Source organism: Bacteroides sp. 519 (assembly GCF_010500955.1).
GTDB lineage: Bacteria > Bacteroidota > Bacteroidia > Bacteroidales > Bacteroidaceae > Bacteroides.
Window position 1 is genome coordinate 21,559 of the sequence record NZ_QVMJ01000015.1, and the last position, 57,671, is coordinate 79,229.

A 57,671-nucleotide genomic window follows, 5' to 3' on the forward strand; every position below is an offset into this window, starting at 1 on the left:
TTCGGCGTTGATGAGATTGAGTCTATTCTCCACCCCCAGTCGCTTCGCTTCACTGGGGGTTATTCAAATTTTACCCCAAGGGGTAATTGCTTGTGAACTGCCTGCATTATTCATACTTTGAATCGCAGTATTATAACTCTTTCATCCCGGTAGCATGACCTTTCTCCCGGTAGGATAAACGGTTTTTCCCGGTAGGAGAAAAGCTTTATCCTACCGGGATAAAAGTGCTGTTCAATAACAAGTAAAATATCTTTCTATATAGACCGAGGGGTCAATGCTATATAGATCGAGAGGTCGGTGCTATATAGATCGAAGGCACTCATCTATATAGACCGGAACCCCAATGCTATATAGCTTGCGTAGTACAGGGTTTTCTATCGGAAAGTCCCTACTATTGTTAGAGGTCAAAGCTCAAAATAAAGCGTGTTGAAAGCGTGACGAAATAGTTGTAATAATGTTTCTCAACACGGCATTCAACACGCATTTAACGCATTGTTAATCAATAGAATAAAACCTCCGCGTGTTGAATGACGACAAATTTTGCATTTTAAACTTCTGGGAGGGGAGTTTTGGCTCAAATCAGAATGGTGAGTTCGAAGAAATTACAGAAGATGATGCATGGAGTGAAGTAAAATATAAAATAATTGTTGTACTTTTGCCAATTCTCAACTCATTATTATATGATTAAGATAAAAGATAAAACATTTACTATCTCTATACCACAAGAGACAATTCAAAAAGAAGTTAGCCGTGTTGCAGCAGAAATTAATCATGATTTGGCTGGTAAAAATCCTCTGTTTCTAAGTGTATTGAATGGCGCTTTTATGTTTACTTCCGATTTAATGAAACAAATCACCATTCCTTGTGAAATATCGTTTGTGAAGTTGGCTTCGTACCAAGGAGTTTCGTCATCGGGTGTAATTAAAGAGGTTATTGGTATTAACGAAGACATATCAAACCGTACTATTGTTATAGTTGAAGATATTGTGGATACCGGATTTACAATGCAACGCCTGCTCGAAACATTAGGCACCCGCCAACCAAAAGAAATAAAAATAGCCTCGTTACTGGTAAAACCCGATAAACTGGAAGTTGACATTAAGGTTGACTATGTAGCACTAAATATTCCCAACGACTTTATTGTTGGTTACGGACTTGATTATGACGGATATGGCAGAAACTATCCGGATATTTATACGATAGTAGCTAGTAGATAGTAGTAGTTAGTAGCTAGTAGTTAGTAGCTAGTAGGACCATGCGGCATTGTTACTACTTACTATCTACTAACTACTATCTACTAACTACTAACTACTAACTACTAACTACTAACAAAAAACTCAAATATATATGCTTAATATTGTAATTTTTGGTGCTCCCGGATCAGGTAAGGGAACACAAAGTGAAAGAATAGTTGAACGATTCGGACTGAATCATATATCAACAGGTGATGTTTTACGTGCGGAAATCAAGAATGGAACCGAACTGGGTAAATTAGCCAAATCATACATTGATGAAGGCCAGCTTATCCCCGACGATTTGATGATAAACATTCTTGCTGATGTATTAGACAGCTTCAAAGATAGTAAAGGAGTTATTTTTGATGGTTTCCCCCGAACAATAAACCAGGCTGAAGAGCTAAAAAAAATGTTAGCTGCCCGTGGTCAGGAAATTACCCTGATGCTTGATTTAAATGTTCCGGAGGAAGAACTTGTAGAACGACTTATTAACAGAGGTAAAAGCTCAGGTCGTGCTGATGATAACGAAGAAACAATTCGCAAACGTCTGGATGTTTATTATTCACAAACTTGTCCACTGATTGATTGGTATAAAGTAGAAGGTAAATATTGCCTTATCGAAGGACAAGGCGAAATGAATAAGATCACTGAGATGATTTGCGAACAAATAAATATTTTAAAGTAGTTAGTAGCTAGTAGTTAGTAGCAGATGTGTACAACTTCATTTGAAAATTTGTTGGTATGGCAAAAAGCTCATACTTATGTGCTGATGGTGTATAATATTACAAAAAAATATCCAAAGGAAGAAATGTTTGGCCTAAGCAATCAAATGAGACGCGCTGCTGCTTCAATAACTGCAAATATAGCTGAAGGATTTGTGAGAGCAGGTAAAAAAGAAAAACTTCGTTTTTATAATATATCATTAGGGTCTTTAGAAGAAACTAAGAACTTCATAATATTGTCCAGAGATTTAGGATATATTACACCTGATGAGAAAAATGAACTCTATAGTATTGCTAATGAGGTAGGAAAGCTTCTTAATTCATATAGCAATGGACTTTTACGCTCAATGAATGTCTAACTATCTACTATCTACTAACTACTATCTACTAACTACTAAAACAATGGCTGAATCGAATTTTGTTGATTATGTGAAGATCTATTGCCGCTCAGGAAAGGGTGGGAGAGGCTCTACTCACATGCGGCGTGAGAAATACACCCCTAAAGGCGGACCGGATGGTGGTGATGGCGGAAGAGGCGGAAACGTGATACTACGCGGTAACCGCAATTACTGGACATTGCTCCATCTGAAATACGAACGACATGTATTTGCCGGTCACGGCGAATCGGGCAGTAGTAGCCGCAGCTTCGGTAAAGATGGGGCCGACAAAATAATAGAAGTACCCTGTGGAACAGTAGTATACAATGCCGAAACCGGAGAATACGTTTGCGACGTAACCGAACACGAGCAAGAAGTTGTATTACTTAAAGGAGGACGTGGAGGATTGGGAAACTGGCATTTCCGCACAGCAACCCGTCAGGCACCCAGGTTTGCACAACCGGGTGAACCGATGCAGGAAATGACCGTTATTATGGAACTTAAACTGCTTGCCGATGTTGGTTTGGTTGGTTTTCCTAATGCCGGAAAATCTACTTTGCTATCTGCGGTATCGGCAGCTAAGCCCAAGATTGCCGACTATCCTTTTACAACTCTTGAACCCAACTTGGGTATTGTTTCCTATCGCGATGGAAAATCCTTTGTAATGGCCGATATCCCCGGGATTATTGAAGGAGCCAGCGAGGGTAAAGGGCTGGGGCTACGTTTCTTACGACACATTGAACGGAACTCCTTATTGCTTTTTATGGTTCCTGCCGATAGCGATGATATTCATAAAGAGTACGATATATTACTGAACGAGTTGAAAACATTCAACCCCGAAATGTTGGATAAACAACGGGTGCTTGCCATAACAAAAAGTGATATGCTTGATCAGGAATTGATGGATGAAATAGAACCAACCTTGCCGATAGGAATTCCTCACATATTTATTTCTTCGGTAACCGGATATGGTATCTCTGTTCTAAAAGATATTCTTTGGGAAGAACTCAATAAAGAAAGTAATAAAATAGAAACTCTTGTACATCGTGCTAAAGATGTAGGTCATTTAAAAGATGAACTAAGGGCTCAGGGAGAAGATGAAGACTTCAACTATGAGTATGAAGACGATGAAGAAGACGATGATTTTGATTACGAATACGAAGAAGATTGGGACGAAGAATGATTCCGTTAACTAACGATAAAAGAATGTTGGGATATGAGCTGTTAAATAGCTATCCCAACATTTCTCATTTTGTAACTACACGCTTAGGAGGGTGTAGCAAAGGCAATTACGCATCTTTTAATTGCACCCATTACACAGGCGACGATTTAGAAGATGTATACCAAAATCAACAGCTTTTGATTGACTCACTGGCATGTCGACCTTCAAAACTGGTAATCCCCCGTCAGACTCACAATACAGAAGTACGTATAATAACATCGCCAGTCGATTATACCGATGAAGCTCTGCAAGGAGTTGATGCCCTTATAACCAACCAACCTGGCTATTGTTTGTGTATATCAACTGCCGACTGTATTCCAGTATTATTGTATGATTATAAAGAGAATGTTGTAGCCGCAATCCATGCAGGTTGGCGTGGAACAGTAGAAGGAATTGTAGCAAAAACACTGCAACTTATGCAACAAACCTATCACTCGGCAGGCGAGAATATAATTGCTTGTATTGGTCCGGGTATATCTGTAGCATCTTTCGAGGTAGGTAATGAGGTTTATGAAGCCTTTCAAAAGAAAGGATTTGATATGAATAAGGTTGCACAATTTAATCAACACACCAAGAAATATCACATTGATTTATGGGAAGCAAACAGGATGCAGTTGAAAGACTTCGGCATTCCGGATTCCCAAATAGAGTGTGCAGAAATTTGTACCTACCATGAACACAATCTTTTCTTCTCAGCCCGAAGACTGGGAATCCATTCCGGTCGAATATTATCAGGCATAATGATAAACTCCTAATTCCTAATTCTTAATTTTTAATGTTTACCCTATCAGTATCACAAGAAATAAAGAACGCTTGCCCCATATTTGCAGGGGCTGCAGTGTATGCATCTGTAACAAACTCACAATACAACGAAAATCTCTGGCAAGAAATAAATGCGTTTACAGCCGAATTGTTGAATACTTCGACAATCGATAATATAAAGTTGAATCCGGCCATAGCCGCCACCCGTGAGGTATATAAGAAATTAGGTAAAGATCCAGGACGTTATCGTCCATCGGCAGAGGCATTGCGTCGTCGTTTATTGCGTAATATTCCTTTGTATCAAATAGATACACTTGTTGATCTTATCAATTTGGTTTCCTTACGAACCGGATACTCCATAGGTGGTTTCGATGCCGATAAAATACAAGGCACCCAACTTCAATTAGGGGTAGGAAAAGCCAACGAACCATTCGAAGCCATTGGCCGGGGAATATTAAATATTGAAGGGTTACCTGTTTATCGCGATTCAATTGGAGGGATAGGAACACCTACCAGCGATGAAGAACGAACCAAAATGAATATTGAAACCACCCATATTTTAGCTATAATCAATGGATACAGCGGTGAAGCAGGATTAAAAGATGCTGCCGAAATGATAAGGGAGTTACTTGTTAAGTATGTAGCCTCGGATGGGGGAGAGGTGATGTTGTTTTAGGTAATAATCGCACTGTGGCTGATATTAGGAAGATTTTTTGTTTTTGATTTCTTTTTTGTATCTTTATCAATGAAAATGAAAGAAATGGGTCTTGATTTTATAATAGATAAAATAACAGATTGTATTGAACACAGATTAACTGGAGATAAAATAATTACAGATGTTTCTTCTGTAACTAAGGATGACTTGAAAAGTGTTTTAAAAAAGAATGGTTGGAGTTTTAATTGGAGAAAGGAGTTTGATGAAGTATTGAAACACGTCTACAAGTTGACAATAGCTGGAGATTCAACTATACAAGGTTTAATTTGTTTTTCAGTTGAAGAAGATCATGTTTATATGCATTTGTTGGAAAGTGCTCCTTCAAATAGAGGTGATAACCGGATTTTTTTTGGTGTTGCAGCGAATTTAGTTGCTTTTGCATGTAAATATTCCTATGAACAGGGATTTGAGGGTTGTATTGCTTTTACTGCTAAAACAAAACTGATTGAACATTATGAGAAATCGTTAGGTGCTATTCATATTGGTCACCATCGGATGCTGATTGAAATGGAAGCTGCTGAAAAGTTGATTGAGAAATATTTTAAAAAAGATTGAATTATGAATACGGAATTATTGGAAAGAATCGATTATATTGATGGTAGGAATGTAACTAAGGAAGACATTCAGGCTATTAGTGATTACATTCGTAACAAGAAGAAAATAAGAGGTAAAAAAAATACCCTAAAGAATGCAGATAAAAAATGAGATAAATACAATAATCGCACTGTGGCAGTGCAAAAAACTTAATATTTACACTGCCACAGTGTGATTTCTTAATTCACCACCCAATCCCTATTATGCGGAACAGTTTCCTCCGGATTATAATACATTCCGCTTTGTTGAGGAATCAATAAAGTGTAGCTTCGTCCACTTCTGTTTTCTAAAGAATTAGTTCGTAACCAAGGGTTAGCATCTTTTAATTGAGCATAAGTAATTCCCTTCGATTTGGCAAACGCAGCTAAATCGCCAATAGGTACATTAACTGTAACCTCCTCGTAGGGAATAGGCGGATATAATTGTTCCCTTCTCAACATAAAACCATATTGTTGTGGATGTTCTAATACTTGCTTAGCAGCAAATATCCGGAACATATAACGTGATGTTTCTTCAACCAACCACAAATCCATAGCGTTCTCTGCCAACTGATTACGTAATTCACCCGAAATTCTTCCTTTGCCTGCATTGTACGAAGCAGCAACCGTAACCCAGTCGCCATACAAAGCATACGCCTCTTTTAAATAGCGGCATGCAGCATTGGTCGATTTAACAATGTGATACCGCTCGTCAACATTTGTATTTACCTCCAAACCGTTCTCACGGCCAGTAGCCTGCATAAACTGCCATAATCCTGCTGCTCCCGCACCCGAACGTGCCAAAGTATTGAGATTACTTTCAATAACCATCAGGTATTTAAAATCATCAGGAATTCCGTTTGCACGTAAAAGTGGTTCAATTACAGGAAAGAAACGGTTGGCGCGTTTAATTAAAAGAGTAGTAGTAGAGTGCATATATGTAAAAGCATTCAACTCCCTGTCCATTCTTTCCCGACGATCGTAACGGGTAAGATCAACCTCCTGTCCGGCAAAGTTTACACTTGCTGGTATAACAGGCGATACTACAGCATAAGGTAATTCCGATTTTTCTGGTTCTTGTTGCTTAGGCTTCATGTAACTGCTTACAACTAGTGGAGTTATTCCTATAAAAGCACCACAAAGAAGGATAAAAGTTATATTGGTAAGTTTCTTTTTCATAATTCATACTTTGATTTCTTTGCAAAGTAAACAATTTCTTGTGGTAAAAGATGAATTGGTTTAGATTATTTAATGTCAATGTATCAATAAGATAATAAACAACTTTGGATTTCCCTTTGTTATTAAAAGAAGTGACTGCTTGTCACAGTAGAAAACAATTTGCGTAACTTTAATAATTGAATGAAATGGATTATCAAATTGATCACAACCCAGAACGTAACCTGTTTACAACAGAAGTAGATGGACGAACGGCCTTTGTACAGTATGCCATTCACAATGGTTGTTTGGATGTTCTCCACACCATTGTACCCGGTCCAATTGAAGGCAGAGGAATAGCATCTGCACTATGCCAAGCTGCTTATGATTATGCCAAAGAAAATAACTTAACCCCTCAGGCAACTTGTTCTTACGCAGTGGCATGGCTTAAACGTCATTCGGTATCATAATGTGATAACGCTTCTTGCAGTTACTCCTTTCATTCTTGAATATGAATAAGGCAGGCTAAATAAATTCTTGTATATTTGTTGGCTGAAAGAAAAAAAAGACTTATGACAAAAATATCCGGCAAGAAATTTATATCCCCAGGTGCATGGTTTTCCTTGGTCTATCCTTTAGATTGGGGTGAATTTGAAGACACCGAAAGTAGCTTCCTTTTTTATAATCCCAATGTATGGAGCGGCAATTTCAGAATATCAGCTTTTAAAAAAGATGCTGGTTTACGTGATGCCGCATTCTTTGGAAAAGAATCAATCAACGCCGAATTAAAAGGCAATCCTTCCGCTTCTCTGGTGCGAATAGGTAATCTGGAATGTGCATATAGCAAGGAAATGTTTCAGGAAGATAATGTTTTCTATGTGAATCATTTATGGATTACTGGTATTGATAATGTAGCCTTTGAATGTAGTTTCACTGTTCCAAAAGGAGGCAAAATAACCGAGGCCGAAACAATAATATCTGCACTCGAAATACGAAAGGACGGAGAGAAATATCCGGCAGAAATAATTCCGATTCGTGTTTCGGAAATAAGTGAGGTAGACGAAGGGTATAACTTAACTGCATCGCTGGTAAAGCAAATGCAGAAAAAAGATTTTCAGGGTATAGAAGAAGATCTATCAAAAATACAACAGATTATAGACAGCGATTCTATCAAACCTAAACAAAAAGACACATGGCTTGCTCTGGGTATTGCCGTATGTGTTATACTTACCAACGAAATTGAGGGTTTTGAATGGATGACACTCATTGACGGCAACCGCGAAGCACCTATACTGCAATATACTAAAAACGGAACAACAATTGACCCAATGAAGTTGGTATGGAGCAAAGTCAAAGCCGGGAACTCTGTAAATGTTACAGAGGAATATAAAACGATAATAGGTTTAGTAGCTAGTAGTTAGTAGCTAGTAGCTAGTAGCTATGCAGTATCGTTCTATCTACTAACACTATCTACTACTAACTACTAACTACTAGCTACTATCTACTAACTACTAACTACTATCTACTAACTACTATCTACTAACTACTAACTACTAACAAAAAATGGTAAGTTATTTACAGGTTGAAAACCTCACAAAATCGTTTGGCGATCTTGTACTATTTCAAAATATATCCTTTGGCATAGCCGAAGGTCAACGCGTGGGACTCATAGCCAAGAACGGTGCTGGGAAAACCACTCTATTAAGCATATTGTCCGGAAAAGAAGGATACGATAGCGGGCGAATAACCTTCCGCCGCGATCTGCGGATAAGTATCCTCGAACAAAACCCAGTATATCCCGAAGAACTGACTGTACTCGAAGCCTGTTTTTATCATGGGAATCCGGTAACCGAATTGATAAAGGAGTACGAAGCATGTATGGCAACCGAAGGCAACCCGGGGATAGACGAAATACTTGCCCGCATGGAGCAAGAAAAAGCCTGGGATTACGAAAGAAAGGCCAAGCAGGTACTTACCCAGTTGAAAATACGTGATTTCAATCAAAAGATAAAACACCTATCGGGTGGACAGTTGAAACGTGTTGCGCTGGCCAATGCCCTGATTGTAGAACCGGATCTTCTTATTCTCGATGAGCCTACTAACCACCTCGATCTGGATATGATTGAATGGTTGGAAGAATATCTGCAACGAACCAACATCTGTTTACTGATGGTTACCCACGACCGTTATTTCTTAGATAGAGTTTGTTCCGAAATAATGGAAATTGATAACCGCCAGATTTATCAGTACAAAGGTAATTATAGCTACTATCTGGAAAAAAGACAAGAACGGGTAGATGCAATGAACACCGAAATAACCCGCGCCAACAACCTTTACCGTACCGAACTGGAATGGATGCGACGAATGCCACAAGCCCGCGGACATAAAGCCAAATACCGGGAAGATGCATTTTATGATCTTGAAAAGGTAGCCAAACAACGTATTGACAACAGCAATGTTCAGCTTAATGTAAAAGCATCTTATATCGGTTCGAAAATATTCGAAGCCGAGCATCTGTATAAAAGTTACGACGATTTGAAGATATTGGATGATTTCTCGTACATCTTTGCCCGTTACGAAAAGATGGGTATTGTAGGAAACAACGGTACTGGGAAATCAACTTTTATTAAAATATTGTTGGGAGAAGTGCCTTTGGATAGTGGAACCATCGAGATTGGCGAAACCGTAAGATTTGGATACTACTCGCAAGACGGACTACAGTTCGACGAACAGATGAAAGTGATTGATGTTGTACAGGATATTGCCGAGTATGTTGAGCTGGGTAATGGCAAACAACTTACCGCCTCACAGTTTCTGCAACATTTCCTTTTCACCCCCGAAAGTCAGCACAGTTATGTATATAAACTGAGTGGAGGAGAGCGTCGGCGTTTGTACCTATGTACCATATTGATGCGCAACCCCAACTTCCTGATTCTGGATGAGCCTACCAACGACCTCGACATAGTTACCCTGAACATTCTTGAAGAATACCTGCAAAATTACAAAGGGTGTGTTATGGTTGTTTCGCACGACAGGTATTTTATGGATAAGGTGGTCGATCATCTTCTGGTATTTAATGGGCAGGGCGATATCCGCGATTTCCCCGGTAATTATTCCGATTACAGGGATTGGAAATCTGCAAACGAACAGAAAGAAAAGGAAGCGGCAAAGCCCAAAGAAGAAAAAAAACAAAGAGTTCGTACAGATGAAAAACGAAGGATGAGCTTCAAGGAAAAAAGAGAATTTGAACAACTTGAAACAGAAATAGCCACACTCGAAGAAGAGAAAAGACAATTGGAAGAAGCATTGTGTAGCGGTTCTCTTTCGGTAGATGAACTAACCGAGAAATCGAAAAGATTACCCATTATTACCGATTTAATTGATGAGAAAACCATGAGATGGTTGGAATTAAGCGAAATAGAATCATGAATTTAACCAACTACCATAGCCATTGCTCCTTCTGCGACGGGCGTGCTCCGTTAGAGGATTTTATAAAGGAAGCAATCAGGCAGAATTTCACATCTTACGGAATCTCATCGCATGCACCATTGCCTTTTCCTACCCATTGGACTATGGAACAGGAAGACCTACCTGCTTATCTGGAAGAATGTTTCCGGTTGAGGGAACAATATAAGGAACAAATTGAGTTGTATGTAGGTCTGGAAATTGATTATTTAAACAATGATAGCAATCCGTCTATTGCCCGATTTACGGAGTTACCTCTGGATTACCGGATAGGTTCGGTTCATCTTTTATATGATAAGAAAGATGAGATAGTAGACATTGATTGTTCTACCAACAAGTATGCTCAAATAGTAAATGATCATTTTGATGGAGATATCAAATATATAGTAAATCTATACTACGAGCGTTTATTGAGAATGATAGAACTTGGTGGCTTCGACATTGTGGGTCATGCCGACAAGATGCACTATAATGCTTCTGTATATCATCCGGGATTGTTGGATGAGGCTTGGTATAATTCCTTGATGCTTCACTACTTCCGCACCATAGCTTCTAAAGGCTATATGGTAGAAATAAATACCAAAGCATTTCTGGAGAAAGGAGTGTTCTTTCCCAACGAACGATATTTTACATTGCTGAAAGAACTGGATATACCTGTTTTGGTAAATAGTGATGCACACTTCCCTGAAAAGATTAATAGTGGTCGGCCCGAAGCATTGTTGGCTTTGAAAAAAGCTGGGTTTACGCATGTAATGGAGTTGCATCGGGGTAAGTGGGAAAAGACATCCTTAATTTAAATATCGGGCATGATTTTACACAAAACAAAAACGCGAAACCATTCTTTTAAACAGTTTCGCGTTTTCTTTTGTTGGGCTACCAGGATTCGAACCTGGAAAGTCAGGACCAGAATCTGAAGTGTTACCATTACACCATAGCCCAAGCTTTTCGGGTGTAAAGATACAACTATTTTGAATATTCCAAATACTTTTCTCAAAATTTTCTCCTTAAAACTAAAAGGTCGTTAACTTAATTTAGCTACTAAAAAACACAAATTAGTGAATAGAATTTCATCATAACTTTTCCCAAATAATAATTAGGTGTATATTTGTGGATTAATTGCATTTTCGGAGAGGAACAAAAGAATCAAAAGTTTTGTTATAATCGAAACTGGGATGAAGTATTAATTATTAAATAAATAAATGAACGATACACAGAATTTAATAGCAAAAATTACAGAAGGAATTCAAGAGAAAAAAGGAAAAAATATAGTTATTGCAGATTTAACAAGTATTGGCGATACAGTATGCAAATACTTTATTATATGCCAAGGAAATACACCAAGCCAAGTTGGAGCAATAGTAGACTCTGTGAAAGAAACAGCTCGGGAAGGAGCCAATGTTAAACCCATTTCTATTGACGGATTACGAAATGCAGAATGGGTAGCTATGGACTATGCCGATGTATGGGTACATGTTTTTTTACCCGAAATTAGAGAATACTACAACCTGGAAACTTTGTGGGCCGATGCTAAGCTGACAAAAATACCTGATATTGATTAATATAGAATATGGAAAAGGACAACAACAATAAAGTTCCTAACAATAAACCAAACGGCAAAGTAAATCTACCAAAGTTCAATCTGAACTGGATGTATATGATTATTGCTGTAATGTTATTAGGATTGTACCTGACAAACGAAAGCGGATCAATGATCAAAAGCGTTTCGTACGACGAATTTCAGAACTATGTTCAGAGTGGTTATGTAAACAAGATTATTGGATACGATGATAGCTCTGTTGATGTTTACATCAAACCCGAACATGTTAAAGATGTCTTCAAATTAGACTCGACAAAAGCTGGTAAACACCCAATGGTAGTTACTGAAGCACCCTCAAGAGAGAAACTGGACGAATTTATTGAACAACAAAAGTTTACCAATAAATTCGATGGTAAGGTTACTTACGATAAGAAGAAAGATTATCTGAGTGCTGTTCTCTGGAATATTCTTCCTTTTGCGTTCCTTATTGGTTTATGGATATTCTTCATGCGCCGTATGAGTGGCGGTGGAGGCGGTGGAGGTGCCGGTGTATTTAGCGTAGGCAAATCCAAAGCTACACTTTTTGAAAAAGGTGGTGCAAACAGAGTAACATTCAAAGATGTTGCCGGATTGGCAGAAGCCAAACAGGAGGTAGAAGAAATTGTTGAATTTCTAAAAGAACCACAGAAGTATACCGATCTGGGAGGTAAAATACCCAAAGGAGCTTTGTTGGTTGGCCCTCCGGGAACAGGTAAAACATTGTTGGCTAAAGCTGTAGCCGGCGAGGCTAATGTACCTTTCTTCTCACTGGCAGGATCAGACTTCGTTGAAATGTTTGTTGGTGTTGGTGCATCACGTGTACGTGACTTGTTCAAGCAAGCCAAAGAAAAAGCACCCTGTATTGTATTTATCGATGAGATTGATGCAGTGGGTCGCGCCCGTGGAAAGAACCCAAGCATGGGCGGAAACGATGAACGCGAAAATACGCTTAATCAGTTGTTGACTGAGATGGATGGTTTCGGATCGAACAGTGGTGTAATTATTCTTGCTGCTACCAACCGTGTAGATGTATTGGATAAAGCCTTACTGCGTGCCGGACGTTTCGACCGTCAGATACATGTAGACCTGCCCGACCTGAATGAAAGAAAAGAAGTATTTGGCGTTCACCTACGCCCTATTAAGATAGATAACTCTGTTGATGTTGACTTACTTGCACGTCAAACTCCGGGATTCTCGGGAGCCGACATTGCCAATGTATGTAACGAAGCTGCTTTGATTGCTGCCCGTAACGGTAAAAAGTTTGTGGGTAAACAAGACTTCCTCGATGCGGTTGACCGTATTATAGGTGGTTTGGAAAAGAAAAGCAAGATTACAACAGAAGCCGAACGGCGCGCAATAGCCTTGCACGAAGCAGGTCATGCCAGCTTATCGTGGTTACTTGAGCATGCCAATCCGCTGATTAAAGTTACCATTGTGCCCCGCGGACGTGCTTTGGGTGCTGCTTGGTATTTACCGGAAGAACGTCAGATTACTACCAAAGAACAAATGTTGGATGAAATGTGTGCTACATTAGGTGGCCGTGCAGCCGAAGATTTGTTTATAGGCAGAATCTCAACCGGAGCAATGAACGACCTTGAACGTGTTACTAAACAAGCTTTCGGTATGACAGCCTATCTGGGTATGAGCGACAGACTTCCAAACCTTTGCTATTACAGCAATGACGAATATTCTTTCAGCAAACCATATAGCGAAAAAACTGCAGAGATTATTGATGAAGAAGTAAAACGCATCGTAAACGAACAATACGACCGGGCTAAACAAATCTTATCCGATCATAAAGAAGAACATGGAGAACTGGCCCAATTACTGATTGAAAAAGAAGTAATCTTTGCCGAAGATGTGGAAAGAATCTTTGGTAAACGTCCTTGGGCTTCGCGTTCGGAAGAGATTATGGCTTACGAACAGCAAAACAAAGGCCCTGTTGAAACAGTAGAACCTTCTACTGAGGAAGTGGAAGAAAAAGCAGGTACCGAGGATGAAAAGTAATTTTATAACAAGAGCCATCACAGGACTATTGTTTGTAGTAGTCCTGGTTGGTTGTATGGTTTACGACAGGATTTCTTTCTCTGTTCTGTTTGCCATCATCAGTGCACTTTCTGTTTATGAGTTTGCCCACCTGATAAACACTACCGGCAAAGCACAGATAAATCCGTTTATCAATATGCTTGGAGCTGTTTGTTTGTTTATTGCTTTCTCGGGTTTCTGTACCAATATGATGGGTCCGGTAATCTTTATTCCCTACCTGATTATTTTAATGTATCTGCTTATCAGTGAATTGTATCTTAAAAAGGAGCAACCTATTGAGGCATGGGCTTATTCCATGCTTGCACAAGTATATATTGCACTGCCCTTTGCATTACTCAATGTGTTGGCTTATCAGTATCAACCTGTTACTAGCGAAACAATTGCAGTTATCTACAATTACCCATTGCCTCTTGCTGTATTTGTTTTCATCTGGTTGAGTGATACGGGTGCATATTGTGTAGGTTCACTGATTGGTAAGCACAGACTTTTCGAACGTATATCACCTAAGAAATCATGGGAGGGATCAATAGGAGGAGCTGTATTTGCAATTGCTTCTGCTTTTGTTTTTGCTCATTTCTACCCCTTTATGACAAATATTCAATGGGCCGGGTTGGCTGTAGTAGTTGTAATATTCGGCACATGGGGAGACTTAACAGAATCACTGCTTAAACGTCAGCTTGGTGTGAAAGATTCAGGTAAGATGCTACCAGGACATGGCGGTATGCTTGATCGCTTTGATAGTTCGTTAATGGCTATTCCGGCGGCGGTGGTTTATCTGTATGTACTAAATGGTTTTAACTAATTAATTAGAACACAGAGACACGGAGACACAGAGTTTTTAATAAATCTCTGTGTCTCCGTGTCTCTTTATTCCGAATCTTCATTGGTGTTATTTCACAGGCTCAACACTGTATCCTTGTTTTCTCAACAGATTAATAAATCCTTTTTCGCCAGGCAGATGTCCTGCACCTACAACAACGAAGGCAGATCCTGCTTTAATCTTTTCTGGAAAAACTTCGGCCCAATGAATATTACGGTTATCTAGAAGTAGCTCTATCTCTCCGGGAAGAGGATCGCAATTATTACCTTCTTTTTTTTGCATAATATTATATAGCGCATCAATATCCTGCGTCAGATATGCATTTGTTAATATATTGGTTTCTTCAATAAGTTTATCCACATTATTTAAAGCACATACCAACAGTTCTGTTTGACGTTGTAAAGATTGTCCGTCGAACAGCATACCAAATTGAAACTCCATTGTTTCAAAACCATCAATGTTTTTATTCTGTTCGGCACCTATTTGTTGCAAATAAGTGTCTAATTGTTGTTGCGGATTAAAATTGGGCATGCTTTTCATTGCCAGAACTATAGCTATGTTATTGGTAATAAAAGCAGGTTTGAGTTTGGAAGCCATTTCAATATCTATCATCAGATTCTCTTGGGTGAACTTATTCACCATTTCAAACTCTTCGGGTGTAAGTAACGTTTTTAAGGTTGTGTCGCTGGCAATGATCATGTACTTCTGCATAATGCCTATGGTTTCAGGCGATGTCATGTCTGCCATAATTACTTCACCTATAACCTGTGTACTTTCGTTGAATGCTTGTTGAAAGCCACTAATACTGTCGATAATACTTATTGGGGCCAGGTGATGGGTACCAAAGATATAGGAAGGTTCTTCTATTCCGTTTCCTGTAACTTTCCATAATAACTGCGCATTGGCAGTAATCGCCAAACAAGCGATTAATATAAAACTAAAAATCTTTTTCATGTTTATAATCTTTTTTTGAACACAAAGACACAGTACCTCTGTGTTCTAAATTTAAAAAAATTAGTTAACTCTTCCTCCCCTTATCCAATACTTCTTGTAATAGGCTTCATTGAGTTTACTAACTATTACTCCTTTACTGCTACTGGCATGAACAAACTTGCCGTCTTTCAGATAGATTCCTACATGGGCTACTTGTTTCTTCGAGTTCTTGCTTGAGAAGAAAACCAAATCACCTTCTTGCAGCTTTCTTTTGGAAACTTTGGTAGACTGCTTCATCTGTTCTGTAGTATTTCGTTTCAATTTGGTATCGAAAACAGTACTATAGATATTCAATGTTAATCCGGAGCAATCTACACCGCTTTTGGTTGTTCCTCCAATACGATAAGGAACCCCCAACCAACCGGCCGACTCAAGGTAAAGATTGTGGTTATCTTTAAACTCAATGTCAATATCAAGTTTAATGGCGGCATTTGCAAGTGCCGGATAGTTTAAGGCAGGAGGTTTGGTTCCACAAGAACTAACACTCGTTACCAGTACTATGATCAATATCAGGTTCTGGAGCAGCTGGCATTGTTTCTTCATAATCTATATCAACATTAAAATACATTTCCAGTTCTTGCTCTGCCGAGTTGTTTTCATTCATTATATCACGGATAATTCTACCATGTTCAAGCAGAGCAATTCGCGGACAAACATCGACTGTATGATTCAGGTTATGACTGGATATCAATACCGTAGCATTGGTATCGTCATTGTATTTCTTCAGCAAACTTTTTATAATAGATTGCGAACTGGGATCCAGGAAATTGAATGGTTCATCCAGTATTAACAATCGTGGCTGATGAAGCATTGCCGAAATAATACCAATCTTTTGTTTGTTTCCGGCTGAAAAGTTACGAATAAATTTCTTTTGTCCAATAACTTCTCCATTCATAAATCTTTCGAAAGGCACTAAACGGCTGTCTACCTCTTCCTTGGGCAATCCGTACATCTTGCCAATAAAATAAAAGTATTCTTCAGGAGTAAGATAATCAATAAGGAAGCCATCATCTATAAAAGCACCTGTAAAGTTTTTCCAGTCCTCGCTTTTGCTAACATCTATTCCTTCAATGGTAACAAAACCATTTTCAGCTTTAAGCAAATCAAGAATCAACCGGAAAAGTGTAGTTTTACCTGCACCGTTATTTCCAACAAGCCCTATCATATCACCTTGTGCTATTTGGTACGAATCTATGTCGACCGCTTTCTTCTCTCCGAAAAATTTCTGTAAATTATCTATCGTAATCATTGTTTTGAGTATTGAGTTTTGAGTATTGAGTTTTGAGTGATGAGTGATGAGTTATGAGTTATGAGTTATGAGTACGATTCCGCATGGTACTCAAAACTCAAAACTCATCACTCACTACTCATTTCGTATCTCTGAATCCTTCCATATTTACATATCTGCGTTTCATGAAACGGTTGTATATGTTTTTAATCCATAAATGTGCTGTAAAGGTAAAGCCGATGCCTATTGCCATAAGTATCCATTGCCCGATTACTTCGCCACAAAGAGCGTTTAATGAAAAATAAAAAAGCATTGGAACACCAAAAGCAGCCGAAGCAACCAGGCTTTGAAAACCGGTTCCCGATGCCTGTCTACCTGTAATTCCTTCGTTAAGAGGAACTGTTTTATTATTGTAAACCGCAAGCTGAAATAACATGCAGTAAACAAATCCGGTAGTAAAAAAGGTCAGTGCAGCAGCTGTTAGCAATGCTATTTTTCCCATAATCATTGCCGGGATTAATAACACAAAAGGAACCAATACCAGTATACTGTAAAAATAGTATTTGGCCCTAAGAAGGTTATAAATAGATTCTTTACGGGTCATTAGGCCATCCAAATAGTTACCTTCGAAACCCATTATTTGGGTAAGAAGTACAGTTCCGAATGCCACAAAGCTATATACAGCAATAAAACTTCTCATAAAATTCCCGTCGTACGCTTCGGTAAAGCTGAGAATACAAGAGAACAGAACAACTACAATTGCAATGGAACGCAAAGATGATTTGCAACGTTTGTTACGAAACAACATTTTAAGTTCTAAACGGAAGTATTCACCTATTTCGCCATAGCGTTCAAGGAACTTGTATTCGGATACATTCTTTACTTTAGTGTCTTCAACCCGGTTTACTTCCGAGTAAACCAAGCCCGACATTACCCAGCGGTTAATAAACCACATACAGGCTATGGCAGCAATTACTCCAAGATGTGCCAGCAAATTACCACTGATAAATGCACTACCCAGATGCATGCTGAATGTACTGATAGGATTACCGAGTGTAAACTCAACAACTCCTAATACTGCATAAACTGCTATTGGCAATAATATCCACCAGATTTTTTCGCTCAAGAGTGTTCGACAAAGTAAATACCAGTAGTTATTAAACAGCATTAACAGGTAAATACCCAAACAATAGGTAAAAACTCCTGTAAACCAGTAATAACGGGTAACGGTGAAAAGAGCAAATGGTACAAATAAGAAAAGCCATAAGCAATTAAATCCACTCATTCCGGAGCGAAGCAACAGGAAATCAAGCAGCCGGTTTCTCTTAATAGGGAGCAACAAATAGGGCTTCATTTCCTGTGTAGGGGTTTTCTGAAAAGGAAATCGTATAAGAAAATCCAGAACCAGAAAAATCATAAGTCCTTTGTTTAGTAAGTCGTAGGCTTCAATAGCACCACCATCCATTGCAAAGGCAAAGAATGTACCAAAAAATATCAAGTAGCCTAGCCAAAATATCGCCATGAAGTATCCGAAGATCTTTCCGAACTTGTTCTTTTCATACATCGGGTGACGCTTATTGGCAAGCTTACCTTGTTTGCGTAATTCGTTAAAAAGCATGTTATCGAATTATGAGTTATAAATTATGAATTATTTCTCCGGACTAATCATAGACACTTCGAGTATATTGTTTTGTCCAAACAATTCGGAAGCAAAGTCTTTTAGATCTTTAATTGTGATACCTTTAACTACATTTTCGAAGTTTGCCGAAGTATCTACTTTTGTGTCCAGATACTCGTTGATAACTCTCAGCCAGTAACCGTTTTCTTTGAGGTTCTCGCTATAGCTTTTCAACATGTGTTCTTTCACTTTATCCAGATTAAGTTGCGATGGTCCGTTGGTGCTCAGGTCTTTAATGCCTTTGAAGATTAATTCCATTAATTTATCTTTCTTGCCTGGGTCGGTATCAAAAGCGATCTGGAATTTAAATTCCTCAGCAGGATATTTTTCGAGTGCACTACCTACATTTACACCATAAGTACCTCCTTCTTCTTCTCTTACTGTTTCGGTATATACAAGGTCGAGAATCTGATCGAGCATACTTAGTTTAACCATGTTTTCGCTGGTATATGAACATATACCACTATACATCAGGATGATAGATGCTTTGGCGGTTTCCTGTTCTTTGATGAACTCGTTTTTATGTACTCCTGTGCGCAGTCTTATTCCGGTGTCCATAAATGTTTCTTCTCTTCCGGTTGTTGGTAAAGAAGCAATGTATTCTTCAACAAATGGTTTAATCTCTTCCAGATTAATATTGCCTACAAAAACAAATGTAAAGTCGCCTGCATCCATATAACGGTTTTTGTATATGGATAGAATTTTGTCGTAATCAATATTATCGAGCAAATCAGGTTTCATGCGTTTAATTCTTGGATGCTTTCCATAGAATGTACCGTATATTGAATCCGAGAAAGTTGTCATTGGGTTAAGTTCCTGATTTTGCAAAGCAGCTTTTGTACGGGTAATATACGAATTGTAGGCATCCATATCCTTGCGTGGAGCAGTAAATCGAAGATAAGTTAGCTCCATCATGGTTTCAAAATCTTTGGGAGAACAGCTACCTGTAACAGTTTCTGTGCGGTTGCCAACAGCAGCGTTTACCCATGCCTTTTTACCTGCCAGCATTTTTTCTAGTTCTACCTGACTAAAGTTACCAAGTCCACCAAGACCTGCAACAGAGTTGAGAACCATAATATTATCTATTTCGGAATCCGGATACAACGAAGTACCACCAAAGCTCACTGCTTTCATTTGAATTTCATCGGCCTTAAAGTCGGTGGGTTTAATGATAACTCTTACGCCATTCGAAAGTGTCCAGTTAATAGTACCAAAACGTGCATCGTGTATCTCGGATTCAACTTTTCCCGGAACAGGTTTCTCTGCAATTAATGGCTCATCAGATACCTTATCCTCGTAAGCAGTAAGTTCTTCGGCTTCAATATCTTTCATTATTTTAAGCAAAGCGTCCTCTGTTGGATAAACCAGCCCTTCTTTATCAGCACCAAATATGCTGATTACTTTGTTATGGTCAGAAATCAGTGTAGGAAGTATCTGGTTGATAACCTCTACCGGGATGTTGGGTGCCAACTGATTCATAATGTTATACTCGTTTTCTAAACCGGGTATGGGCTCGTTTTCCAAGTAGTGTTTAATATACTCTTGTGCAAAGTAGTCGTTCTTTTTCTTTTCGCGTTCGTTATATTCCGATTCCAGGTAACGAAGATATTCTGCACGGGCACGAAGATATTCCGATTCGGTGAATCCAAATCTGCGGGCACGTTCTATTTCACGGTATAGTGCCGAAAAGCCTTCTTCTATAGCATCTTCCTTGCAATTGACCACTCCTGTAAAAGCATCTTTTGTTTTAGCAATGAAATATTCCTGGTCTGCTGCTCCCGAATAAATAAAGGGAGGATTGGGAGCCTGCATAAACTCGTACAAACGTGTATTAAGCATGGTGGCTATTGCATATTTGGCATACGACATTACCAGATAATCAAGATTTCCCTTTTGCTCATCCGGAATAGCTTCGTGTTTATTGAAGAAATACAACAATACGTTTGGTTGTTCTTTGTCTTTCTCGATCACAATAATCGGTTCCTGATTATCGGGTACTGGGTAGTAAACACGTTCGGCTGCATTGGGCTGTGCAGGAATATCGGCAAACATAGACTTAATTTTGTTTTCAATATCGTCTACATTAATATCACCAACAACAATTACTGCTTGTAAATCCGGGCGGTACCATTTCTCATAATAATCTCTTAATACCTGAGGTTTGAAGTTATTAACCACTTCCATGTTTCCTATTGGTAAGCAGTCGGCATATTTGGTTCCGGCATACATTTTGGGTAATGCTCTTTCCATCATACGTTCCATACCATCGCGGTAGGTGCGCCACTCTTCGGTGATAACTCCACGCTCTTTATCAATCTCAACAGGATCGAGTGTAAGATCGTTTGCCCAATCGTGAAGAATTAATAAACATGAATCGACAGCCCCTTGGCGTGAAGCAGGAACATCGGATATGCGGTATGTGGTTTCTTCTATGCTTGTTCCGGCATTCAGGTTATAACCAAAACGTACTCCTATAGTTTCGAGGTATTGCTTAAGTCTGTCGCCTGGGAAATGGGTGGTTCCGTTAAAACTCATGTGTTCAAGGAAGTGAGCCAATCCGCGTTGGTTTTCTTCTTCAAGAATAGAACCGGCTTTCATCGCTAGATGAAAGTCAACCCTATCTTCAGGAAGGGCATTTTTACGGATATAATAAGTTAAGCCATTGTCTAGTTTGCCAATGCGCACATTGGGATCAACCGGAATAGGAGGCATTTGTTGAGCAAAAGTGACATGGAGGTTGCTGCAAATAATAAGTGCGGCAATGAATAACTTTTTCATTAATAGATTCATATTTTATGAGGTTTAATTTCTTTTGTAGATAAGTCGTTGTAATAAACAAAAAAATCACAGATGTCTGTGATTTTTTAAATTTTCAATTAATAGCTTCTCGTATTCGGACTAGTTTGGTAAGCAATCCTTCCAGTAAATCAAGCTTCAGCATATTGGCACCATCGCTTTTGGCAATCGTTGGATCTTCATGGGTTTCGATAAACAATCCGTCGACTCCTACAGCAACACCAGCTTTGGCAACAGTTTCAATAAGTTGAGGCATGCCGCCTGTAACCCCACTGGTTTGGTTGGGTTGTTGCAGAGAATGGGTAACATCCAGAATCACCGGATAACCAAATGTTTGCATTTCGGGAATTCCTCTGTAATCTACTACCAAATCTGTATATCCGAAAGTTGTACCGCGTTCGGTTACCATAACATTCGGGTTTCCGGCTTCAACAACTTTATCTACTGCAAACTGCATAGCCATTGGCGACAAGAACTGTCCTTTTTTGATATTCACTATCTTACCTGTTTGGGCAGCAGCAACCAGAATATCGGTTTGCCTGCACAGGAATGCGGGTATTTGTAACACATCTACATATTCGGCAGCCATTGCAGCTTCTTGTGCGTTGTGTATATCTGTAACGGTAGGCACCCCGAAAGTATCATGTACCTTCTTTAGTATTTTCAACGCCTTCTCGTCTCCTATTCCGGTAAACGAATCCAAGCGAGAGCGGTTCGCTTTACGATAAGAACCTTTAAATACATAAGGTATCCGTAGCTTATCGGTTATAGTCACAATTCGTTCGGCTATACGCATAGCCATATCTTCGCCTTCAATAACACACGGGCCGGCTAACAGAAAGAAGTTACCAGAGTTGCTGTGCTTTAAATCTTTTATATTCATAATTTTAGTAGTTAGTAGTTAGTAGTTAGTAGCTAGTAGTGTATCGCAGGGTTCTACTAGCTACTAACTACTAGCTACTAATTTGGTATTATCAATGTTATTATTTCTTGTTTAATCCCAATTTCTATAGGGAATTGTTTAGGCAATAATCTGCCATCCAAATCAATGGATGCATTGCGTGCATAAAGAACCTTCACTTTCTTTGTGCGGTAAGGTGTTACTACCTTATGATTGAGTATTCTGCGACGAATAAGCATAATGGCACCTGTAAATATCTGAAACAGTTGAGGGCGGTGAACAATAGATACATCCAACCATCCATTGTATGGCACTGCGCTGGGAGTTTGCCCATAACCGGAAGCACTACCCACACAAACAGTCATCATGCGGCCGCGTATGGTTTCGCCGTTAATCTGTAAGTGCATACGATATAGTTTCCTTTCAAAAAACATGAGGAAGAAAGCAGTTGCATAAGATAGCAATTTTACTCCCCAGAAACGTTTCGTTTGGTCGGTAATCTTCACTATGCGGGCACCAAGACCAATGTTTATGGCATTCAGGAAGAAACGCCGCTGATGATTCTTACCGTCATAGTACCGGCAAAAACCAACATCAATCTTTCTTCTGCGGTTATTGATTATCCAGTTTACAGCTTCTTTATATTCAAGGTCGAGGTCCCAATATTTGGCAAAATCATTTCCTATACCATTGGGTATAATGCCAATGGCAATGTCTTCTTTGTTTTCAGCATCCGAATGCATAATTCCATTAATAGCGTCATTCAGTGCTCCATCTCCACCTACCACAACAATAATGCGGTAGCCATTATTCGCTAAGATTCCGGCTAATCTTTCAACAGAGCCAAAACCTTCGGATTGCACATAGTCGTAAGATACATCCTTACTGTCCATGTATTCCTTAATTTCCTGCCACCGTTTGTGCGCCTTTCGCGTTCCGGCTTTGGGATTGTAAATTACACCCCATTTTCCAGGGTCTACACTCATAACATATTATGTTTTGAGTTGAGAGTTGAGAGTTGAGAGTTGAGAGTTATTTACCATGCGGCATCGTAACTCTCAACTCTCAACTCTCAACTCTCAACTGATTAATCTCTTCGCCCTTTCAACCTTTTCCTCCATTGGCCATTCCGCATTAATCCAGTTGATAGTAAATCCTCTTCTTTCCATTCCCCGAAACCAGGTCATTTGCCGTTTAGCAAACTGGTGAATGGCTATTTCCAGTTGACTGAACATCTCTTCATAACTCATCTTACCTGTGATGTACAATGTGAGGAACTTATACTCAAGTCCATAATAAATAAGATCGTCCGGAGATATTCCTTTATTCAATAATGCTTCAACTTCTTCTACCATTCCATCGCGCAGACGTTGTTTCAGGCGGTTAGTTATTTTGTTTCGTCTTAGTTCACGGTCTATGTCAATGCCAATGATCACACTTTTCAGTGATGGGAATGCTCGTTGCGATATGTTGTTTGTTTTATAATACTCTTCAATTTCAATGGCACGGATAGCCCGTTTGGCAGTGTCCACATCGGTTGTATTATGAAGCGTTTTATAGGTTCCCAGTATGGCAGTAAGCTGATCAAGCGACTTTTCGGCCAGTTGATTGCGTAATTCCGTATTTTCGGGTACGGGTAGTAACTGATATCCTTTCAATACAGCTTCAATGTACATTCCGGTGCCTCCACATAGTATGGGTACTTTTTCTTTTGCTTGTATGTTGTTGAATGCTGTAAGAAAATCACGTTGGTATTCAAATACATTATATTTATATCCCGGTTCGGCTATATCGATAAGATGATAAGGGGTGGTGATACCGTTTATAGTATATTCTTCAATATCTTTACCAGTTCCTAAATCCATGCCACGGTAAAGCTGTCGCGAGTCTGCACTGATAATCTCAGTTTGCAGTTCATTGGCTAAAGCTACAGCAAAGGGAGTTTTACCCGAAGCAGTAGGTCCCAGTATGGCAATTAGATCATAGCTTAGCGGCATATAACTATTTTATTGTTACCATGGTTGCTCCGAAACCATATTCCTGAAACGAAGCATCCTGATGTTTGTAATTTTTATATTTCCTTTTCAGTTCATCAAGCAAAGCTTTGCGCAAAATACCATCGCCTTTGCCATGAATAAAAACAATTCGTTGTTCGCGTTTATCCTTATACTGTTCAAGCACTTCGCGGAATTTATCAAGTTGATAATTCAGTATTTCACTGTTATTCATTCCGGTTGTATCATCCAGCAGGCTATCAATATGCAAATCAAATTCAATAATATTGTTTCCCTTTTCCTTTTTAGTTATGGGCTGGCTCTTAGGTTTACTGCTAACTGTCTTTTTATGAAGAAGTGCATTCTGTAAATCTTCGGCCGATACATATACTTGCTTTGCTACAACATCGTTAGAAACAATTGTATATAACAAAACTGGTTCTTCGAAGAAATCAGACTCCTGAAAAGTATGTAGCTTGTAAAACTTAACCGTATCAATACGTAACTCAACATCAACCGAAGGCTTTTTGGTAAAAGTGCGCTCGGCCTTGAAGGGTACAAGCTGAATGGCAACCCGTTCGAGTTCGTTTAATATGCTCTTATCAAAATCCTCCAGAAACAGCTTGGTGTTTGGTTCAACCAATCCGTGCGAACGTACATTCCATGCTTTTCCTTCGGCATTCATGTATGTATAATAAAGGTAATAATTGCTATCGTTTACAAGATATGCCTCGAATGGAGTGGTGCTGATGGCTTTTACATCTTCGGGCACAAAAGCCAGATAAATATTTAGTATGTCGCCACCTCTTGTTTCGGCAGGGCGTGATGTTATTTCCGGTTTCGATGGTTTAGCAGGCTCCTCTGTTTTTTGAGGTGCTGGAGGTGTTTTACGTTTCATGTTGTAATCATCGGTTTCAATCACTACACATTCTCTCATTAGCATAGGGATGTCAAAACCATCTTCATTCTCAACTAGAACAACGTCTTTTCCTTGAAACCCTCTTACTATGCCGCCTCCTATTTCATTGAGGAAACGTACTTTATCTCCTATTTTCATAATCCATTTAAATAAAACTTTGCCAAAGTTACTGAAAAACTTCCTTTTATCTATCTTTACGAACGAAAACATAATTTTGAATAGCTTCATTGCCGCATCAATTAAAAGATAATCCTAAAACAAGCGATTGGTTACAGGGATATGGTTATCAGATGTGAAACAGCTTTTATCTGAACCTTTTCCTTGTTATTAGGTTTTTTTATGTAGGTTTGTATTAAGAATCAACATAATGGAACAAAACTTATTTATCCCCTTTATATTAACACTGTTTGCCGGGCTAGCAACCGGAATAGGCAGTTTGATTGCTTTCTTTGCCAAAAGCACCAATAAGAAATTCCTTTCATTCTCTTTAGGCCTTTCGGCAGGAGTAATGATATATGTATCGTTTGTAGAGCTGTTTGCCCAATCGCAGGATATGTTGAAGGAAGAACTAGGAATAACCTCTGGTATGCTGGTAACGGTAATTTGCTTTTTTGGTGGTATGCTACTTATTGGCGCTATTGATAAACTTGTACCCTCTTTCGAAAACCCACACGAAGTACGATCGGTAGAAAGTATGGAAGAAACCCCTCCCCGTAATTCTAAGTTAATGAAGATGGGCGTAATGACTGCGCTTGCCATTGCCATTCATAACTTCCCCGAAGGTATTGCTACTTTTACCTCTGCGGTAGAAGACCCAACACTTGGTATTGCCATTGCTACTGCCATTGCTATACACAATATCCCCGAGGGTATAGCAGTAGCTGTACCTATTTATCATGCAACAGGCAATAAAAAGAAAGCATTCTGGTTATCTCTGTTCTCGGGCTTGGCCGAACCATTAGGAGCATTACTGGCTTATTTGATATTAATGCCATTTATGACACCCATCTTACTGGGATGTATATTGGCAGCAGTTGCCGGTATCATGGTTTTTATTTCGTTGGACGAGTTGTTACCTGCTGCCCGCGAATATGGCGAACACCATGTATCTATCTACGGACTAATGACAGGAATGGCCATCATGGCATTTAGTCTTATTATACTGGTTTAGGGCAGGATGCCTCACTTTTAGTCCTTTCATTCCTCGATGCCGGTTCTAAATTTGTGGCAAGTAAAGGTAACCCGTGCAATTGTGGATAATACCACTGTGATGGGTGGAAAGCTGCTTATCAGGGCAGAGCTGTTAAGTTCTGATTTAACTATTCTTTTTTAACCGCAGAGTACGCAGAGTTTCGCAGAGTTTAAGATTCAGCATAGAAATTAAAAACTCCGCGTTAATCCGCGAAACTCTGCGGTTAAATATAAGAGCTTAAACTGTTAATTACTAATTACTTACCCTGTTTTATTTGTCCCTTTTGTCCGAATGTTGTCCAAGCAACCTATTTGATTATCAGATTGTTACAAAACCCATAAACCTGTCTCGTCGGGATTTGTCCGGGCAATTTTTCACTCTTTAGCTACTGTAATTCCTATTTTCGCAGTTAAATAGAAATTACTATAAAGATGAAAAGTTTAGCCTACAAGCACATCAATAACCTAACAGGTTTTCTTGTATTTTGCATTTCTGCCACAGTATATTGCCTAACCGTTGAACCCACTGCCAGTTTTTGGGATTGTGGTGAATTTATCATCTCCGGTTATAAACTCGAAGTTGGTCATGCACCCGGTGCACCCTTCTTTATGCTAACCGCAAATGTATTCACCCAATTCACCAACGATCCGGCATTGGTAGCACGAATGGTTAATTATATGTCGGCCATTATGAGTGCGGCAACAATCTGGCTATTGTATCTTTCCATAACCCATCTAACCCGAAAACTAATATGCAGCAATCAACTACCCGATAAAACAGCAACCATACTTACCATTGTAGCATCGGGCGTAGTAGGAGCGTTGGCGTATACTTTCAGCGATACCTTTTGGTTCAGTGCTGTCGAAGGCGAGGTGTATGCCTATTCATCTCTGTTTACCGCATTGGTATTCTGGCTTATCCTGAAATGGGAAGATGAACCCGATCCGGCATACTCCGACCGTTGGATTGTTTTGATTGCTTATCTTATCGGCCTGAGTATTGGTGTTCATCTATTGAATCTGTTGTGTTTACCAGCCATTGTACTTGTGTATTATTATAAAAAACATCCGAATAGCACACTCAAAGGTACTTTGTCAGCACTTATTGTATCGGGAGTATTGATAGCAGTAATACTTTATGGAATTGTTCCCGGCGTTCTTAAAGTTGGTGGCTGGTTCGAATTGCTGTTTGTCAATAGGTTTGGCATGCCCTTCCACACTGGCCTTACTGTGTTTTTGGTGTTGTTTGCTGGTATGCTTATCTGGGGTATTTACAAATCACGAAACCGTAGAGTTATCAGTACAGGGTTGCTCTGTCTTGCTGTGTTTATGATAGGATATTCATCGTATGCGCTGATAATGATACGTTCAACAGCCAATACGCCTATGGATCAAAACTCTCCCGAAGACATATTTACACTCGACTGGTTTTTAGGACGCAAACAATACGGTGATCGTCCACTGCTCTATGGCCCGTCTTTTCTGTCGGAACCTGCCATTAAAGAGGTTAACGGTATATGGATGTACGATTATAAAGAGGGTGATCCTATTTACAGGAAAAAAGCAAAAGACAGCGAAGATGAAAAAGACAGCTATGTAATAATCGGAAATCATCCGGAAAGAGTATATACCCACAACATGCTGTTTCCACGTATGTATAAAGAAGAATTTGCCGATGTATACCGCAGCTGGGTAGATGTATCTGATGTGCCTACACAATGGGAGAATTTTAAATTCTTCCTGACTTACCAACTAAACTTTATGTACTGGCGCTATTTTATGTGGAACTTTGTCGGTCGCCAGAATGATATTCAAGGCAATGGAGAAATAGAACACGGAAACTGGATTACCGGAATACCCTTTATCGACAATCTATTGATTGGCAACCAGGAACTGATGCCAACCGAACTGAAAGAAAACAAAGGCCGGAACGTGTACTACGGACTTCCATTGCTGTTGGGTATTATCGGGCTATTGTGGCAAACAAAACGTGGACAAACCGGTCAGCACTCATTCTTTATTGTGTTTATGTTGTTCTTTATGACGGGTATAGCCATAATTATGTACCTCAATCAAACCCCGATGCAGGTGCGCGAACGCGATTATGCGTATGCCGGTTCTTTCTATGCGTATGCCATCTGGATAGGGATGGGAGTGGCCGGAATTATTCAACTACTAAAAGCAAGAATGAAAGAATTACCTGCAACTATTATTGCTTCTGTACTCTGCTTGCTGATACCTATTCAGATGGCCAGCCAAACATGGGACGATCACGACCGCTCAGGAAGATACTCCTGCCGGGATATCGGTCAAAACTATCTCATGTCGGCCGAAGAAGGAAATTATCCGGTGATATGGACAATGGGCGATAACGACAGCTTTCCTCTGTGGTATAATCAGGAGGTAGAAGGTTTCCGCACAGATGCACGTCCCTGCAATGTGGCTTATCTGTATTCCGATTGGTACATAGATGCAATGAAACGGGATCAATACAACTCGCCCGGTCTTCCCATTCCCTGGGAGCATAAGGAATACATGTTTGTTGATTCGGAAATTGTTTCCGTAAAACCAGAATTAAAGAAGTTTATCGACCGTATTTACGAAACCAATCCCGAAGATGCCAGAAAAGAATTTGGCGACAATCCTTACGAAGCACAAAATATTCTGCGTTACTGGGTACGTTCCGAAGACAAACAAATGAGAGTTATACCAACCGACAGCCTTGTTATTAAGCTTGACAAAGAAGCCATCCGCAGGTCGGGAATGAAAATACCCGAGGCATTGAATGGCGAAATACCAGATTATATGCACCTTTCGTTAAAAGGAAGAAACTATGTAACCCGTTCAGAGTTAATGATGCTTGAAACAGTAATCGGTTGCAATTGGGAACGTCCGGTATATCTGGCAACCTCTGTAGGATCAGATGGCAGGTTCTGCTTCGAGAATAACTTCTGCCGGGAAGGTCTGCTCTATCGGGTAACCCCTTTCGACACCCAAGCGTTAGATTCGAGGATAGACACAGAAAGAACCTACGATTGCCTTATGAATAAATTCAAGTGGGGTGGGATAGAGGATCCCAATGTCTATATGGACGAAACCGCACTACGCATGTATCATGCCGGGCGAGCGACTTTCGTTACCCTTGCCGAGGCCTTGATACGAGAAGGAAAACACGATAAAGCTTTAAATGTTTTAAACCATTGCCGCAAAGTAATTCCACACGAAAGTCTGCCTTATGATTACAAGAACAGTGCTATCCAAATGGCCGAGCAGTACTACAACCTTGGTGAAAAAGAAACAGCAGATGAAATAATGAATATACTAGCCCATAAATCAGTAGAATATGCCACATGGTATTTAAGCATGCAGGGCCACCGGTGGTACAACGTAGCCGAGTCTTGTATGACACATTTGTATTTACTGAACGAGCAAAATAAAATAATGGCGGAATATCAGTCGGAATTATTAAATGTCTACGGAGATAAGTTCAGCCGGCTTTATGAAATGTTTGAGAGGAAAAATTAAATACTCCATACCTCTGCGCAAGCTATATAGCAGAGTGGTCTCGGTCTATATAGCTGAGTACCTTCGTGCTATATAGCTTCGACCCCTTGTGCTATATAGCATCGGATCTTCGGTCTATATAGAAAGATATTTTACTTGTTATTGAGCTGTATTTCTCTCCCGGTAGGATAAAGACTTCATGCTACTTTGTTCTCTCTTGTTATAACCTCGTGTGGAAACACGGGGTCTTGTTGTGACAGGCCTCAGGAAATTTATCCGGTTTTTTTGAACAATATATGTGCAACGTTGTTTCTATAAATAAAATTGTGTGGTTTAAATATTTGATTTAACAAAAAGCAATTACAAACTATAGCTTAATACAACAAGGACAAATTATGTACCTTCAGTAGCAAGAGTACTAACTCTGCTTTTATCTGGTTTTAATTATTTTTGAATGAGATGAAATGTGAGGACAATACTGCTTATGAGAAAACTTAGTATACATATACCACTAATTTTATGGATGTTTATGTGTTTATCTTGTATAGATGAACCACATAACTTTGTTCCTGCCCAAGGAGAAATTCGAATAGGCGGGATAAAGACACGTGATTTAAATAATCCCCCTGAACATGAATCGGAGGACGAAGATGATCTGGTCTATACATTACGGGTTATGGTATTTGAAAAAGATGCGCCCCAAAAACTTGTAATGAACGAATATATAAATGTAACCACTGAGGTTATAAACTTCAAAATAACCAGAGGAACTTACGATTTTGTATTTCTGGCAAATGAAGCACCATATACTGAGATAAGAACAGCATTGGATGGAATAGCATACTTTAGCGATCTTAATGGAATAACTTATCCGGCAAAAGCTTTTGGTGCAGATAGGCCAATACCTATGATGCAGGTCACAGAAAATGTGACTGTTGTGGCAGATTATAAAGTGAAACTAGGTGATGGTACCCTAAAGGATATAAATGAAAGACCAAGAACTGCAAACCAATCGAAAGGTATTTATGATCCGGGTGATATAACAGATACCTGGGTATTGAACCTTGATCGTTTGGGTGTAAGGCTGAATGTTGTATTGCAATCGGAATTTGATTTAACCAATACTTTCGAAGGTCTTATACTAGCCAATGTACCCAATAAAGTACCTCTTTTCAAATCTTATCAAGGAACAATAGTACGTAATGGAGAGTACACCATTGCAGCAAATCAATTTACTGATACCGATTCTCAACCTTCAGGAATGAGCTGGGCTAAGCAGTCATCTCGTATTATACTTCCTGCAACTTTTGCCGGTTCAGATGAAGGTGATGCCACTGTACTGACTGTTAAACTGGCAGATAAATACAGTCCTTCCTGTAATCTGGAAATAGAAAATAAAAACTATAGCTTGCCTTATAATACCTGGCTGGATTTTATAGGGACAGTAAAAGAACCCTTAGAAATGAATATTAAAGCCTCTGATTGGACGGAAGTAAGAGATACACTGGAAACCGATCAGATATATCTCAACATATCGCAAACCAACGTGAATATTACCGATTTTAATGGTGCTCGTATAACCTTCGAATCCAATGGAGAGTCTGTGCGCATAACTGGTTTATACAACCATACTACTGGTGTTTGGACGGGTAATTGGGTTGAAGGCACTTTTAACCAGCTTCAATGGGGGCAAGAATGGAATCGAAGATATGGATATAGATATGATAAAGGCACACAAAGAGGAAGTGGTTTCATGGATATTATTGTGAATCAATATAATGGCATGACTGGAAAATACACATTATACATAACAGCAAAAAGGAAAGAAGACTGGGATGGAGGAGGCATGTCGTTAACCCGGCAAATTGATATAAATGTAACAGAAGCGGGTGAGCGGCAGTGGTTTGAATTGCCAACAAAAGGATCTCCATTTACAAGTACAGTTTATATAGGAGCTTTTTATAAGTACAATGAAACAGGAGAAAGAATTATACAAAATAACTTTAACGGAGGATGGTGGGAAGCTGTTGTTCCCGATCTGAAAGATGAAATTCCAGAGTCTGGTTATCCTAAAGACTGGATTATACTAAGTTCGACACCTAGTTTCGATCCAAAAGTAGGAACAAATGATCCGGGAAATGCAGAGCATTATCAGGTTATGCCAAATCTTTACCGGGGTGAGGACGGTAGCAAAGTAACGGGGTCAAAACGTATTTATTTCCGTATTGGACTCGCATCAACAATAACGAAGGAAGAGCACAGATATGGATATGTACGTTTAAGATGTGTTGATGGGGATTTGGTTGATGACTCTAACCCTCCGGGTGAAGATGATACGGAAGCAGAGGTAATAGTATATAATGATGCTCGTGAAAAAATAGGTACTACCATAAAGGAGATAAAGACAGTCATTATATATGTTCGTCAGGGAGAAGAACCCGATTATGTGTTGACAACAAAATTTGATGCAGGTGATGCCTCTAACACACCTCGTGATGTCAACGCTATCAAAAAGTTCAGTCCATATAACGTGACAGTGCAACCAATGATGATAGGTAATTATGGTAATGGAGCAGAATATATACAGGCATATCCTGTTGGTGCTGCAGATGTAAATGTTGTTCATGTTCAATACCCCACTCAGGGGGGAGCATTGTTTCAGTGGGGTGTACCTCTGAAAGATTATCGCAGGCGCGCATACTTTGTACGAACCATCGGAACTGAAATTAATCAACAACTTTCAACCGATGCATGGAAAACGGATTATTATTACGAAACTGATCCTTTCTGGGGAGCTCCTACAAATTTCAAAGACTATGGAGAAGTATGCCCTGACGGTTATCATCGTCCTAATAATGGTGCGGTAACAGAACTTGTCCATAATAACGCAATAACAGATGCTGTAAAATCGGATTTTTTTGCATCATTATTCATGGAGATACCTGTAGGTGATGCTCACACAAACATACCAGCAAGTGAGACAGGAATTGTGAGATATACACCTGATACTATTTCAAATTGTGTTTTGGGCTTTTATGCAGATGGCTTTTTTGACAGGCACCCCATTAAAAGCAAAACTATAGGTACTTACATGAACAATGAAGAAACAAGAAATGACGTACAAGTAGGTGTATGTATTGACGATGCAAGAGCAGCCTTTAAAGGAACCCTTTTCTACAATCCTAGCACCTATAGTTCGGTGTTTTTTCCCTCGGCCGGACGAAGAGATGCAACGGAGAGCACCAGAGGAAAATTACAATATAGCGGTGGTACAGGTTTTTATTATAGCTCATCGTTGGGCAATCAATGGGATACGGAAGATCCGGAAAATCCGGGAATAACTTTTCGTTTTAAAAATGTATGGCAGTTAGAATTATCATACACTCCTGCAGCTATTTCAGCAGTACCTAATTTTGCTTCTTCGATAAGATGTGTGGCTGATAATTAATTATTAATAAGGATTAACAATGAAAATATACCAATACATATTATTAACGTTAACATGGGCAAGCATAATGTTTGCTGCATGTGAGCGTGATATGGGTATGTCCGAAATTGTTGATCCGAAGGATGAAGGCAAAGTTACCATTGAGATATTTACCAGAGCTCAAAACTTACAACTTCCCCAAACACGTGGTTTTGGAGCGAAAGGAGATTCTATTGAAAAAACGCCTTATGTGTTAGTATTTAGGGGGAATGATGGAGATGCCGTATGTGTTGAAGCCGTAAAGGCTATTGAATACAGTGGAACTGTAAAACGATATGTGCAATTAACACAACAACCGGCAGGAACAGATTATAGATTCCTGATTTTGGCTAATAATGGGGAATATTCTTACTGGGAGGGTACAAGATTTAAATGGAGCGAATTTGCTCTGACTAATTTCAAAGATAAAAGTTTGTCTTATATTAGTGATAACCTGCTTACGGATAAATTAGGGAATCCCCAAATTACCCCTCCATATGTTTCGGAAGACTGGAAATATATTTTGCCCATGTCTTACTTAACTGGTCCTGTAAATGGTATAAACGAAACAACAAAGATAGGAACAACGGATAATCCCATAGCCCTCATTCGCGGAGTAGCACAAATAGTATTCTATAATGTCCCCGAGTTGTATGTATAAATCAGGAGAAAGAACTCCGGGTAATTATGATCAGGGTAATTGGGATGAAGAGTGTTATATTAACGAAACATTAACAGATGAAGCGAGTACATTGGCCTGGATATGAGCGCTTTCCCCACAGAGAAACATTTGGCTTCATGGGCAGGTATGTGTCCAGGAAACAATGAGAGTGCGGGCAAAAAAAAAGCGGACGAATCACTCATGGGAACAAACAAGTCAAATCTGTAATCACAGAGGCTGCGTGGGCTGCTACTCGAACTAAAAACACGTTTTATTCTGCAAGATACCATAAACTGGCTGCCCGCAGGGGCAAGAAAAGAGCATTAATTGCTGTAGGACATTCGATCCTAAAGTCTGTTTATCACATCTTAAAAGATAGCTGTGAATATCGGGAACTGGGTGCAGAGTATGTAAACTCACGAGTAGAAAAGAAGCGTAAAGCTTATCTAAAGAAAGAGTTGGAGAAACTTGGGTATAAGGTTCAACTCTCAGAAATCCTACTTCAAACCGAACCTCAATAGATAAAATACAAAAGGTCGATTTTTACTGGAACCGTTATTTACGGATAATAAGAATCCGGATATGAAACTGACCTCTGGCTGCTAAGCGGCAAAGACTGAGCCATAAGAGCACGTGTATGAAATTTTAAATCCTTAGCAGTTTATACATAAAATGCCGATAACCAAACTGTATTTGTCACACCGACAAGTGCTATCCTTTCTTTTGTCTGAATTCAAAGCAATTGATTTAAAAATGAGTTAAAACGCTCCTCGGTAGTGGGGAGCACAACATAATTTACGTATGAAACTTATGAAAACAATGAGAAAATTTTTAGCGTTAGCATTTGTCGGAATGGCATTTGTGGCTTGTAGTAATGATGATGAGCCAGGTGATGGCGGAACAGGAAATGGAAATGAAAACAAAGAGGCTTGGGTATCGTTAGGTATAAAAACGACAGGAGGAAACACCCGTGAGTTGCACAATCCTTCTACGGATAATGGAACTGCAAATGAAACAAAGGTGAATAAGGTTAGAGCAATATTCTTTGATGCAAGTCTTCTGGTAACAGAAGATAAAGAATTAACTTCTGCTCAAGCAGGTCTTCCTGCTGAAAATAACTCTATAGGTGGAGAAGCCTTTACTATATTACCAGAATCAAAACATGTTTTGATTGTAGTGAACCCTTCCAGTGTTTTCCCTACTTATCCAATTAGCGCAAGTACTCCATATTCTACTGTAAATGCAGCTATTACTGCAAGTATAGATAATGTTATAGGGGCAAGTAAAGCTGATTTTATGATGACAAATGCTGTTGGTGATTTAGAGCCTTTTGATACTTCTACTAAAAAGCCTGTGGCTTTGACTTCATACAAAACTGCTGCAGCAGCTGAGAGTGCACCTCTTAGACTTTATGTTGATCGTGTAGCTGCTAAAGCCCGTTTATATAACGATCATGATAATGCTACAACTTCAAGTGCTTTTAATGTAGATGCAAGTAGTGTTAAATGGGCACTGAATGTTACTAATAAAAAATTCTTTCCTGCATCTAAAAGAACAGTAACAGCTAATAATACTTCGGTTTGGTCTGATAGATATGGTTTGGGTTCTTATCGGGTAGACCCTAATTATGATGATGTTGCAGCAACTCAACAGCCTGACTATGAAACAGCTCTTGCTACTTATAAGGATAATTATAACTATTATGCTGCTGGTGATGTACTTACCGGAAGTGTTAGTACATCAACTACTTCTAATCCATTGTATTGTTTAGAAAACACTCAAATTGCAAAATATAATTTTCATGCTTATACTACCCATGCGTTAGTACAAGCAAATGTATATCCTAAAGAGTTCAAGAAGCCTGATGGTACTGTTGAAACAGGTACTTCAGATATAGATTGGCTAAAGATTGGTAACGGTTATTATATTTATAATACACTGAAAGAGTGGATAAAGGCCGAATTGGAAGCGAGTAAAGCAAACGGTGACAAACTACTTGTTTCAAATCATGCTAATGCAATTAACAGTTACTTCGAAGGAGTTGCAACTGGCACTGGTGTTACCTGGACTGATGCGGATGATGTAGATGCGATAATGCTACTTTTTGATGCTAAAAATCCAGCTACTGCAGGAACTTTTGGTAGTGTTACTTTTCATAAAGGAGGTATCAGCTATTATAAAATCATGATTAAGCATGATAATGATGACAATAAAGCTAATAATTTATTAGGAGAGTTTGGTATTGTTCGTAATTCTGTATATGATATACATATTGGGAATTTCATGTCTTCTGGCTATCCTACTATTCCGGAACCAGATCCAAATACTCCAGATGAAGAAGATAAAGATTGGTTGTCAATTCATATTGATATTAATCCTTGGACATGGTATACTCAAACTGAAGATATTTAATTCCTAACTTCTATCTAAGTTGTGGAGGCTTTACCTTCACAACTTATTATAAACTATAATTTATGAAACGTTTGGTACATACTCTCACCCTCCTTATTGCCTGTACATGGTTTATAACCTCATGCACCAATTTGTTCGAAGATCTACCTGAATGTCGGCTTTTCGTGAAGTTTAAGTATGACTACAACATGCATTCTGTTGATGCCTTCCACAAACAGGTAGATAAGGTTGAGCTGTACGTATTTGACAAAGATGGAAAATTTCTTTTTAAACAAACTGAGGAAGGTTCTCCATTAGCTACAGGTAATTATCTGATGGAAGTAGAAGCACCCATAGGCGAATATAAATTTATGGCATGGGCAGGTGCGCATGATTCTTATGATATTGTGTCACTTACTCCCGGAACTTCCACAATTGAAGAATTGAAATTAAAACTAAAACGTCCTCAATCTCTTATTATAAATAAAGAGTTGGAACCGCTTTGGTATGGAGAAATCATAGACGTAAACTTTACTGGAACAAAACATCAAACAGAGATAATCAATTTAATTAAAGATACCAATAAAGTACGTTTTATATTTCAAGGTCGTACTACAGACTGGCAAATGAACGTAGATGATTATACTTATGAAATTATCGAATCAAATGGATATCTGGATTATGATAACTCACTCTTATCTGATGATGCTTTAAGTTATCAACCTTATTATAAAGAACAAGTGGAGCCGTCTGCTGGTTTAGTTGAATTAAATACCATGCGTTTAATGGCAAACCGTCAGGCTTATTTCAAAGTTACAGAAAAAGCTACAGGTAAAATAGTATTTGATGTAAATCTAGCCAACTTCCTTATAATGCTTAGGTTAGAAGAATATAAAAACTGGAGTAATCAGGAGTATCTGGATCGTGAAGATAGTTACAGAGTAGTACTCTTCTTTTCTGAAGAAGGATCAACTACAGACTCCTGGCTTGCCGTACAAATTCAGATTAATGGCTGGACACATTATTTGCAGACCAGCGAAGTATAATCTATATAGTATCACATAAATAAAAAGAGGCAATCTCCCTACGGAAATCGCCTCTTTTTATTTGTTTATAATGAGCTGATTACATCATTCCACCCATTCCTCCCATTCCAGGATTCATAGGCATTTCAGCTTTTTCTTCTTTCTTTTCTACGATTAAGCATTCGGTAGTTAAGAACATACCAGCGATAGAAGCTGCGTTTTCCAATGCTACACGAGTAACCTTAGCTGGGTCAACAACACCAACAGCGTTAAGGTTTTCGTAAACATCTTTGCGGGCATTGTATCCAAAGTCGCCTTTACCTTCACGAACTTTCTGAACAACAACAGCACCTTCTTTTCCTGCGTTTGCAACAATCTGACGAAGAGGTTCTTCGATGGCACGTTTGATGATTTCAATACCAGTTGTTTCGTCAGGATTTTCACCTTTCATACCTTCAAGACCTTCGATAGCGCGGATGTAAGCTACACCACCACCAGGAACAACACCTTCTTCGATAGCAGCACGAGTTGCACAAAGAGCATCGTCAACACGGTCTTTCTTTTCTTTCATTTCAACTTCGCTTGGAGCACCTACGTAAAGCACAGCTACACCACCCGACAATTTAGCCAGACGTTCCTGAAGTTTTTCTTTATCGTAATCAGAAGTTGTAGTGCTGATCTGAGATTTGATTTGGTTGATACGCATTTCGATGTTAGGTTTAGCACCTGCACCGTTTACGATTGTAGTGTTATCTTTAGATACAGTGATTTTTTCGCAAGTACCAAGCATTTCAAGAGTTGCTTGTTCAAGGCTTAAGCCTTTTTCTTCGCTGATAACCAAACCGCCAGTCAGGATAGCGATATCTTCCAGCATTTCTTTTCTTCTGTCGCCAAAGCCCGGAGCTTTAACAGCACAGATCTTTAATTGAGAACGCAAACGGTTTACAACCAAAGTAGTCAAAGCTTCACTGTCAACATCTTCAGCAATGATCAGTAAAGGACGACCTGTTTGAACAGCTGGTTCCAGAATTGGAAGCATATCTTTGAGGTTGGAAATCTTCTTGTCGTAGATAAGAATGTATGGTTGTTCCATTTCACATTCCATCTTTTCGGTATTGGTAACAAAGTAAGCCGACAGATAACCGCGGTCGAACTGCATACCTTCTACTAATTCGATAGTTGTATCAGTACCTTTAGCTTCTTCGATAGTGATAACACCATCTTTCGAAACTTTACGCATAGCGTCGGCAATCAATGTACCGATTGTAGGATCGTTGTTAGCTGATACAGATGCAACTTGTTCAATCTTATCGTAGTTGTCGCCAACTTCTTCCGATTGATCCTGGATTGATTCAACAACCTTTGCAACAGCTTTGTCGATACCACGTTTCAAATCCATTGGGTTTGCGCCGGCAGTAACGTTTTTCAAGCCTTCGGCAACAATAGCCTGAGCCAATACAGTAGCAGTAGTTGTACCGTCACCGGCATCGTCTCCTGTTTTTGAAGCAACTTCTTTAACCAACTGTGCTCCTGAGTTTTGGAAAGCATCCGATAACTCAATTTCTTTAGCTACAGTTACACCGTCTTTAGTGATTTGAGGAGCACCAAATTTCTTTTCGATAATAACGTTACGTCCTTTAGGACCAAGAGTTACTTTTACTGCATTAGCCAATTCATCAACACCTTTCTTTAGTTGATCACGGGCATCCATGCCGAATATAATTTCTTTTGCCATTTTCGTATATCTTTTTATTTAAAGTTTAATTGTTCTGTTCATTAACCCATGATAGCGACTACATCGCTTTGGCGCATGATAAGGTATTTGGTACCTTCTACTTCCAGTTCTGTACCGGCATATTTGCCATAAAGAACAGTGTCGCCAACTTTTAATATCATGTCTTCATCTTTGGTTCCTTGACCAACTGCCACAACTTCACCTTTTAAAGGCTTTTCTTTAGCTGTATCAGGAATAATAATACCACCAATTGTTTTCTCTTCTGCAGGTGCAGGAAGTATAAGTACTCTGTCTGCTAACGGTTTAATGTTCATGATTTACTTTAATTTAGTATGTTATACAATTATTTGTTATGAATTTGTTTTTAACAAAAAAGCTTGTGCGAAAACCGTGCCAAAAATATTTATGTTTTAATTGACAGTTCCGACTGACAATATGGCTTAAACCGGAATAGTATATAAAGTTATTCACTAAATCACTGAATTTCTGACACATTGTAAATAAACAAAAGACTTTATAAAACAACAGAGGCTATCTTTTCGACAGCCTCTGTTCAGTTAAAAAACATCTATAAATAAAACCTTTTAAAGGTTTGGACAATCAATTATCCTCTGGCTTCGGCAATATACCCAAATGCTTCTTTGCATTTGTTTATAATCCATGCCCAATCTTGTGCTTCCACTACTTCTTTGGGAAACAGGTTTGAGCCCATGCCAACACAGGTAACACCTGCCTTGATCCATGCAGTCAGATTTTTTTTGGTAGGCTCTACTCCACCAGTTACCATTAACATTGACCAAGGCATTGGAGCTTTTACATTTTTAACAAACGAAGGTCCGCCTACATTACCTGCGGGGAATACTTTGCATAAGTCGCAGCCTACTTCCTGAGCAAAACCAATTTCAGAAACCGATCCACAACCAGGAGTATATGGAATTAAACGACGGTTACATATTTTTGCTATTTCAGGATTGAATAACGGACCAACAATAAAATTGGCCCCCAACTGAATATACATTGCAGCAGTAGCCGGATCAACAATAGAACCAATACCCAGAATAAGATCAGGACATTCTTTAGCTGCCCACTTTACTAGTTCGGCAAATACTTCCTGAGCAAAATCGCCACGGTTGGTAAATTCGAATGCACGAACACCACCATCATAGCAGGCCTTTACCACATTCTTTGCTACTTCAATATCTTTATGATAGAATACAGGCACCATTCCGGTAGTTGCCATTGCATTCAATACTTGTAATTTATTAAATTTTGCCATCTTGATATGCATTTTAGAACACGTGTTCAATTTATTATTTAGCGTGAAACACGACCAGAACCATCACCTTTCATTAAGTTTTCTACCTCGGCAACAGTTACCAGGTTAAAGTCACCATAGATTGTATGTTTCAAACACGAAGCAGCTACAGCAAAATCCAATGCTTTTTGATCGTCACCCGGATAAGTTATTAATCCGTAGATTAAACCACCCATAAATGAGTCGCCACCACCTACACGGTCAACAATGTGAGTGATATCATAGCGCTGTGACATTTTCAAAGAACCATCGGAATAAAGAACACCACCCCATGTGTTATGGTTGGCATTGATAGCACCACGTAAGGTTACAATCATTTTTTTGCAACGAGGGAATTTTGCCATCATTTGTGTACAAACCGATTCGAACTCGGCTGCGTTCACTTCACCACCAGTAGCAGTAACATCAAACCCTTCGGGTTGAATGCCAAATACTTTTTCACAATCTTCTTCGTTACCCAGAATAACATCGCAACCTTCTACTAAAGCAGGCATTACTTCGGATGCGGTTTTGCCATACTTCCAAAGATTTTTACGATAATTCAAATCACATGAAACGGTTACACCAAGTTCGTTAGCTATTTTAATAGCCTCCAAACATGCATCGGCTGCACCTTGAGACAATGCAGGAGTAATACCTGTCCAATGAAACCAACTGGCATCTTTCAATACTTCGCGCCAGTTAATCATTCCTGGCTCAATGGTAGATATAGAAGAATGGGCGCGATCGTAAACTACTTTAGAGGCTCTGGCTACTGCACCTGTTTCCAGGAAATAGATTCCAAGACGTTCGCCACCATAAATAATTTCATTTGTACCAACATTGTGCGAGCGTAAATCCATAATGCACGATTGTGCAATATCGTTTTTAGGCAAACGGGTAACAAACTCAGTATCCAATCCGTAATTAGCCAATGATACGGCAACATTTGCTTCACCACCACCAAAAGTAGCATTAAACTCTTTTGATTGCGAGAATCTTAAATAGCCCGGAGTTGCTAAACGCAACATAATCTCTCCAAAAGTAACAACTTTCTTTCCCATAATAATCTATTTATATTAATCTTTATTTCTTTGAAAAACGCTTCCGTGTGCGTGCACAAAGATAGAATAAAATATATTAATAGCGAAACATTTTATGTTTTTAGTTTTTAGTTTTGATATGGAACAGTAAATTTACATTTGGAATTAGTAAATTTACACCGGAATGATAAAGAAATGATGTAAATGAGATTTCTGAACCGCAGAGTTACGCAGATTAACGCAGAGTTTTTTGTTATGATGTTACAGGAAAATTTAAAACTCCGCGTAACTCGCGTAACTCTGCGGCTCAAACCCCTCAAAGTAATATAGGTATATGAATAAATTGCCCGAAAGAATAAGAATAAAAGATATAGCAAGATTGGCTGATGTATCAGTTGGAACTGTAGACCGTGTATTGCATGGCCGGAGCGGAGTTTCGGAAGCTAGCCGTAAACGTGTGGAGGAAATTCTGAAACAACTGGATTATCATCCTAATATGTATGCAAGCGCTTTGGCATCAAATAAGAAATACTCTTTCTCTTGCTTCCTGCCCATACATTTAAAAGGTGAATACTGGACCGCTGTTGAAAAAGGCATCAATGAGGCCATCATTTCTTATTCTGATTTTAATATATCAGCTCAAATTACTTATTATGATCCGTATGATTATAATTCATTTGTGAAGGAAAGCAATCTTATTCTGGAAAAAGAACCGGATGGGGTTTTGTTTGCGCCAACGGTATTTCAATATACCAAAGAGTTTACTGATAAACTTACCGAGAAGAGTATACCTTTTATATATATAGACTCCTTATTAAAAGATATTCCTCCATTGGCGTTCTATGGACAAAACTCGATTCAAAGCGGATACTTTGCCGCCCGTATGTTAATGATGCTGGCCGGACGGGATACGAAAGAGATTGTTGTTTTCAGAAAGATAAACGAGGGTATTGTAGGTTCAAACCAGCAGGAAAACCGTGAAATAGGATTCAGGCAGTATATGAAAGAGTATCATCCCGAATGTAATATTCTGGAACTGAATCTTCATGCCAAGCAATCTAACGATGATAACAACATGCTTGATGCCTTTTTCGGTAATCATCCGGATGTATTGAACGGAATAACATTTACTTCTAAAGTTTATACTATTGGCGAATATCTTGAACTGAGAAACAAAAAACACTTCAACCTGATTGGTTACGACTTACTCGATCGTAATGTGTCGTGCCTCAAGAATAATAGTGTGTCATTTCTTATTGCCCAGCAACCAGAGGTACAAGGATTTAACGGTATTAAAACATTATGTGATTTCCTGATTTTCAAGAAAGAGATTATACCAGTAAATTACATGCCTATTGATTTGTTAAGTGCCGAGAATATAGATTACTACCTGAAACTTTATTAACCTGCACTCCTTCAGGAGTCTTTTATTATTTCTTCGTAATTACTAAGGCGGGTACATTTATGTATCCGTTTTTTGATTTTCCTGTCTACTTCCGGATATTCCCAGAATGTCTTTATCTTATTCAGACGCTGGGCATCGCCACCTTCTAACCGATTTTGGTAATGGTTAAATACATACTGATGCATCTGCATTAGTCTTTTCTTGAACTCAGTAGCAGAGAGCGGTTCTCCGTTTTTGTATTCAAGCGCCAAGGCAGGATTGGTTAACAAACCTCTGCCAATCATTATTCCCGAAAGTTTAGGGAAATGCTGGTGGATACTTGTAATATCTTCAATACTCTTAATGTCTCCATTGTAGATCAGAGGTTGGTTGCACTTCTCATAAAACAAACTAAAACCTTCCCGATCAACCTCGCCTTTATACTGTTGAATTCCCAACCGTGGATGCATGGTGATATGTTTCAGAGGGATATCATTTAAAATCGGAAGGAGATTTAAACTCTCATCAGCCGAATGCAGGCCCAGTCTCATTTTTATGGAAAACCGTATGTCAGGAAATTGATGTATGGTGCAAAGCAAACTTTTCACTTCTTCCGGATAGGGCAATATGCCTGATCCTTTTTTCTTCTTTACAATCATAGGGAAAGGACAGCCCAGATTGATATCAATCTCCTGATATCCTTTATCGGCAAGGAGATTAATTATCCGTTCCATTTCATTGGCCCCGGCTGCAATTAACTGAGGTACAAGAAGAGGTACTTGATTGTTTTCAGGAGAAATATCTTTGATATCTTTGTTGCGAAATTCTCCCTTTTCAATTCTAACAAAGGGAGTATAATAATGATCTATACCACCGTAATAAAGACTATGAGCGTTACGGTAAGCCGCATCGGTATATCCTTGGAGAGGGGCAAAAGAAATTGGAAGGTTATTCATGGTTTTCAATTCATTTCCACTAAATATTGTCCGATATTACGTTTCTCTTTATCAAACTCTACTCCTATCTTAACCAGTTTTCTTCCATCAACTAGCATCGGCCCGGGCTGTAGGAATTTCATGAATGCATACTTCACTTCATCATTGGGAAAACAGAGAGTATACATCTGGAATTCCCGATCATAATCCTTAATCGTTAGATATCCGCTTTGATAAATCATTGGAATAGGGTTATTAGCTTCGGCCCGATATTCGGAAAAGGTAGCCTGTTCGGCTTCTACCCCATCTACAAGTAAACGAAGATCGTAGTTGGTTTCTTTGAGCAGATGGATAAGATAGGTCGGGGTGCCGGTGGAAAACCAGAAGTCTTTAAATCGCTTCTGTTGTAATGCACTAAGCACACTGAAGGGATTAAAAATACCAGGTGTGTATTCTCCAAAATGATAACCGTCGTACTTGGCTGTCATCTTTTTCACCGTTTCATCAAAAGTAAGACCATTTGCCTGACCTAGCTGCTCTATTTCAGGAGTGAAAACTTGCACAAGTTCTTCAGACGTTATTCCACAAACGGTAGCATAAGCCGGATCTAAACTGATATCATAGAGTTGATTAAGATCGCTGAATATACTCACATGGGCAAACTTGGTGACCCCCGTTAACAGTACAAAACGCAAATAAGGGTCGGCACTTTTAAGTACTCCGTAAAAAGACTTCAATGTATTGCGATACTCTTCCAACAAAGGTTCGTTTAGCAAATTCTGAAGCATGGGCTTATCATATTCGTCAATAAGCACCACAACATTCATTCCTGTTTGTTCTGAGGCACGACGAATAATACCAGCGAAACGAGTGGCGAGAGAATCTTCATTTTTATTACTCCCATATAATTCTTCCCATTGTGCCAAAAAAGTATTAATCAAGCCAACAAGCCTCTCGGGCGAATCGTACTTCTCGGCATTCAAATCCAGATGCAGTACCGGATATTGCTTCCATTCGGTTTCAAGTTCTCCCAAGGCCAACCCTTCAAATAAGTCTTTACGACCTTCGAAGTATGATTTAATAGTACTTACCAGTAAACTCTTACCAAAACGACGAGGCCGGGAAAGGAAATAGGGAGTGGAAGTAGAAACAAGTTGCCACACCAAAGCAGTTTTGTCGGCATAAAGATAACCCTCTGTCCGTATTCTTTCAAAAGTTTGAATACCTATAGGTAGTAAACGAGTAGGCCTGTTCATATCCGTGGAATATTTAGTTATATTACAAACATAGATAAAAATCTTTGATTTATATATCAGTTTGATGAAAAAAATAATAGAACGAGAGACACAAAGACACAGAGTTTTTAATATCTCTGTGACTCTGTGTCTCTGTGTTCTATTAGTTTATAGAAGATTGTATTTGTGAATTACAATCTCGCCTGTATCGCTTTCGATTCTTCTTCGTAACCAGGCTTATTCAAAAGTGCAAACATATTCTTTTTGTACGCTTCCACTCCCGGCTGATCGAATGGGTTAACACCCAGTACATATCCGCTGATGCCACAACCAATTTCGAAGAAATAAAGCAACTCACCAATGCTATATTCGTTCAATGCAGGAATTGTGATACGGATGTTAGGAACACCACCATCAACGTGAGCAATCTGTGTACCAAGTTCGGCCATTTTATTAACTTCGTCTACACGCTTGCCGGCGAGGAAGTTCAAACCGTCGAGATTAGCTTCGTCCGAAGGAACTTGCAGGTTGAAGTTTGTTTTCTCAACAGAGATAACTGTTTCAAAGATAGTACGTTCGCCTTCCTGAATCCATTGTCCCATAGAGTGAAGATCGGTAGAGAAGTCTACAGCAGCAGGGAAAATACCTTTGTTTTCTTTTCCTTCCGATTCACCGTAAAGCTGTTTCCACCATTCACTAACAAAGTGCAATTTAGGGTTATAGTTTACAAGGATTTCTATTTTCTTTCCGTTCTTGTATAGTTCGTTGCGGGTTGCAGCATAAATAGCGGCAGGGTTATCAGCAAAAGGAGCATCTACTCCACATGCTTTCTCCATATCGGTTGCACCTGCAATAAGTTGCTCAATATCGAATCCGGCAACAGCAATAGGAAGCAAACCAACGGGAGTAAGAACAGAAAAACGTCCGCCAACATTATCGGGGATAATGTACGATTTGTACCCTTCCTGATCGGCAGTGATGCGGGCAGCACCTTTCTTGGCATCGGTAATAGCTACGATAACTTTCTTAGCCAGTTCTTTGCCTCTTTGCTCTTCGCACTGTTTCTTCAACAAACGGAAGGCAAGAGCAGTTTCGGTTGTAGTTCCCGATTTTGATATATTGATTACACCAAATTTCTTTCCGTTCAGGAATTCGGTAAGTTCATACAAATAATCTTCGCCAATGTTATGACCGGCATAAATAATAACCGGATTCTTTTTGTTTTCCTGCAACCAGGTGAAACTGTTCGACAAAGCTTCGATTACCGCACGTGCACCAAGGTAGCTACCTCCAATACCTGCTACTACCACATAGTCGCAGTTGTTTCTTAACACCTCAGCTGTTTGTTTAATATCTGTCAGAAATTCTTTGGTAATTGATGAAGGTAAATGCAACCATCCCAAAAAATCGTTTCCTTTACCTGTGCCATTTTCCAGTGCTTCGCGAGCAGCTTTTATTACAGGCTCATAAGCCATAACTTTCTCTTTGGAAACGAATCCAAGAGTTTTTTCAATGTTCAGTGTTATCATACTTTTTGAGTTTTGAGTTTTGAGTAATGAGTTTTGAGTAATAAGTTTTGAGTAATGAGTTGTACATACCATGCGGCATCGAAACTCCAAACTCATAACTCACAACTCATAACTCTTATTATCTAAATGAATCTGTTAATAATTTAATCTCAATCATCGGTGAGATTTTTTCATAGAGAATGTTGTAAACAGCATCGAGGATGGGCATGTTAACATGATGATGCTTGTTGATTTCTTTAATACATTTGGTGCCGAAATACCCTTCGGCAATCATTTCCATTTCAATCTGGGCACTTTTAACCGAATATCCACGGCCTATCATGGTTCCGAATGTACGGTTACGGCTGAAGTTAGAGTAACCTGTAACCAACAAGTCGCCCAGATAAGCCGAATCGTTTATATTTCTGTTTATAGGATAAACTGTGTCCAGAAAACGGTTCATCTCTTGAATCGCATTCGACATTAAAACGGCTTGGAAATTATCGCCATACTTAAGCCCACTGCAAATACCGGCTGCTATTGAATAAACGTTCTTCAAAACAGAACCGTACTCAATACCGGTAACATCATCGCTAATAGAAGTTTTGATATATCCACTACTCAGATTGCGTGCCATTGCCCTTGCTTTATCTTTATCCGGACAGGCCACTGTGATGTAGGAGAGGCGCTCCAAGGCTACTTCTTCGGCATGGCAAGGACCAGCCAGAACAGCAATGTTTTCGAGCGGTACTCCGTACACTTTATGAAAGTAGTCGGAAACAATCAGGTTTTCATCAGGTACAATACCTTTAATAGCTGTAATGATGAATTTATCTTTGAGCTTTAATTTAAGTTTTTTTAGGTGCGATTTCAGATAAGGAGAGGGGGTAGCAAAGATCAGTGTATCTGATTCACGGACAATATCGTTGATGTTCGAACTGAAATTGATTCGCTTTACATCAAACTTTACCCCGGTAAGGTAAGAAGGGTTATGACCCATCCGCTTGAATTCGGTTATACGGTCATCCCTTCGGATATACCAGTTTATCGATACATCATTCCCCATAACCATTTTGGCTATAGCAGTGGCCCAGCTTCCTCCACCCATGATTGCTATCTTTCCCGGTACTTTCATTATTTACGGAATTTGGTTACGAATTTAGTTTCTCCACCCATCCGGTAACATCATTTACAGACAAACTGTTCAATTCCAGCTTATATTTTTTGTTTATGCCCGAAATGTCCTGATGTAGTTTTTGTGGATTCACATCTTTCATATCTTCCACCAAATTGTATCCTGCTTTTTGTATAGCAGGCACCCATTCTTCGGGAACTCCTATTTCGGTGTATTTAGCAACAGAATCTTTTTTTACTGTTTTTTCCGGACGCATCTGTGGGAAGAACAATACTTCCTGTATGGCTGTTTGTCCGGTCATAAGCATTGTTAACCTATCCATACCAATACCCATTCCCGATGTTGGAGGCATACCATATTCGAGCGAACGCACAAAGTCCATATCAATAAACATGGCTTCATCGTCACCTTTTTCGCTTAACCGCATCTGATCCTGAAAGCGTTCCAACTGATCAATAGGGTCGTTCAACTCCGAGTATGCGTTGCACAACTCTTTTCCGTTTACCATCAGCTCGAAGCGTTCTGTTAATTCAGGGTTGCTGCGGTGCCGTTTTGTTAGCGGCGACATCTCTATCGGATAATCGGTGATAAAGGTTGGCTGTATGTAGTTTCCTTCGCAGAATTCTCCAAATATTTCGTCAATGAGTTTTCCTTTTCCCATTGTTTCATCTACTTCCATATTTAGCTTTCCGCAAATCTCGCGTATTTCGTCTTCTGTTTTGCCTGTAAGATCATATCCTGTAAATTCCTTGATAGAATCCAGCATTGTTACCCGTTTGTATGGTGCTTTAAAGTTAATGAGGTTGTCGCCCACTTTAACTTCGGTTGTACCATTTACATCCTGGCATATCTTTTCAAGCATCTTTTCGGTATGTGCCATCATCCAGTTGTAGTCTTTATAGGCCACATAAATCTCCATACAGGTAAACTCCGGATTGTGGGTACGGTCCATACCTTCGTTACGGAAGTTTTTAGAGAATTCGTATACTCCTTCAAAACCACCTACAATTAATCTTTTAAGATATAATTCGTTTGCAATACGAAGATACAAAGGTATATCCAATGCATTATGATGTGTTATAAACGGCCTTGCAGCAGCACCACCCGGTATAGATTGCAGCACCGGAGTTTCTACTTCGATATATCCCTGTGTGTTGAAGTACTCACGCATAGAGTTATATATCTTGGTACGCTTGATAAACAAATCTTTTATTCCATCGTTCACCACAAGATCAACATAACGCTGACGATAGCGCAGTTCGGGATCTTCGAAAGAGTCGTAAGCAACTCCATCCTTATATTTTACGATAGGAAGTGGTTTTATTGATTTGGCAAGTATGGTAAGTTTATCGGCATGAACACTGATTTCGCCCATTTGTGTGCGGAATACGGTTCCTTCAATACCAATAAAGTCGCCCAGGTCGAGCAGACGTTTGAATACTACATTATAAAGGTCTTTGTTATCGTCCGGGCAAATATCATCCCGGGTAATATATACCTGAATACGTCCTTTTGAATCTTGTAATTCTACAAATGATGCTTTTCCCATTACCCGGCGACTCATCATTCGTCCGGCTATTGATACCTTGCGAGGTTCGGCGTCGTCTTTGAATTCTTCCTTTATATCAGTTGAGAAAGCGTTTGTTACATATTCTGCAGCGGGATATGGTTCAATACCCATCTGGCGAAGTTCATTCATACTGTTGCGTCGAATGATTTCTTGCTCACTTAATTCTAATATATTCATATTTGAGATTTTGAGTTTTTAAGTTTTTTGAGACTTTAAGTTGTTATTGGCATAGCCTAAAACTTAAAAACAGATAGGCTCAAAAACTTAAATTTGTGGCAAAAGTACGAAACATTTCCAATATTCGTGCAATTAATAGTTGAAAGTTGAGAGTTGAGAGTTGAAAGTTACGGTTTTGTTTTTTGTCAGAACATTATTTGTTAACTTTGCACACTTTTTTTATAGTAGTTAGTAGCTAGTAGTTAGTAGCTAGTAGCGATGCCGCATGGATTCTTACTACTTACTACTGGCTACTAACTACTAGCTACTAACTACTAGCTACTACTTAAAAACCAAACTTATGGCAAATCAGAAAATACCTACAGCGTTAGGGACAGATAAAATCGGAAAATTATTAATGCAATATGCAATTCCTGCAATTATAGCCATGACTGCTTCCTCTCTTTATAACATGATAGATAGCATCTTTATTGGGCAGGGAGTAGGTTCGCTAGCTATATCGGGGTTGGCATTAACATTTCCTTTAATGAACCTTGCTGCTGCATTTGGTTCGTTGGTTGGGGTAGGGGCCTCTACCTTGGTATCGATGAAATTAGGACAGAAAGATTACGACACAGCACAGCGGGTGCTAGGCAACGTTGTAATCCTGAATGTAGTAGCTGGTATAGGATTCAGTATTATTACGCTGGCGTTTCTGGACCCGATTCTCTATTATTTTGGTGCCAGCGAAGACACCATTGGCTATGCCCGCGATTACATGAAAATTATATTGCTGGGTAATGTGGTTACTCATTTATATTTAGGTTTGAACTCGGTTTTACGCTCGTCGGGCCACCCAAAGAAGGCAATGGTTGCAACCATAGCTACTGTACTGCTTAATACGGCACTCGATCCTCTTTTTATATATGTTTTTGGCTGGGGAATTCAGGGAGCAGCCATAGCCACTGTTATGGCTCAGATTATGGCATTGGTTTGGTTAATTGTATTGTTTAGTAATAAAAACGAGTTGATTCACTTTCGTAAAGGCATCTTCCGGTTGAAGAAGAGAATTGTTGTTGATTCGCTTTCAATTGGTATGTCGCCTTTCCTGATGAATCTGGCAGCCACCTTTGTAGTTCTGTTAATCAATCAGGGGTTGAAACGGCACGGTGGCGACCTGGCCATTGGTGCCTATGGCATTGTAAACAGATTGGCCTTTTTATTCCTGATGATTGTTATGGGCCTTAACCAAGGCATGCAGCCTATTGCGGGATATAACTTTGGCGCAAAACTATATAGTCGTGTAACCGAGGTATTGAAACTAACAATTATTGCAGCAACCGCTGTAACCACAATGGGCTTTGTGGTAGGAATGTTTATGCCACGTTTGGCAGTATCCATATTTACATCGGACGAGAAACTCATAGCATTGGCCTCGGAAGGTTTACGAATAGTTATCACATTCTTCCCAATAGTTGGTTTCCAGATGGTAACCTCAAACTTCTTTCAGAGTATTGGTATGGCAAGTAAAGCTATATTTCTGTCGCTTACCCGTCAGATACTGTTTTTGATTCCCTGTTTGCTTATATTGCCTCACTTCTGGGGTTCTTTAGGCGTATGGATGAGTATGCCTATAGCCGATTTGGTGGCATGTGTTGTGGCAGGTGTTATGTTGTGGCGCCAGTTCCGAGAATTTAAAATGAAAGTTGCACAATAATTGAGGGTGTTGTTGAATGACTTCGGATAAACTCGTATTACGAATAGGATTGGCATTAACAGTTATAACTACGGTTGCTATTATTATCTTTAATAAGGTATCCAATATTAATGAAGTGCTAATTCTTCTGGTTGTTTTTTTTATAATCGGAACTATCTTTATAGATGGCACCCTTTTCAATATTTATCGTTTGGTGCAAACATGCCGTAGTAAAGAAGTTGGCGTAGTTCTAAAAATGAATTTGCGGTGCTACCTGATACTAATGGCAGTAATTTTTGTTTTTTGTTGGGCCGAGTTTTCAGGTCCCGATTATCAAATACCTCTAAGGGAGCTTGACTCACCTTTCTACCATGCACCAATTTCGGGCCAATATGGTAAGTGGTATGTTATTCTGATGATAATTGGGGTAGTGTCACTCATAGTGATTCGCATTGGCAAACAACTGCTACCGCCATTGGTTACAATTATACTGTTCAGCTTTATATTTTTGCAAATAATATGCTGTGTAATGTATATAGTTCAGCTTACTGCAAACATTAGCAATTTAGGAGTAATAACAGGAATAGTTTGTATTGTTAATTTCTTAATCTATGAAGTTAGGGTTGTAATAAGTGTTGTGCGAAGTTTTCCGGTAGATAATTATCGTTCTGTAATGTATTCGCTACCCAACTATTTACTTTATAATAGTAAAAACTGGGGTTGGATGGCACTGCTTTTAATGTTGCCTATTCTTTGTGTTTGCATGCTTCTGCTTCTGCTTTTTGGGCAACAGCCGGATAGCTTTGTAAAGGCATTCACCGAAACAAGCGACTGGCTATTCTCCGAACGAGAGTCTCCGCCAAAGCTTCCTCATTCGGGGCACTACTTGTGCACTGTATCGGTACAGGGACATAGAAAACTTGTAAAACCTTTGCGCCGGGGCATACGTGGCGGAACAACAATTTGGGTAAACCGTCAGTTGTTGGTTGCTAATGCTTTTGAGCAAATTCTGGAAGAGCGAATACCTAAAATTCACCGTGTTATCCGCTATCTGTACGATAGATATGGTTACCCTATAGCTAAACATATCACAACGCCGCTAAGTGCCGATATTGTGTATATTTTAATGAAGCCTTTTGAGTATTGCTTCCTTGCGATTATTTATTTGTTCGATGTACATCCGGAAAGCAGAATAGCACGGCAATACTTACCCGGATGCAAAAAGCTATAACTCATAAATGACTATTGAGGTTTCCACCCCATAACATTTGCCGGCGGCCGTTCATTCATTAACTCGTTCTTCATAAAATCCATATAAGGTGCTACATGTTTAAAGAACTGATGATATCCCTTACATAAATAATTAAGCCCCGGTTGGCCTGTAGCCGTAAATGCAAACCTGTTTTTAGGGCATTCGCCATGGCAGGCAAACAAAAACTCGCACTCGTGGCATTGAGTGGGCAAGGTGTTTTCTTTAGCCGCTCCAAAAGAAAGTTGTTGCTCGCTGTACATCATTTCGGTTAATGTTTTGTTATGAATATTGCCCAGCTTGTATTCGGGGAACACAAAATGGTCGCAACAATACACATCGCCATTATATTCCATTACTCCGGCATGTCCGCAGGTACGAGCCATGGTACATACCCCCGGTTGTTCGCCAACCCAGTTGGCCAGTGTAGCATCGAACAACTGAATGTAATACGTGCCCACATCCTCTTTTATCCATTCATCGAAAAGTGTACAAAGAAAATTCCCCCATTGTTCCGGAGTAACCGAGAAATCGGCCAGTTCCGGGTTGCTGCCATCCATTGGGTTTGCCAGGTATCTACCATCTTTATGACGGGTAATTCTTTCTACAATAGGTGCAAACTGAATATAGTGGCAGCCCATCTTTTTAAAGAAATTATAAAAATCGAGTGGATAATCTGCATTAAAATCATTTACAACCGCCATTGCATTCCATTGCACATTGTGTTTATTCAGCAATTCAATTCCCCTCATTACTTTATGGAAAGAGGGTAGCCCCTGTTTGTTTTTTCTGAATTCGTCGTGAAACTCCTGAGGGCCGTCGATAGAAACGCCCACCAACCAGTTATTATCGTGAAAAAACTTACACCATTCATCCGTTAGCAATGTGCCATTGGTTTGTATGCAATTGTCAATCTGCCTGCCTTTACCAAATTTCTGTTGTAACTCCAAAGCATACTTATAAAACGAGATGGGACGCATTAATGGCTCACCACCATGCCAAGTAAATAGTATCTGTGGTTGGGTTTGCGAAAGAATATACTGTTCAATAAACTTTTCGAGCAAGGCATTGCTCATGATAAATTTATCGTTAGCTTCGGTAGTATAGAGGTTCTTTTTTTCCAAGTAATAACAATAATCGCATGCAAGGTTACAAAATGAACCTGCCGGCTTTAACATTACATAGAGAGGTTTAGCAAAAGGTGCGTAAGTAGACATGTTGTTTTTAAACTTTTATAATTTTATTCTCATCTCCAAAAATACTAATTATCTACCAAACAGATACAGAAACACAGAGCTTTCTTGCATACAAATACACAATGTAGGCATCAAACAATAAAGAATAATTCAGAATAGACTACTATTTTAAGCTTTTCATTGTTCTTTCATTGTTCTTTCGTTGTCTTTTCGTTGCCTTTTTACTGTAAATATGATGCAAAAGTATCTGCTTATTTATTTTGATTATTAGACACGATAGTGCATGCAGGAAGTGTCAATATTATAATCTATTAATCTGTATTTGTGGCTATAACACTAGATTGTTGATGTGCCGGATTATTGTTGTTGTTTGCTAAAATATATACAAACAAAGGGAGCTAAAAAGCAACGGTCGTAGAATTCCGTTGCAACAATAGAAAAGAAGAGAAGAGAAAAGAAGAGAACATAACATAACATAACATCAGAAAAAGCAGAGTAAAAAGAAACTGCTGCTGTTGATGATGATTCGCAAAGGTGTGAATGCGCAAACCCTGTAGGGATGCCCCTTGTGGGTATCCTGATTGTTAACCATTGATACAAGGGAACCATTATCAGGATACCCACAAGGGGCATCCCTACGGTGCTTTCATCCTATATACCCCGAAGAATCGGAACTATATAGCTTTACCGGTCAATGCTATATAGCTCTGAGGGTCAATGCTATATAGCTCGAGGGGTCAATGCTATATAGCATTAAACTAATCCAGGTATTTAAAAATCCGTGCAATTCGCGTCATCCGTGGCTAAAACATAATAACAACCGCCCGATTAACTTCTTTTAAATATTTATTTCGTCATTTCTAGACGTTTCTTGCCATTTCTCGCCATTTCTTTCCATCCACAATTTTCGGCATCATACTTTTGCAGTGTTGAATGAGGAAAAACAATGGCTCGGAAAAAAAGTGAGATTTACCTGTTACCTTTTGGGGCTTTTGCGCACTATATGTGTATCAACAACTATTAAGAATTAAAAAACAATGAGAACAAAAAATCTTTTATTTGCATTATTAATGCTTTGTATCACAGCTTGTAAGTACAACGATGATGCGTTGTGGGATAAAGTAAATTCGTTGGATGAACGTATTGCTTCTATTGAAGACAAATTAAAATCAATGAACAGCAATATTTCTTCTATGAGTGCAATTATTACTGCACTTCAAAACAATGTATATGTTGCAAGTGTAGAATATGGTAGTGATGGATACATTATAACATTCACAGATGGTACTACTGCAATTGTAAGTAACGGTAAAGACGGGATTGATGGAACTGATGGTAAAGATGCTCCGATTATTGGGGTCGATGTTTTTGAAGGTAAATATTATTGGACTCAGACCATAGATGGTAATAAATCTTGGTTAACAGGTACAGATGGTAATAAGATACCTGTTACAGGAGCCGATGCTGTAACTCCACAACTTAAAATTAATTCGGATGGCTATTGGATTATTAGTTATGATAATGGAGTTACATTCACTGAAATACAAAATGAAACAGGCGAACCAGTGAAAGCACTCGGTGAAGATGGCACTAATGGAATTAATGGAGATTCTTTCTTCCAATCAGTAAAGGTTGAAGGGAATGAACTTATTTTGACATTGGTTGATGGTGAGGAGTTAAGAATCCAAATTATGAATTTGCCTGAATATATAGCTTTGAATCAAAATTTAGGTGATAAATTTGATTATGCAATTTTAGGACTAGATGGTTCGGGATACTTTTATGAGTTTCAAGAAGAAAACAGCAAATTGCCTAAACGTCTTTCTATATATGATGGTATAGAAGAAAAAATTACTCTTATTATCGATTTTGATAGTGAAGGCTTGCCTAAAACAATTTTATCGGAAGAATTTACTATTGTTTTAGGTCAATTTGAAGAAAGTAAATTGAATGCAGTTCTAATTACTAAAAATGGAGAAACTCATTTGTTTGAGAACATAGAAACAGATGTTTTATGGGACGAATATAAAAATGGATTATTAGAAGAAGGAACAACGAGAGCAGTGTCTCGTTCGCCAATAAAGTGGATTAATGCTGTTGTAAGTTCTGTTGGATGCGGATTGTCAATAGCATCAGCTCCTACAGGTGTTGGTATTGCGCTTGCGGCTATAAGCTGTTCGGGAGCACTTGTAAACATTGCAGATGTAGCAGGTTTAATCGAAGTTTCACAAGGCACTGCCATTGGTAGTACAATTATTGGACATTATGCTAATTTAGTATCCTGTGCAAATGCAGGTACAGTTTTAGTTTGCTTAACAGGTATTGCTAATAATGTAACAGCATTGGGCGATTTAGTATATGATTTGGCTACTGATGACATAAACTTAGGCGAAGGTAGTTTGATCTCGGGTAATGGTGAAGTAAAAATGACACTAACATGGGACGACTATTCAGATATTGATTTGCATTGTATTGACCCTTCTGGTTATCATATATACTATTCAGATATGCAATCTACCACAGGTGGTTTTTTAGATTATGATAATGTAGTTGCTTATGGTCCGGAAAATATTTATTTTAATCCGGCACCCGAAGGAACGTATAAAGTGTATTTACATTATTATGCGGAGAACGAAGGAGTAAGTTCTGTAAACTATAAAGTTGCTATCTTTAAAAATAACTCAGGGCAGGTTTATGAAGGAACAATTTCCGGACAGGGAACTATTGTAGATATTGCTACATTTACAATTGGCGCACAAAACGCTTCCAGAAGCATCTGGCCAACAAGCACTATCGATTGGTGTAATTTACCTAGCAAGAATTGAAACTAAGATTATTAATTGTCGTCGGTTTTTAACCGGCGGCAATTAACACATTTTCCTTTACCTCACTTTACCTCCTCTACCTCACTTTTCTTAATCACTCTATACATAGTAGACAAAGTTTTCATAAATTTGCAACTACTATGAAGATATATTTTTTATTCCTGTTTTCTATATTCCTTTCAATTACTGCCTTCGGAGCAGATAAGTACAAGGTAAATGTAAGTAGCTCTTTGAATGTAAGAAGTGCTCCTGCAAAAGATGCGGCTATATTGGGTAGCGTTTATAAAGGAGATGTTGTAGAAGTAAACCAGATAAGTAATGGCTGGGCACAAATATCCTACAAAGGAAATAAAGCTTATATAAGCAGTAGTTATCTTGTTCCGGTAACTTCGGTTGTTAAAGGCAAAACCAAAGATACTTCCATGGCTTGGTTTAATAAGGTAAAGAGCTGGTTTTCGTGGAGATGGAGCCATAACCTGTTTAATGCCATTTATAGTTGGGGATTTTTTGGCTATATTATTCTTTATTTTCTGATGCCTATAATAATAACATTTATATTTGTAACAGTACCAACAACAATACTGGCTCTTTTCAGGGTAATGCCCAATTGGGTGTTCCTGATTGTTGCCTTTATAATGGAATTTAATATTGTGATGGCAGTGGGTGGGTGGCTTCTTTCACACCAGGCATATAGTGGTACATTTGCACCTATCTGGACGGGAGGTTTGCTAGCTTATTTAACCTATAGAATAATTGTAGATATTAAACGGAGCCGTTGTCCCAACTGTCACGAGTTAGATTCGTTTATTACGCGTAGTAAACTTTACAGCACTACTTATAAAACCAAAACCGATTATTATTACAATGGTTCGTATCTGGACTCTGAAACATCGACCAAAACCGACTCGTACAGAAACGATTTGCACGAATGCCGTCGTTGCGGTCAAGAATGGTGGACACAAACTACTGATACCTGAACTGATTATGAGATAGTTTCCTACTGCGAATTTTTCCTAAAAAAAAACTTCATTTTAACTTATATACGTATATTTGCAAGGCTTTAGAGAATAAATATGCAAAAGATATTTTAAAACCAATCTTTATTATAATTAAAGTAAACTATGGCAGACAGTAAAGAAAAACTCTTCTCCGATTTTCCATCGGTTTCAACCGAACAATGGATGGAAAAAGTTACAGCCGACCTGAAAGGAGCCGACTATGAGAAGAAACTTGTTTGGAAAACAAACGAAGGATTTAAAGTAAAACCTTTCTACCGTATGGAAGACCTCGAAGGTT

Annotated in this window: 47 protein-coding genes, 1 tRNA gene and 2 pseudogenes (1 of these 50 running past the window's edge); 29 read left to right on the forward strand and 21 right to left on the reverse strand. The window is 39.0% G+C overall.

Annotated features, from left to right (window positions below):
• Window positions 1-680 precede the first annotated feature (680 nt).
• From hpt to D0T85_RS13670, 8 genes are all read left to right on the forward strand, one after another.
• On the forward strand, window positions 681-1,217 hold the full coding sequence (gene hpt / locus D0T85_RS13635) for a hypoxanthine phosphoribosyltransferase (RefSeq protein ID WP_163214076.1): 537 nt from the start codon (window positions 681-683) through the stop codon (window positions 1,215-1,217).
• Between the two features lie 130 nt (window positions 1,218-1,347).
• Window positions 1,348-1,920 carry an adenylate kinase gene (locus tag D0T85_RS13640; protein WP_163214077.1) on the forward strand — a complete coding sequence of 191 codons (573 nt, stop codon included), beginning with the start codon at window positions 1,348-1,350 and terminating at the stop codon, window positions 1,918-1,920.
• 24 nt (window positions 1,921-1,944) lie between these two features.
• Window positions 1,945-2,316, forward strand: a complete 372-nt coding sequence (locus D0T85_RS13645) for a four helix bundle protein (protein WP_163214078.1) — start codon at window positions 1,945-1,947, stop codon at window positions 2,314-2,316.
• A 43-nt stretch (window positions 2,317-2,359) separates the two neighbouring features.
• Window positions 2,360-3,517 (forward strand): GTPase ObgE, encoded by a 1,158-nt coding sequence (gene obgE / locus D0T85_RS13650; protein ID WP_163214079.1) that lies wholly within the window; start codon window positions 2,360-2,362, stop codon window positions 3,515-3,517.
• Entirely contained in the window at window positions 3,514-4,311 is a 798-nt protein-coding gene (gene pgeF, locus D0T85_RS13655) for a peptidoglycan editing factor PgeF (protein ID WP_163214146.1), read from the forward strand. Before obgE ends, pgeF begins: the two co-directional genes overlap by 4 nt.
• Before the next feature lie 20 nt (window positions 4,312-4,331).
• Window positions 4,332-4,994 (forward strand): B3/4 domain-containing protein, encoded by a 663-nt coding sequence (locus D0T85_RS13660; RefSeq protein ID WP_163214080.1) that lies wholly within the window; start codon window positions 4,332-4,334, stop codon window positions 4,992-4,994.
• Window positions 4,995-5,063: 69 nt separating this feature from the next.
• Window positions 5,064-5,588, forward strand: coding sequence for a hypothetical protein (locus tag D0T85_RS13665; protein WP_163214081.1), 525 nt, complete (start codon window positions 5,064-5,066; stop codon window positions 5,586-5,588).
• Between the two features lie 3 nt (window positions 5,589-5,591).
• Window positions 5,592-5,738: a hypothetical protein gene (locus tag D0T85_RS13670; protein WP_163214082.1), complete on the forward strand. Its 147-nt coding sequence runs from the start codon at window positions 5,592-5,594 to the stop codon at window positions 5,736-5,738.
• A gap of 68 nt (window positions 5,739-5,806) precedes the next feature.
• Here D0T85_RS13670 and D0T85_RS13675 read toward each other — a convergent pair whose 3' ends face one another.
• Window positions 5,807-6,784, reverse strand: coding sequence for a lytic transglycosylase domain-containing protein (locus D0T85_RS13675; RefSeq protein WP_163214083.1), 978 nt, complete (start codon window positions 6,782-6,784; stop codon window positions 5,807-5,809).
• Between the two features lie 185 nt (window positions 6,785-6,969).
• On the opposite strand from D0T85_RS13675, the gene D0T85_RS13680 reads away from it, so the two are divergent.
• From D0T85_RS13680 to D0T85_RS13695, 4 genes are all read left to right on the forward strand, one after another.
• Complete coding sequence (locus tag D0T85_RS13680) at window positions 6,970-7,230, forward strand: GNAT family N-acetyltransferase (protein WP_163214084.1); 261 nt, start codon at window positions 6,970-6,972, stop codon at window positions 7,228-7,230.
• Between the two features lie 111 nt (window positions 7,231-7,341).
• The gene (locus D0T85_RS13685) at window positions 7,342-8,181 is read left to right on the forward strand and encodes a DUF3805 domain-containing protein (RefSeq protein WP_370459970.1); all 840 of its coding nucleotides are present in this window, start codon (window positions 7,342-7,344) and stop codon (window positions 8,179-8,181) included.
• 142 nt (window positions 8,182-8,323) lie between these two features.
• Window positions 8,324-10,189, forward strand: a complete 1,866-nt coding sequence (gene abc-f, locus D0T85_RS13690; RefSeq protein WP_163214086.1) for a ribosomal protection-like ABC-F family protein — start codon at window positions 8,324-8,326, stop codon at window positions 10,187-10,189.
• Window positions 10,186-11,022 (forward strand): histidinol-phosphatase, encoded by an 837-nt coding sequence (locus D0T85_RS13695; RefSeq protein ID WP_163214087.1) that lies wholly within the window; start codon window positions 10,186-10,188, stop codon window positions 11,020-11,022. The genes abc-f and D0T85_RS13695 overlap by 4 nt, the downstream gene beginning before the upstream one ends.
• Window positions 11,023-11,093: 71 nt before the next feature.
• Here D0T85_RS13695 and D0T85_RS13700 read toward each other — a convergent pair.
• Window positions 11,094-11,164 (reverse strand) — tRNA-Gln (locus D0T85_RS13700).
• Window positions 11,165-11,424: 260 nt separating this feature from the next.
• Here D0T85_RS13700 and rsfS point away from each other — a divergent pair.
• From rsfS to D0T85_RS13715, 3 genes are read left to right on the forward strand one after another with little or no spacing between them, the layout of a single operon-like run.
• A complete protein-coding gene (gene rsfS / locus D0T85_RS13705) occupies window positions 11,425-11,784 on the forward strand; it encodes a ribosome silencing factor (RefSeq protein WP_163214088.1) in 360 nt (119 codons plus the stop codon).
• Window positions 11,785-11,792: 8 nt separating this feature from the next.
• Complete coding sequence (ftsH, locus tag D0T85_RS13710; RefSeq protein WP_163214089.1) at window positions 11,793-13,808, forward strand: ATP-dependent zinc metalloprotease FtsH; 2,016 nt, start codon at window positions 11,793-11,795, stop codon at window positions 13,806-13,808.
• Complete coding sequence (locus D0T85_RS13715) at window positions 13,798-14,649, forward strand: phosphatidate cytidylyltransferase (RefSeq protein WP_163214090.1); 852 nt, start codon at window positions 13,798-13,800, stop codon at window positions 14,647-14,649. Before ftsH ends, D0T85_RS13715 begins: the two co-directional genes overlap by 11 nt.
• Window positions 14,650-14,736: 87 nt before the next feature.
• Here D0T85_RS13715 and D0T85_RS13720 read toward each other — a convergent pair whose 3' ends face one another.
• From D0T85_RS13720 to D0T85_RS13760, 9 genes are all read right to left on the reverse strand, one after another.
• Window positions 14,737-15,621: a TraB/GumN family protein gene (locus D0T85_RS13720; RefSeq protein WP_163214091.1), complete on the reverse strand. Its 885-nt coding sequence runs from the start codon at window positions 15,619-15,621 to the stop codon at window positions 14,737-14,739.
• A 60-nt stretch (window positions 15,622-15,681) separates the two neighbouring features.
• The gene (locus D0T85_RS13725) at window positions 15,682-16,203 is read right to left on the reverse strand and encodes a C40 family peptidase (RefSeq protein WP_163214092.1); all 522 of its coding nucleotides are present in this window, start codon (window positions 16,201-16,203) and stop codon (window positions 15,682-15,684) included.
• Window positions 16,139-16,909 (reverse strand): ABC transporter ATP-binding protein, encoded by a 771-nt coding sequence (locus D0T85_RS13730; RefSeq protein ID WP_163214093.1) that lies wholly within the window; start codon window positions 16,907-16,909, stop codon window positions 16,139-16,141. The genes D0T85_RS13725 and D0T85_RS13730 overlap by 65 nt, the downstream gene beginning before the upstream one ends.
• Window positions 16,910-17,027: 118 nt before the next feature.
• The gene (locus tag D0T85_RS13735; RefSeq protein ID WP_163214094.1) at window positions 17,028-18,506 is read right to left on the reverse strand and encodes a DUF5687 family protein; all 1,479 of its coding nucleotides are present in this window, start codon (window positions 18,504-18,506) and stop codon (window positions 17,028-17,030) included.
• Window positions 18,507-18,536: 30 nt separating this feature from the next.
• On the reverse strand, window positions 18,537-21,356 hold the full coding sequence (locus tag D0T85_RS13740) for a pitrilysin family protein (RefSeq protein WP_163214095.1): 2,820 nt from the start codon (window positions 21,354-21,356) through the stop codon (window positions 18,537-18,539).
• Window positions 21,357-21,438: 82 nt separating this feature from the next.
• Window positions 21,439-22,245, reverse strand: coding sequence for a 3-deoxy-8-phosphooctulonate synthase (gene kdsA, locus D0T85_RS13745; RefSeq protein WP_163214096.1), 807 nt, complete (start codon window positions 22,243-22,245; stop codon window positions 21,439-21,441).
• Window positions 22,246-22,322: 77 nt separating this feature from the next.
• On the reverse strand, window positions 22,323-23,249 hold the full coding sequence (locus D0T85_RS13750; RefSeq protein WP_163214097.1) for a diacylglycerol kinase family protein: 927 nt from the start codon (window positions 23,247-23,249) through the stop codon (window positions 22,323-22,325).
• A 93-nt stretch (window positions 23,250-23,342) separates the two neighbouring features.
• Entirely contained in the window at window positions 23,343-24,260 is a 918-nt protein-coding gene (gene miaA, locus D0T85_RS13755; protein WP_163214098.1) for a tRNA (adenosine(37)-N6)-dimethylallyltransferase MiaA, read from the reverse strand.
• Window positions 24,261-24,264: 4 nt separating this feature from the next.
• Window positions 24,265-25,314 (reverse strand): DUF2027 domain-containing protein, encoded by a 1,050-nt coding sequence (locus D0T85_RS13760; RefSeq protein WP_163214147.1) that lies wholly within the window; start codon window positions 25,312-25,314, stop codon window positions 24,265-24,267.
• Window positions 25,315-25,543: 229 nt separating this feature from the next.
• Here D0T85_RS13760 and zupT point away from each other — a divergent pair, with 229 nt between their 5' ends.
• From zupT to D0T85_RS13795, 8 genes and pseudogenes are all read left to right on the forward strand, one after another.
• Entirely contained in the window at window positions 25,544-26,347 is an 804-nt protein-coding gene (gene zupT, locus D0T85_RS13765) for a zinc transporter ZupT (RefSeq protein WP_203558484.1), read from the forward strand.
• 452 nt (window positions 26,348-26,799) lie between these two features.
• Window positions 26,800-29,892 (forward strand): DUF2723 domain-containing protein, encoded by a 3,093-nt coding sequence (locus tag D0T85_RS13770; protein WP_163214099.1) that lies wholly within the window; start codon window positions 26,800-26,802, stop codon window positions 29,890-29,892.
• Window positions 29,893-30,355: 463 nt separating this feature from the next.
• On the forward strand, window positions 30,356-33,319 hold the full coding sequence (locus D0T85_RS13775; protein WP_163214100.1) for a fimbrial protein: 2,964 nt from the start codon (window positions 30,356-30,358) through the stop codon (window positions 33,317-33,319).
• A gap of 19 nt (window positions 33,320-33,338) precedes the next feature.
• A complete protein-coding gene (locus tag D0T85_RS13780; protein ID WP_163214101.1) occupies window positions 33,339-33,998 on the forward strand; it encodes a hypothetical protein in 660 nt (219 codons plus the stop codon).
• 102 nt (window positions 33,999-34,100) lie between these two features.
• Window positions 34,101-34,226 carry a transposase gene (locus tag D0T85_RS23215; RefSeq protein WP_163214102.1) on the forward strand — a complete coding sequence of 42 codons (126 nt, stop codon included), beginning with the start codon at window positions 34,101-34,103 and terminating at the stop codon, window positions 34,224-34,226.
• Window positions 34,184-34,519 (forward strand): annotated as a pseudogene (locus D0T85_RS23220) (IS110 family transposase); the annotation flags it as partial. The gene D0T85_RS23215 and the pseudogene D0T85_RS23220, both read left to right, overlap by 43 nt.
• Before the next feature lie 280 nt (window positions 34,520-34,799).
• Window positions 34,800-36,410 carry an Mfa1 family fimbria major subunit gene (locus D0T85_RS13790; protein ID WP_163214103.1) on the forward strand — a complete coding sequence of 537 codons (1,611 nt, stop codon included), beginning with the start codon at window positions 34,800-34,802 and terminating at the stop codon, window positions 36,408-36,410.
• A 62-nt stretch (window positions 36,411-36,472) separates the two neighbouring features.
• Complete coding sequence (locus D0T85_RS13795; RefSeq protein ID WP_163214104.1) at window positions 36,473-37,435, forward strand: FimB/Mfa2 family fimbrial subunit; 963 nt, start codon at window positions 36,473-36,475, stop codon at window positions 37,433-37,435.
• A gap of 79 nt (window positions 37,436-37,514) precedes the next feature.
• Here D0T85_RS13795 and groL read toward each other — a convergent pair whose 3' ends face one another.
• The 4 genes from groL to D0T85_RS13815 form a co-directional block, all read right to left on the reverse strand.
• The gene (gene groL / locus D0T85_RS13800) at window positions 37,515-39,149 is read right to left on the reverse strand and encodes a chaperonin GroEL (protein ID WP_163214105.1); all 1,635 of its coding nucleotides are present in this window, start codon (window positions 39,147-39,149) and stop codon (window positions 37,515-37,517) included.
• A gap of 41 nt (window positions 39,150-39,190) precedes the next feature.
• The gene (locus D0T85_RS13805; RefSeq protein ID WP_163214106.1) at window positions 39,191-39,463 is read right to left on the reverse strand and encodes a co-chaperone GroES; all 273 of its coding nucleotides are present in this window, start codon (window positions 39,461-39,463) and stop codon (window positions 39,191-39,193) included.
• Between the two features lie 290 nt (window positions 39,464-39,753).
• Window positions 39,754-40,425, reverse strand: a complete 672-nt coding sequence (locus D0T85_RS13810; protein WP_163214107.1) for a bifunctional 4-hydroxy-2-oxoglutarate aldolase/2-dehydro-3-deoxy-phosphogluconate aldolase — start codon at window positions 40,423-40,425, stop codon at window positions 39,754-39,756.
• Between the two features lie 38 nt (window positions 40,426-40,463).
• Window positions 40,464-41,507 (reverse strand): sugar kinase, encoded by a 1,044-nt coding sequence (locus tag D0T85_RS13815; RefSeq protein WP_163214108.1) that lies wholly within the window; start codon window positions 41,505-41,507, stop codon window positions 40,464-40,466.
• Between the two features lie 313 nt (window positions 41,508-41,820).
• Between D0T85_RS13815 and D0T85_RS13820 the strand changes: the two genes are divergently transcribed.
• A complete protein-coding gene (locus D0T85_RS13820; protein WP_163214109.1) occupies window positions 41,821-42,891 on the forward strand; it encodes a LacI family DNA-binding transcriptional regulator in 1,071 nt (356 codons plus the stop codon).
• Window positions 42,892-42,902: 11 nt separating this feature from the next.
• Here the strand turns inward: D0T85_RS13820 and D0T85_RS13825 are convergent, their stop codons facing one another.
• From D0T85_RS13825 to lysS, 5 genes and pseudogenes are all read right to left on the reverse strand, one after another.
• Window positions 42,903-43,826, reverse strand: a complete 924-nt coding sequence (locus D0T85_RS13825; RefSeq protein WP_163214110.1) for a tRNA-dihydrouridine synthase family protein — start codon at window positions 43,824-43,826, stop codon at window positions 42,903-42,905.
• A gap of 104 nt (window positions 43,827-43,930) precedes the next feature.
• Window positions 43,931-45,061 (reverse strand): annotated as a pseudogene (locus D0T85_RS13830) (AAA family ATPase); the annotation flags it as partial.
• Window positions 45,062-45,231: 170 nt separating this feature from the next.
• Window positions 45,232-46,569 carry a glucose-6-phosphate isomerase gene (locus D0T85_RS13835; protein ID WP_163214112.1) on the reverse strand — a complete coding sequence of 446 codons (1,338 nt, stop codon included), beginning with the start codon at window positions 46,567-46,569 and terminating at the stop codon, window positions 45,232-45,234.
• Window positions 46,570-46,687: 118 nt separating this feature from the next.
• Entirely contained in the window at window positions 46,688-47,683 is a 996-nt protein-coding gene (locus D0T85_RS13840; protein WP_163214113.1) for an NAD(P)H-dependent glycerol-3-phosphate dehydrogenase, read from the reverse strand.
• Between the two features lie 16 nt (window positions 47,684-47,699).
• Window positions 47,700-49,430 (reverse strand): lysine--tRNA ligase, encoded by a 1,731-nt coding sequence (lysS, locus tag D0T85_RS13845; protein ID WP_163214114.1) that lies wholly within the window; start codon window positions 49,428-49,430, stop codon window positions 47,700-47,702.
• Window positions 49,431-49,770: 340 nt separating this feature from the next.
• On the opposite strand from lysS, the gene D0T85_RS13850 reads away from it, so the two are divergent.
• Both D0T85_RS13850 and D0T85_RS13855 read left to right on the forward strand, forming a co-directional pair.
• Entirely contained in the window at window positions 49,771-51,126 is a 1,356-nt protein-coding gene (locus D0T85_RS13850; RefSeq protein WP_163214115.1) for an MATE family efflux transporter, read from the forward strand.
• Between the two features lie 16 nt (window positions 51,127-51,142).
• Entirely contained in the window at window positions 51,143-52,336 is a 1,194-nt protein-coding gene (locus tag D0T85_RS13855) for a DUF6688 family protein (protein ID WP_163214116.1), read from the forward strand.
• 11 nt (window positions 52,337-52,347) lie between these two features.
• On the opposite strand, the gene D0T85_RS13860 is transcribed toward D0T85_RS13855, so the two are convergent.
• Window positions 52,348-53,571: an anaerobic sulfatase-maturation protein gene (locus D0T85_RS13860; RefSeq protein WP_163214117.1), complete on the reverse strand. Its 1,224-nt coding sequence runs from the start codon at window positions 53,569-53,571 to the stop codon at window positions 52,348-52,350.
• Window positions 53,572-54,587: 1,016 nt separating this feature from the next.
• On the opposite strand from D0T85_RS13860, the gene D0T85_RS13865 reads away from it, so the two are divergent.
• The 3 genes from D0T85_RS13865 to mutA form a co-directional block, all read left to right on the forward strand.
• Window positions 54,588-56,375 carry a PL29 family lyase N-terminal domain-containing protein gene (locus tag D0T85_RS13865; RefSeq protein ID WP_163214118.1) on the forward strand — a complete coding sequence of 596 codons (1,788 nt, stop codon included), beginning with the start codon at window positions 54,588-54,590 and terminating at the stop codon, window positions 56,373-56,375.
• Between the two features lie 140 nt (window positions 56,376-56,515).
• Window positions 56,516-57,352, forward strand: coding sequence for an SH3 domain-containing protein (locus tag D0T85_RS13870; protein WP_163214119.1), 837 nt, complete (start codon window positions 56,516-56,518; stop codon window positions 57,350-57,352).
• A 144-nt stretch (window positions 57,353-57,496) separates the two neighbouring features.
• Window positions 57,497-57,671, forward strand: the 5' portion of a protein-coding gene (mutA, locus tag D0T85_RS13875) for a methylmalonyl-CoA mutase small subunit (RefSeq protein ID WP_163214120.1). Its footprint extends 1,718 nt past the window's final position; only the first 175 of its 1,893 coding nucleotides appear in the window; its start codon is at window positions 57,497-57,499; its stop codon lies off the right edge, out of view.

Bases quoted from the DNA above. Each gene is read 5' to 3' on its own strand.
- groL (WP_163214105.1), bottom strand. From the start codon at position 39,149: ATGGCAAAAGAAATTATATTCGGCATGGATGCCCGTGATCAACTAAAG.
- abc-f (WP_163214086.1), top strand. From the start codon at position 8,324: ATGGTAAGTTATTTACAGGTTGAAAACCTCACAAAATCGTTTGGCGAT.
- ftsH (WP_163214089.1), top strand. From the start codon at position 11,793: ATGGAAAAGGACAACAACAATAAAGTTCCTAACAATAAACCAAACGGC.
- D0T85_RS13835 (WP_163214112.1), bottom strand. From the start codon at position 46,569: ATGATAACACTGAACATTGAAAAAACTCTTGGATTCGTTTCCAAAGAG.
- zupT (WP_203558484.1), top strand. From the start codon at position 25,544: ATGGAACAAAACTTATTTATCCCCTTTATATTAACACTGTTTGCCGGG.
- D0T85_RS13670 (WP_163214082.1), top strand. From the start codon at position 5,592: ATGAATACGGAATTATTGGAAAGAATCGATTATATTGATGGTAGGAAT.
- D0T85_RS13665 (WP_163214081.1), top strand. From the start codon at position 5,064: ATGAAAATGAAAGAAATGGGTCTTGATTTTATAATAGATAAAATAACA.
- D0T85_RS23215 (WP_163214102.1), top strand. From the start codon at position 34,101: ATGAGCGCTTTCCCCACAGAGAAACATTTGGCTTCATGGGCAGGTATG.
- D0T85_RS13780 (WP_163214101.1), top strand. From the start codon at position 33,339: ATGAAAATATACCAATACATATTATTAACGTTAACATGGGCAAGCATA.
- hpt (WP_163214076.1), top strand. From the start codon at position 681: ATGATTAAGATAAAAGATAAAACATTTACTATCTCTATACCACAAGAG.
- D0T85_RS13795 (WP_163214104.1), top strand. From the start codon at position 36,473: ATGAAACGTTTGGTACATACTCTCACCCTCCTTATTGCCTGTACATGG.
- D0T85_RS13770 (WP_163214099.1), top strand. From the start codon at position 26,800: ATGAAAAGTTTAGCCTACAAGCACATCAATAACCTAACAGGTTTTCTT.
- D0T85_RS13825 (WP_163214110.1), bottom strand. From the start codon at position 43,826: ATGAATAACCTTCCAATTTCTTTTGCCCCTCTCCAAGGATATACCGAT.
- D0T85_RS13715 (WP_163214090.1), top strand. From the start codon at position 13,798: ATGAAAAGTAATTTTATAACAAGAGCCATCACAGGACTATTGTTTGTA.
- D0T85_RS13790 (WP_163214103.1), top strand. From the start codon at position 34,800: ATGAAACTTATGAAAACAATGAGAAAATTTTTAGCGTTAGCATTTGTC.
- D0T85_RS13640 (WP_163214077.1), top strand. From the start codon at position 1,348: ATGCTTAATATTGTAATTTTTGGTGCTCCCGGATCAGGTAAGGGAACA.
- D0T85_RS13805 (WP_163214106.1), bottom strand. From the start codon at position 39,463: ATGAACATTAAACCGTTAGCAGACAGAGTACTTATACTTCCTGCACCT.
- D0T85_RS13870 (WP_163214119.1), top strand. From the start codon at position 56,516: ATGAAGATATATTTTTTATTCCTGTTTTCTATATTCCTTTCAATTACT.
- D0T85_RS13820 (WP_163214109.1), top strand. From the start codon at position 41,821: ATGAATAAATTGCCCGAAAGAATAAGAATAAAAGATATAGCAAGATTG.
- D0T85_RS13815 (WP_163214108.1), bottom strand. From the start codon at position 41,507: ATGGGAAAGAAAGTTGTTACTTTTGGAGAGATTATGTTGCGTTTAGCA.
- obgE (WP_163214079.1), top strand. From the start codon at position 2,360: ATGGCTGAATCGAATTTTGTTGATTATGTGAAGATCTATTGCCGCTCA.
- D0T85_RS13730 (WP_163214093.1), bottom strand. From the start codon at position 16,909: ATGATTACGATAGATAATTTACAGAAATTTTTCGGAGAGAAGAAAGCG.
- kdsA (WP_163214096.1), bottom strand. From the start codon at position 22,245: ATGAATATAAAAGATTTAAAGCACAGCAACTCTGGTAACTTCTTTCTG.
- lysS (WP_163214114.1), bottom strand. From the start codon at position 49,430: ATGAATATATTAGAATTAAGTGAGCAAGAAATCATTCGACGCAACAGT.
- D0T85_RS13865 (WP_163214118.1), top strand. From the start codon at position 54,588: ATGAGAACAAAAAATCTTTTATTTGCATTATTAATGCTTTGTATCACA.
- rsfS (WP_163214088.1), top strand. From the start codon at position 11,425: ATGAACGATACACAGAATTTAATAGCAAAAATTACAGAAGGAATTCAA.
- D0T85_RS13725 (WP_163214092.1), bottom strand. From the start codon at position 16,203: ATGAAGAAACAATGCCAGCTGCTCCAGAACCTGATATTGATCATAGTA.
- pgeF (WP_163214146.1), top strand. From the start codon at position 3,514: ATGATTCCGTTAACTAACGATAAAAGAATGTTGGGATATGAGCTGTTA.
- D0T85_RS13660 (WP_163214080.1), top strand. From the start codon at position 4,332: ATGTTTACCCTATCAGTATCACAAGAAATAAAGAACGCTTGCCCCATA.
- D0T85_RS13720 (WP_163214091.1), bottom strand. From the start codon at position 15,621: ATGAAAAAGATTTTTAGTTTTATATTAATCGCTTGTTTGGCGATTACT.
- D0T85_RS13695 (WP_163214087.1), top strand. From the start codon at position 10,186: ATGAATTTAACCAACTACCATAGCCATTGCTCCTTCTGCGACGGGCGT.
- D0T85_RS13750 (WP_163214097.1), bottom strand. From the start codon at position 23,249: ATGAGTGTAGACCCTGGAAAATGGGGTGTAATTTACAATCCCAAAGCC.
- D0T85_RS13840 (WP_163214113.1), bottom strand. From the start codon at position 47,683: ATGAAAGTACCGGGAAAGATAGCAATCATGGGTGGAGGAAGCTGGGCC.
- D0T85_RS13735 (WP_163214094.1), bottom strand. From the start codon at position 18,506: ATGCTTTTTAACGAATTACGCAAACAAGGTAAGCTTGCCAATAAGCGT.
- D0T85_RS13675 (WP_163214083.1), bottom strand. From the start codon at position 6,784: ATGAAAAAGAAACTTACCAATATAACTTTTATCCTTCTTTGTGGTGCT.
- miaA (WP_163214098.1), bottom strand. From the start codon at position 24,260: ATGCCGCTAAGCTATGATCTAATTGCCATACTGGGACCTACTGCTTCG.
- D0T85_RS13860 (WP_163214117.1), bottom strand. From the start codon at position 53,571: ATGTCTACTTACGCACCTTTTGCTAAACCTCTCTATGTAATGTTAAAG.
- D0T85_RS13680 (WP_163214084.1), top strand. From the start codon at position 6,970: ATGGATTATCAAATTGATCACAACCCAGAACGTAACCTGTTTACAACA.
- D0T85_RS13760 (WP_163214147.1), bottom strand. From the start codon at position 25,314: ATGAAAATAGGAGATAAAGTACGTTTCCTCAATGAAATAGGAGGCGGC.
- D0T85_RS13810 (WP_163214107.1), bottom strand. From the start codon at position 40,425: ATGGCAAAATTTAATAAATTACAAGTATTGAATGCAATGGCAACTACC.
- D0T85_RS13850 (WP_163214115.1), top strand. From the start codon at position 49,771: ATGGCAAATCAGAAAATACCTACAGCGTTAGGGACAGATAAAATCGGA.
- D0T85_RS13740 (WP_163214095.1), bottom strand. From the start codon at position 21,356: ATGAATCTATTAATGAAAAAGTTATTCATTGCCGCACTTATTATTTGC.
- D0T85_RS13855 (WP_163214116.1), top strand. From the start codon at position 51,143: ATGACTTCGGATAAACTCGTATTACGAATAGGATTGGCATTAACAGTT.
- D0T85_RS13775 (WP_163214100.1), top strand. From the start codon at position 30,356: ATGAGAAAACTTAGTATACATATACCACTAATTTTATGGATGTTTATG.
- D0T85_RS13645 (WP_163214078.1), top strand. From the start codon at position 1,945: ATGTGTACAACTTCATTTGAAAATTTGTTGGTATGGCAAAAAGCTCAT.